This is a genomic window from Marivirga tractuosa DSM 4126, from assembly GCF_000183425.1.
In the GTDB taxonomy this organism is placed as follows: Bacteria; Bacteroidota; Bacteroidia; order Cytophagales; family Cyclobacteriaceae; genus Marivirga; species Marivirga tractuosa.
The window spans coordinates 1,268,768-1,326,438 of sequence record NC_014759.1; the positions used below are offsets into that span (position 1 = coordinate 1,268,768).

52 protein-coding genes and 1 pseudogene (2 of these 53 running past the window's edge) are annotated in these 57,671 nt (G+C 36.0%); 25 read left to right on the plus strand and 28 right to left on the minus strand.

Features of this window, described 5'->3' with window-relative positions:
• From FTRAC_RS05110 to FTRAC_RS05120, 3 genes are all read right to left on the minus strand, one after another.
• Window positions 1-1,123, minus strand: partial view of a hypothetical protein gene (locus FTRAC_RS05110; protein WP_013453164.1) — the 5' portion only. Its footprint begins 1,040 nt before the window's first position; the window shows 1,123 of its 2,163 coding nt (coding positions 1-1,123); it begins with the start codon at window positions 1,121-1,123; the stop codon falls past the left edge of the window.
• Between the two features lie 107 nt (window positions 1,124-1,230).
• The gene (locus tag FTRAC_RS05115) at window positions 1,231-3,330 is read right to left on the minus strand and encodes an OmpA family protein (protein WP_013453165.1); all 2,100 of its coding nucleotides are present in this window, start codon (window positions 3,328-3,330) and stop codon (window positions 1,231-1,233) included.
• 8 nt (window positions 3,331-3,338) lie between these two features.
• The gene (locus tag FTRAC_RS05120; RefSeq protein ID WP_185094431.1) at window positions 3,339-7,379 is read right to left on the minus strand and encodes a CHAT domain-containing protein; all 4,041 of its coding nucleotides are present in this window, start codon (window positions 7,377-7,379) and stop codon (window positions 3,339-3,341) included.
• Between the two features lie 152 nt (window positions 7,380-7,531).
• Here FTRAC_RS05120 and FTRAC_RS05125 point away from each other — a divergent pair, with 152 nt between their 5' ends.
• Window positions 7,532-9,175, plus strand: coding sequence for a M1 family metallopeptidase (locus FTRAC_RS05125; protein WP_013453167.1), 1,644 nt, complete (start codon window positions 7,532-7,534; stop codon window positions 9,173-9,175).
• Window positions 9,176-9,412: 237 nt separating this feature from the next.
• On the opposite strand, the gene FTRAC_RS05130 is transcribed toward FTRAC_RS05125, so the two are convergent.
• Window positions 9,413-11,212, minus strand: a complete 1,800-nt coding sequence (locus FTRAC_RS05130; RefSeq protein WP_013453168.1) for an acyl-CoA dehydrogenase family protein — start codon at window positions 11,210-11,212, stop codon at window positions 9,413-9,415.
• Window positions 11,213-11,216: 4 nt separating this feature from the next.
• The gene (locus tag FTRAC_RS05135) at window positions 11,217-11,867 is read right to left on the minus strand and encodes a transglutaminase-like domain-containing protein (RefSeq protein WP_013453169.1); all 651 of its coding nucleotides are present in this window, start codon (window positions 11,865-11,867) and stop codon (window positions 11,217-11,219) included.
• Between the two features lie 133 nt (window positions 11,868-12,000).
• On the opposite strand from FTRAC_RS05135, the gene FTRAC_RS05140 reads away from it, so the two are divergent.
• On the plus strand, window positions 12,001-12,621 hold the full coding sequence (locus tag FTRAC_RS05140; RefSeq protein ID WP_041649548.1) for a TetR/AcrR family transcriptional regulator: 621 nt from the start codon (window positions 12,001-12,003) through the stop codon (window positions 12,619-12,621).
• Between the two features lie 9 nt (window positions 12,622-12,630).
• Here FTRAC_RS05140 and FTRAC_RS05145 read toward each other — a convergent pair whose 3' ends face one another.
• The 6 genes from FTRAC_RS05145 to FTRAC_RS05170 form a co-directional block, all read right to left on the minus strand.
• Window positions 12,631-13,011, minus strand: a complete 381-nt coding sequence (locus FTRAC_RS05145) for a nuclear transport factor 2 family protein (RefSeq protein WP_013453171.1) — start codon at window positions 13,009-13,011, stop codon at window positions 12,631-12,633.
• Between the two features lie 18 nt (window positions 13,012-13,029).
• Window positions 13,030-13,425 carry a hypothetical protein gene (locus FTRAC_RS05150; RefSeq protein WP_013453172.1) on the minus strand — a complete coding sequence of 132 codons (396 nt, stop codon included), beginning with the start codon at window positions 13,423-13,425 and terminating at the stop codon, window positions 13,030-13,032.
• Window positions 13,426-13,463: 38 nt separating this feature from the next.
• Window positions 13,464-13,820 carry a hypothetical protein gene (locus FTRAC_RS05155; RefSeq protein WP_013453173.1) on the minus strand — a complete coding sequence of 119 codons (357 nt, stop codon included), beginning with the start codon at window positions 13,818-13,820 and terminating at the stop codon, window positions 13,464-13,466.
• A gap of 6 nt (window positions 13,821-13,826) precedes the next feature.
• Window positions 13,827-14,165, minus strand: coding sequence for a nucleotide pyrophosphohydrolase (locus tag FTRAC_RS05160; RefSeq protein ID WP_013453174.1), 339 nt, complete (start codon window positions 14,163-14,165; stop codon window positions 13,827-13,829).
• Window positions 14,165-15,805 carry an amidohydrolase gene (locus FTRAC_RS05165; protein ID WP_013453175.1) on the minus strand — a complete coding sequence of 547 codons (1,641 nt, stop codon included), beginning with the start codon at window positions 15,803-15,805 and terminating at the stop codon, window positions 14,165-14,167. Before FTRAC_RS05165 ends, FTRAC_RS05160 begins: the two co-directional genes overlap by 1 nt.
• Before the next feature lie 152 nt (window positions 15,806-15,957).
• Window positions 15,958-16,752: an AMP nucleosidase gene (locus FTRAC_RS05170; RefSeq protein ID WP_013453176.1), complete on the minus strand. Its 795-nt coding sequence runs from the start codon at window positions 16,750-16,752 to the stop codon at window positions 15,958-15,960.
• A gap of 67 nt (window positions 16,753-16,819) precedes the next feature.
• Here FTRAC_RS05170 and FTRAC_RS05175 point away from each other — a divergent pair, with 67 nt between their 5' ends.
• Window positions 16,820-17,263 (plus strand): type I restriction enzyme HsdR N-terminal domain-containing protein, encoded by a 444-nt coding sequence (locus FTRAC_RS05175; RefSeq protein WP_013453177.1) that lies wholly within the window; start codon window positions 16,820-16,822, stop codon window positions 17,261-17,263.
• Window position 17,264: 1 nt separating this feature from the next.
• Here the strand turns inward: FTRAC_RS05175 and FTRAC_RS05180 are convergent, their stop codons facing one another.
• Window positions 17,265-18,089: an aminotransferase class IV gene (locus tag FTRAC_RS05180; RefSeq protein WP_013453178.1), complete on the minus strand. Its 825-nt coding sequence runs from the start codon at window positions 18,087-18,089 to the stop codon at window positions 17,265-17,267.
• Between the two features lie 93 nt (window positions 18,090-18,182).
• On the opposite strand from FTRAC_RS05180, the gene sdaAB reads away from it, so the two are divergent.
• From sdaAB to FTRAC_RS05195, 3 genes are read left to right on the plus strand one after another with little or no spacing between them, the layout of a single operon-like run.
• Window positions 18,183-18,860, plus strand: a complete 678-nt coding sequence (gene sdaAB, locus FTRAC_RS05185; RefSeq protein ID WP_013453179.1) for an L-serine ammonia-lyase, iron-sulfur-dependent subunit beta — start codon at window positions 18,183-18,185, stop codon at window positions 18,858-18,860.
• Between the two features lie 16 nt (window positions 18,861-18,876).
• Window positions 18,877-20,316, plus strand: coding sequence for a TolC family protein (locus FTRAC_RS05190; RefSeq protein ID WP_013453180.1), 1,440 nt, complete (start codon window positions 18,877-18,879; stop codon window positions 20,314-20,316).
• Window positions 20,317-20,318: 2 nt separating this feature from the next.
• Window positions 20,319-21,659 (plus strand): efflux RND transporter periplasmic adaptor subunit, encoded by a 1,341-nt coding sequence (locus tag FTRAC_RS05195; protein ID WP_013453181.1) that lies wholly within the window; start codon window positions 20,319-20,321, stop codon window positions 21,657-21,659.
• 54 nt (window positions 21,660-21,713) lie between these two features.
• On the opposite strand, the gene FTRAC_RS05200 is transcribed toward FTRAC_RS05195, so the two are convergent.
• Window positions 21,714-22,883: a hypothetical protein gene (locus FTRAC_RS05200; RefSeq protein ID WP_013453182.1), complete on the minus strand. Its 1,170-nt coding sequence runs from the start codon at window positions 22,881-22,883 to the stop codon at window positions 21,714-21,716.
• A gap of 212 nt (window positions 22,884-23,095) precedes the next feature.
• On the opposite strand from FTRAC_RS05200, the gene FTRAC_RS05205 reads away from it, so the two are divergent.
• Both FTRAC_RS05205 and FTRAC_RS05210 read left to right on the plus strand, forming a co-directional pair.
• Entirely contained in the window at window positions 23,096-23,695 is a 600-nt protein-coding gene (locus FTRAC_RS05205) for a SatD family protein (protein ID WP_013453183.1), read from the plus strand.
• Window positions 23,692-24,408: a DUF3307 domain-containing protein gene (locus FTRAC_RS05210; RefSeq protein ID WP_013453184.1), complete on the plus strand. Its 717-nt coding sequence runs from the start codon at window positions 23,692-23,694 to the stop codon at window positions 24,406-24,408. The genes FTRAC_RS05205 and FTRAC_RS05210 overlap by 4 nt, the downstream gene beginning before the upstream one ends.
• Window positions 24,409-24,487: 79 nt before the next feature.
• Here FTRAC_RS05210 and aroF read toward each other — a convergent pair whose 3' ends face one another.
• The 9 genes from aroF to FTRAC_RS05255 form a co-directional block, all read right to left on the minus strand.
• Complete coding sequence (gene aroF / locus FTRAC_RS05215) at window positions 24,488-25,501, minus strand: 3-deoxy-7-phosphoheptulonate synthase (RefSeq protein ID WP_013453185.1); 1,014 nt, start codon at window positions 25,499-25,501, stop codon at window positions 24,488-24,490.
• Between the two features lie 147 nt (window positions 25,502-25,648).
• On the minus strand, window positions 25,649-26,443 hold the full coding sequence (trpA, locus tag FTRAC_RS05220) for a tryptophan synthase subunit alpha (protein WP_013453186.1): 795 nt from the start codon (window positions 26,441-26,443) through the stop codon (window positions 25,649-25,651).
• 103 nt (window positions 26,444-26,546) lie between these two features.
• Window positions 26,547-27,728 (minus strand): tryptophan synthase subunit beta, encoded by a 1,182-nt coding sequence (trpB, locus tag FTRAC_RS05225; protein ID WP_013453187.1) that lies wholly within the window; start codon window positions 27,726-27,728, stop codon window positions 26,547-26,549.
• Between the two features lie 155 nt (window positions 27,729-27,883).
• Entirely contained in the window at window positions 27,884-28,552 is a 669-nt protein-coding gene (locus tag FTRAC_RS05230; RefSeq protein WP_013453188.1) for a phosphoribosylanthranilate isomerase, read from the minus strand.
• An 18-nt stretch (window positions 28,553-28,570) separates the two neighbouring features.
• Window positions 28,571-29,392: an indole-3-glycerol phosphate synthase TrpC gene (gene trpC / locus FTRAC_RS05235; protein WP_013453189.1), complete on the minus strand. Its 822-nt coding sequence runs from the start codon at window positions 29,390-29,392 to the stop codon at window positions 28,571-28,573.
• 139 nt (window positions 29,393-29,531) lie between these two features.
• Entirely contained in the window at window positions 29,532-30,518 is a 987-nt protein-coding gene (trpD, locus tag FTRAC_RS05240; RefSeq protein ID WP_013453190.1) for an anthranilate phosphoribosyltransferase, read from the minus strand.
• A gap of 76 nt (window positions 30,519-30,594) precedes the next feature.
• Window positions 30,595-31,161 (minus strand): anthranilate synthase component II, encoded by a 567-nt coding sequence (locus tag FTRAC_RS05245; protein ID WP_013453191.1) that lies wholly within the window; start codon window positions 31,159-31,161, stop codon window positions 30,595-30,597.
• Window positions 31,162-31,170: 9 nt separating this feature from the next.
• Window positions 31,171-32,583 (minus strand): anthranilate synthase component I family protein, encoded by a 1,413-nt coding sequence (locus tag FTRAC_RS05250; protein WP_013453192.1) that lies wholly within the window; start codon window positions 32,581-32,583, stop codon window positions 31,171-31,173.
• Between the two features lie 347 nt (window positions 32,584-32,930).
• Window positions 32,931-33,155 carry a 30S ribosomal protein THX gene (locus FTRAC_RS05255; RefSeq protein ID WP_013453193.1) on the minus strand — a complete coding sequence of 75 codons (225 nt, stop codon included), beginning with the start codon at window positions 33,153-33,155 and terminating at the stop codon, window positions 32,931-32,933.
• Window positions 33,156-33,297: 142 nt separating this feature from the next.
• Between FTRAC_RS05255 and FTRAC_RS05260 the strand changes: the two genes are divergently transcribed.
• The 8 genes from FTRAC_RS05260 to rnr all read left to right on the plus strand — a co-directional run bounded on the left by FTRAC_RS05260 (window position 33,298) and on the right by rnr (window position 42,762).
• Window positions 33,298-34,269, plus strand: coding sequence for a calcium/sodium antiporter (locus tag FTRAC_RS05260; RefSeq protein WP_041649552.1), 972 nt, complete (start codon window positions 33,298-33,300; stop codon window positions 34,267-34,269).
• Window positions 34,270-34,390: 121 nt separating this feature from the next.
• Window positions 34,391-35,092, plus strand: a complete 702-nt coding sequence (locus FTRAC_RS05265) for a C39 family peptidase (RefSeq protein ID WP_013453195.1) — start codon at window positions 34,391-34,393, stop codon at window positions 35,090-35,092.
• Window positions 35,089-36,552, plus strand: coding sequence for a RimK family protein (locus FTRAC_RS05270; RefSeq protein WP_013453196.1), 1,464 nt, complete (start codon window positions 35,089-35,091; stop codon window positions 36,550-36,552). Before FTRAC_RS05265 ends, FTRAC_RS05270 begins: the two co-directional genes overlap by 4 nt.
• A gap of 1 nt (window position 36,553) precedes the next feature.
• Entirely contained in the window at window positions 36,554-37,789 is a 1,236-nt protein-coding gene (locus FTRAC_RS05275) for a carboxylate-amine ligase (RefSeq protein ID WP_013453197.1), read from the plus strand.
• Window positions 37,789-38,490 carry an N-formylglutamate amidohydrolase gene (locus FTRAC_RS05280; RefSeq protein ID WP_013453198.1) on the plus strand — a complete coding sequence of 234 codons (702 nt, stop codon included), beginning with the start codon at window positions 37,789-37,791 and terminating at the stop codon, window positions 38,488-38,490. The genes FTRAC_RS05275 and FTRAC_RS05280 overlap by 1 nt, the downstream gene beginning before the upstream one ends.
• Before the next feature lie 141 nt (window positions 38,491-38,631).
• Window positions 38,632-39,516, plus strand: coding sequence for an alpha/beta hydrolase family protein (locus FTRAC_RS05285; RefSeq protein ID WP_013453199.1), 885 nt, complete (start codon window positions 38,632-38,634; stop codon window positions 39,514-39,516).
• Between the two features lie 318 nt (window positions 39,517-39,834).
• Window positions 39,835-40,536 carry a 3'-5' exonuclease gene (locus FTRAC_RS05290; RefSeq protein WP_013453200.1) on the plus strand — a complete coding sequence of 234 codons (702 nt, stop codon included), beginning with the start codon at window positions 39,835-39,837 and terminating at the stop codon, window positions 40,534-40,536.
• Window positions 40,537-40,596: 60 nt separating this feature from the next.
• Entirely contained in the window at window positions 40,597-42,762 is a 2,166-nt protein-coding gene (gene rnr / locus FTRAC_RS05295; protein WP_013453201.1) for a ribonuclease R, read from the plus strand.
• Window positions 42,763-43,149: 387 nt separating this feature from the next.
• Here rnr and FTRAC_RS05300 read toward each other — a convergent pair whose 3' ends face one another.
• The 4 genes from FTRAC_RS05300 to FTRAC_RS05315 form a co-directional block, all read right to left on the minus strand.
• The gene (locus FTRAC_RS05300; protein WP_013453202.1) at window positions 43,150-43,521 is read right to left on the minus strand and encodes a hypothetical protein; all 372 of its coding nucleotides are present in this window, start codon (window positions 43,519-43,521) and stop codon (window positions 43,150-43,152) included.
• A complete protein-coding gene (locus FTRAC_RS05305) occupies window positions 43,518-45,941 on the minus strand; it encodes a penicillin acylase family protein (protein ID WP_013453203.1) in 2,424 nt (807 codons plus the stop codon). Before FTRAC_RS05305 ends, FTRAC_RS05300 begins: the two co-directional genes overlap by 4 nt.
• Before the next feature lie 250 nt (window positions 45,942-46,191).
• Window positions 46,192-47,364: a class I SAM-dependent methyltransferase gene (locus FTRAC_RS05310; protein ID WP_013453204.1), complete on the minus strand. Its 1,173-nt coding sequence runs from the start codon at window positions 47,362-47,364 to the stop codon at window positions 46,192-46,194.
• A 182-nt stretch (window positions 47,365-47,546) separates the two neighbouring features.
• Window positions 47,547-47,897, minus strand: a complete 351-nt coding sequence (locus tag FTRAC_RS05315) for a nuclear transport factor 2 family protein (protein ID WP_041650393.1) — start codon at window positions 47,895-47,897, stop codon at window positions 47,547-47,549.
• A 305-nt stretch (window positions 47,898-48,202) separates the two neighbouring features.
• Here FTRAC_RS05315 and FTRAC_RS05320 point away from each other — a divergent pair, with 305 nt between their 5' ends.
• The 9 genes and pseudogenes from FTRAC_RS05320 (at window position 48,203) to FTRAC_RS05355 (ending at window position 53,728) form a co-directional block, all read left to right on the plus strand.
• Window positions 48,203-49,588 (plus strand): alpha/beta hydrolase family protein, encoded by a 1,386-nt coding sequence (locus FTRAC_RS05320; protein WP_013453206.1) that lies wholly within the window; start codon window positions 48,203-48,205, stop codon window positions 49,586-49,588.
• A complete protein-coding gene (locus FTRAC_RS05325; protein WP_013453207.1) occupies window positions 49,588-50,082 on the plus strand; it encodes an RNA polymerase sigma factor in 495 nt (164 codons plus the stop codon). The genes FTRAC_RS05320 and FTRAC_RS05325 overlap by 1 nt, the downstream gene beginning before the upstream one ends.
• The gene (locus tag FTRAC_RS05330) at window positions 50,066-50,710 is read left to right on the plus strand and encodes a hypothetical protein (RefSeq protein ID WP_013453208.1); all 645 of its coding nucleotides are present in this window, start codon (window positions 50,066-50,068) and stop codon (window positions 50,708-50,710) included. The genes FTRAC_RS05325 and FTRAC_RS05330 overlap by 17 nt, the downstream gene beginning before the upstream one ends.
• A gap of 321 nt (window positions 50,711-51,031) precedes the next feature.
• The gene (locus FTRAC_RS05335) at window positions 51,032-51,223 is read left to right on the plus strand and encodes a hypothetical protein (protein WP_013453209.1); all 192 of its coding nucleotides are present in this window, start codon (window positions 51,032-51,034) and stop codon (window positions 51,221-51,223) included.
• A gap of 17 nt (window positions 51,224-51,240) precedes the next feature.
• Window positions 51,241-51,516: pseudogene (locus FTRAC_RS20190) on the plus strand (type II toxin-antitoxin system RelE/ParE family toxin); the annotation flags it as partial.
• Between the two features lie 242 nt (window positions 51,517-51,758).
• Window positions 51,759-52,322, plus strand: a complete 564-nt coding sequence (locus tag FTRAC_RS05340; RefSeq protein ID WP_013453210.1) for a TetR/AcrR family transcriptional regulator — start codon at window positions 51,759-51,761, stop codon at window positions 52,320-52,322.
• Window positions 52,323-52,371: 49 nt separating this feature from the next.
• Entirely contained in the window at window positions 52,372-52,812 is a 441-nt protein-coding gene (locus FTRAC_RS05345) for a hypothetical protein (protein WP_013453211.1), read from the plus strand.
• Between the two features lie 21 nt (window positions 52,813-52,833).
• Window positions 52,834-53,184, plus strand: a complete 351-nt coding sequence (locus FTRAC_RS05350) for a hypothetical protein (protein ID WP_013453212.1) — start codon at window positions 52,834-52,836, stop codon at window positions 53,182-53,184.
• Window positions 53,185-53,368: 184 nt separating this feature from the next.
• Window positions 53,369-53,728 carry a cupin domain-containing protein gene (locus FTRAC_RS05355; RefSeq protein WP_013453213.1) on the plus strand — a complete coding sequence of 120 codons (360 nt, stop codon included), beginning with the start codon at window positions 53,369-53,371 and terminating at the stop codon, window positions 53,726-53,728.
• A 62-nt stretch (window positions 53,729-53,790) separates the two neighbouring features.
• On the opposite strand, the gene FTRAC_RS05360 is transcribed toward FTRAC_RS05355, so the two are convergent.
• The gene (locus FTRAC_RS05360; protein WP_013453214.1) at window positions 53,791-54,492 is read right to left on the minus strand and encodes a cation-translocating P-type ATPase; all 702 of its coding nucleotides are present in this window, start codon (window positions 54,490-54,492) and stop codon (window positions 53,791-53,793) included.
• A 236-nt stretch (window positions 54,493-54,728) separates the two neighbouring features.
• A protein-coding gene (locus tag FTRAC_RS05365) for an efflux RND transporter permease subunit (protein WP_013453215.1) crosses the window boundary here: on the minus strand, window positions 54,729-57,671 show its 3' portion. Its footprint extends 1,779 nt past the window's final position; the window shows 2,943 of its 4,722 coding nt (coding positions 1,780-4,722); the start codon falls outside the window, past its right edge — the gene reads right to left on this strand; the stop codon is at window positions 54,729-54,731.

Below are 57,671 nucleotides of genomic sequence, written 5' to 3' on the forward strand. Positions count from 1 at the left end.
CAAGACTAATTGTTTGTTGAAAAACCCGGTTAATCGTATACAATTTTACTTGAAATGATATGTCTTGAGCAGTATCATAAACAGACAGACTCTTCTGTTCATTGATCAAATCAAGCTTATCATCCTTATATTGAAAGACATTGGCTACAGGAGAATTTAGATCATATCTTCTAATTTTATAAATGGATTTCCTTTCAATTGGGTCAAGGTTGATAGAATCATTAGGAACCCAGTTTTCCATTTTAGCAAAACTATCATCTAGCTTCTTCTCAATTTTCTCAATATCAGTTCTTAATAGATTGATCTCGGTACTAATTACTTTTTTAACTTGATCTACCCAAGTCCCATAATCCCAAAGGCCAATATCATCCACCAAAAAATCGGTTTGGATAACCAGACCATCCAAACGGTAAGTTTTAATGGGATTGATTGAAATCTTCTGATCTAAATCAAAAGGAGGATATGCCATTGCTGCTTCCTTATACTTCTTGAAATAGTAAAGAGTTGAATCATAACTACTTTTCACCAAGTCAAAACGGCTCTCCAGTTCATCATCGAACAATAAATAAACATCTTTTAAGGAATTGTAATCTCCATTTATACGCACAAAGTTTTTAGAAGCTAAGTCGTACTGCTCTACCATTTTCATGAAATTTTGATGAATAGAAGGCATATGAGTCAAGAAAGAATCCGCATCTTTTAAACCTTGTTGAAAAACTAACTTAACACTATCAAATTCCACTTCAGGCTTCCCATTTCTTTTAAATTCATTCGTAAAATTCGGATAATACCATGCATTTCTTCTAGTTTCTCTATCATCAATTAAATCCCTTGAACGTCCAAAAAGTAACTCCGCCCTTTCTGCATTGGCAATGGCAGATTCATAGTCAGCTATAGGATGCGCATTTCTATATCGCTCTTCAAATATCAATGCCAGCTGAATGTTTGTAGCGGGATGATCATTGTTATACTTAAAGAAATCATATAAAATAGGGAACACTAAATCAGCACTATCCCCAAGAAAATAGGGGTTAATATCATCCTCATAGTCTAAATCCAATTGTGCAAAAGTTGCAACTGGCAAGACCATGGAAAGCAAAAATATGATTAACACTTTCTTCATTTTATATGGAATCTAATAATTAATTTCACAAATATTTATTATTTGGTACTGAATCCAGATAGCTATCGAGATATATTTCTCTCATGTAATTGCCTAATAGGCTCTACTTAATCGTTTTGAGCTAATTGAATATCCAAAATCTTTAATTCTACCCTACGGTTTTTTGCTCTATTCTCTTCAGAGTCGTTAGCCACAACAGGTTTTGATTCTCCGTATCCTTTTGAAATCAATCTACCTTCTGCAATACTATTGCCTGTTATGTAACTAATTACACTATTCGCCCTTTCTTGAGACAAACGTGTATTATATGCCGCTGAACCTACGTCATCAGTATGCGCAGCTATTTCAATTTTCATGCTCGGGTAGGATTTCATCAATTTAATAACCCGATCCAATTCTTCAAAACTACTTTCAAAAAGAGCAGAAGAATTCGATTCAAAATAAATATCCTTTAATGTTAAATTAGCATCCTTTGCCAATGGCTGGAGTTTCAATTCCACCCCTTTACTATCTTCCTCAATTTCCCCTGTTTCCTCATTAATAGTTTGAAGTTTACCTTCATTTGAAATACCAATTTCTGTAGAATTAAAAGCATATCCCCTATCACTTGAAGCCTCCACCATATAGCGGTCTCCCACCCTCAAGTTAATAGTTTGATTTCCTGAAATCACTATTTCTTCATTTCTGGTTTTATTTCGAATAATTAACTGAGATGAAGAAACGGAACCATCACTCAGTAAATCCTTCACATTTATTGGGACACCTACTTTTTCTGGTACCAATTCAATATCTTCTTCATAAACCCTATACAAAATCAAGCCTGTTAGGTCGATTGAAAAGCTTTTAGGCTTGAAATTTTCGCTCTCCACTTTAATTGTATAAGCACTACCGATAGGAAGGTCAACTTTTGTTTTCCAGTTAACGCCATCCGATTCCACCACGTCAATAGTTCGCCCAATGTCATTTTTCACTGTGATTTTTGCCTTTAAAGGATCATACAATTCAATATCATATATATTGACATTTAAATGAGCCGTTGTAAATAAATCGATATTCTGCTCATACTCTTGATAACTTTCAATATCTCTTAAATCATAGTAGTATAAAGCACTGCTGTAATCATCTTTTCTAACCTCAAGATTATAAGCTCGGCCTGCTGACAAAACAATAGAATAAAAACCATCAGAAGGGTTGTTATCAAAGCTTGAAATCATTTCAGAGGTGTTGGCATCTGTTATTCTCATTTTTGCAGCTAAGCCTTCCTTACTATCCGCATCACGGATCACTCCCTGGATTGTAACATTTTGAAATTGTCTGAATTCCTGCGGAATCTCCACACTATAAATATCATTCTGCTTGGAAAAATACATAAGGTCACCCGAAGCTGAAATACAAGAGAACAAATCATTATCGGTTGTATTTACATATTCCAAAGGAACTGGAGTAGTCCAATCACCATCTGCGTTCAATTGGGTCTGGTATAAATCAAATCCTCCTATACCTCCCTCCCTATAGGATGCAAATATTAAAGTGCGGTTATCGGCCATTATTTTAGGCGCTTTCTCACAGCCCAAATTCACAGGATATGGAAGAGCAGTAGGTTCTGTCCATCCCGAATCTGTTTTTTGAGTAGCATAAATTTCATAGCAAAATTCCGAAACTCCTTCAGGTATATTTTTACTATTCCTTGCAAAATAAAGCGTCTTTCCGTCAGTTGTGATGGTAGGAAAACCATCAAAACTTCTACTGTTTACATCAGGACCCAGATTTTGAGGTTTAGTCCAGCTGTCTCCTACCCTTTCGGAATAAAAAATATCCTCTGAACCATATCCACCATCAAAAGATGCATGAAAATAAATTCTATTTCCATCATAACTGAAATTAGGTCCTGAAATCACATCTATTGAATCGCCATAATTATTGATACTATCTAGCGGAATTTCATTTGACCACTGATCATTTTCGAAACGAGTAAGGTATAATTTCCATGATCCATCTTTATTCGACTCATAAATTAAGGTTCGACCATTAGCACTAATACTGGGAGCATATTCGGTATGTTGATCAGTGCTTATTTCACTTACAATCTTCTTGGGATACAATGAATCAAGCACTTGTTCAATAGAATCTTTTTCACTTTGAGCATTAGATGAAAAAGCAAAAAAGCATGCTATTATTGAAAGAAAGCTTATTGTGATTTTTTTCATTTGAATCATTATTCTCCTATTAAAGTAAATGCAGCCCAATAATATGGCTGAGGAAATTCTTCTTTAATTTTCATTTGTGCTTTTCGGAAAGAGGTGAATTTATCATCTCCTTCTGTCCAATGTTTATAAAACTCAGTCATCAAAAGCTGGGTAGTATAATCTTTAACAGTCCATAAACTCATAATGAGATTTTCGGCTCCAGCTACTAGAAACGCCCGCTGTAATCCGTAAACCCCTTCACCATTTTTCACATCTCCCAATCCTGTTTCGCAGGCAGACAGCACTACTAACTCTGTCCCTTCCAAATTCAAATTCATGGTTTCATAAGCTGTTAATAAACCATCTTCATAACTGTTTTCATAAGGCAATCCACCTGCTAAACCAATTGAAGCACCAGATAATAAAATTCCTGATCGTAAAAGAGGATTTTCCTCATTGCCTTGATTTTCCGCTCCGGAAACTTTCTTATCCGCATCATAGGTTTTGAAAAAGCCATGTGTGGCTATATGTAAGATACTAGGAGCCGTCAGACTATCTATTAAGATTTCATTTGCCTCTCGATCCATGTATTTGGTCACTTTCCAATTGCTGAGACTTGTCATCGAATCAATTGCATTAATTTCTACTTTTGTGCCAGGTAAAGTCGGTATTCCTCCACTAAAATTTCGCATTAAGCCTGTACTTTCTGCCGTTAGGGTCATTTCATCTTCAGCTCTTCCCAAAGAAAAATCTGGGGAGCCAATTAAAACTAGCGTAGGATAAACTGGCACCGAAAGCGAATCAGCTTTTGCGATAGAAATAGAATCAGTTGGCAACTCATCTCGCCTCTTCTTAATCAGATCTCTCGCACTTGTTATTATTCTAATATTCTCTTTTTCAAGAAGGTATTGACCTAGATTTTCACTATAAAGGGTATTGATATTAATTTTATTGTATATCCCATCAGGACTCACATATAGTTTATCTAGTCCTTCAGGTATGTCATTGTCCACCCATTCCCACAAATTTTCATATGATATTTTATCCATCAATTTGAATTTGATGAGATTTTGATATGCATTAAAATATTTCTGTTCAATTCTTCTCCCTTCCTGCAAAACTGCAATTTGGGGTTCTGCCATAGTATCGGTTAATATCAAGCCTGCATAAATAATAGAATCATTTTTCAAGCTTTTCTTAACACGAACTAACTCAACCACACCAGTATTAGGCTCTAAACTTTTCTGTAACATCCTCCAATTGATACTATCTGCACCAAAACCAGCATTAAAAAGATTTGACTTCACACTCAGTTCTTTCTCCATAGAATTAATTGAGTTTTCAATCTCATTTAAATTGATATCCTTTTCATTCAACTCCTCTTTGGTATATGAATAATATTGAATAGCCTTTTCTTTTTTATCCTGCCAAGCTGAAAAAAGCGCAATCAATTCTTGATCACCACTATTAAGAATTTTATTTCTCATTTTTGCCGAAGCATTTAAGAGCATTGCCTTCGTGGTCAATTGTAAGTTAAACAAGTCTTCTTTTAACTTGGGGATAGTTTGAAAATTCTCAATCGCAAAATCTTTGTAGGCTTCAAATACGGGATTAACCTTGTGATAGAAAGCTGCTTTTTCACTTTCACTCATGGAAGGGAAATACTCTTTAAATAAGTATAAATAGCTATCTACTGATTCGCTAAACAATGCATAGGCAGAATCAATGTCATTTTGAAGTTGCTTTAATATTCCCCAACCATATAAAGTAAAGATATAATCTGGATGATTTATGCCTAGTACTTCTTTCCGTAACTGAGTTACTTTTGAAAATAATGAATCGGCTTTGTCAAATTCTTCTTGTTTTTGGTACAAAACAGCTAAATTATACTGAGTACTGGCAAATACTGGATTATCTATACCATAAACCTTTTCATCAATCACCAATGATTTTTCATAATACTCCTCAGCTTTGTCATAATCTTCATTGGCAAGATATAATGAAGCTAAATTATGCAGGGTAGTAGCATATTTGGGATGATTCACTCCATAAATTATGGAATCCATTTCTAAAGCTTCATTCAATAATGGTAAAGCCTTTTCAGGATTGTTTTCACTTTGATAGATTGAGGATAGATTTTCAATAGAGGTTACATAGGAAGGATGCAATTTTCCCAGTTTATCTATATAAATATCTATTGCATTTAAAAGGTTGCTTTTTGCTTCCTTCAAATTCCCAGTATTCTGATAGTAAAGTCCCATTCCAGATAATGCATCTGCAAATGCAGGACTTTGATTTCCATAAATTGTTTTAGATAAATCCAGCGTTTTTCTAAAGTATTGCTCTGCTACAGGATATTCTGCCTCGCCCATTTTCACAAGAGCCAATTTAGAATAGACATTTAAAAGGGCTGGATGATTCTCACCTAAGCTGTTCAAATACGTTTTTTCCGCAAGCTTATATAGCGAATCTGCCTGCCGAAACCTTGAACGGCTTTGAGCTATAGTCCCGAGGTTTTCAAATACTTTCGCATTATTTTCATGATCAATTTCGTAAATAGTGTTAAAAATATATCCTGCATCTTTAAAATAAGATTCAGCCAAATCATAGTCGCTATTCTCTAAACTTAAAGAACCTAAATTATTGAGTGTATTAGCATATTCAACCGTTTGTTTCCCTAAAGCGGTCTCAATTAATTGTAAATTTTTAGTGAAATAACTAGTGGCTTTTTCAATATTTGTTCGGTTTTGCTCTAAAACACCAAGGCTATTTCTCGTCTGAATTTCAATCTCCGTCTTGAATTTATTTTCACCTTCGAATTGTTGTAAAGATCTATTTAGGTAAAGCTCTGCAGAATCAAAATCCGCTAAATCAAGATAAATATCACCTGTATTTTTATAGGCAATTGCCTTTTCTTCACTTTTGCCAGAGATATTTTTCAGAATATTTTCATCTATAGATAGTAAGAGATACAGAGCAGAATCCAATTTCCCCATTTGTTTATAAACCAATGCTTTTTGAGCCAAAATTTTAACAGACTGCAAACTATCTTCCTGTGTCTCTATCATTAAAGAATCATTTGCTATGCTATAAAGTGCTAATGAAGTGGTATAGTCTCCTTTAGTAAAAGCTATTGCAGCACTATTCAATTGACTTTGAAGGTCATCGCCACTTAGAGCTAGCAAAGATTCTCCTTTATTGGTTTGTCCAGTTTTCTGATAAAGAACTCCCAAATTATTCCTGGTGCTAGCATACATTTCTCTATCAGTATCCTCATCATTCTCTAATTGGGTTTTCAAGATTTCATAAAATGATATTGCATTATCATTCTGGCTGTTTTCTTGATAAATCAAAGCTCTCTGGTAAGCTGAAATTTTCCATAAATCTGAATTTTGCAGATTGTTGTCTTGTGTAATACCAATTACCTTATCATAAAACTTTGCTGCTTTATCTGCTTCCCCTTTTTCTTGCAATAAGCTAGCTACATAATAAAGTGAATTCAAATACTGAGAACCTGCCTGGGAAATATGATTATTTAGTAAAGGTAAAGCTTCTTGGAAATATGCTAGGGCATCTTCTTCTTGACTTTGATAACGTAAAGAAGCATAATCATAGACTGCTAAAGCGTGATTTAAGGAATTTTTGTTCTCCTGAATTAAAATCTCCATATAGTCTTTGGAGAAAGTCATGGCTTCTTCCATATTTCCTAACTGAAGATTTAATTGAGAAGTGTAATTTAATAATTGAATATAAAACTGAGTTTGCTGATCAAAATTCACCTCTTTCATTAACTCTAACTCTTGCTTGGCTAGTTCTAATCCGCGTTCAAAATCTTGCGACTTAAAAGATAATTTTACTCCCAAATGGAGTGTCAACACATATGCTTGATGTTGTTTTCCATATGTATTTTCTGCCTGAACCAATGCTTTATCAAGCAAAGATTCAGCTACTTCAATATTATTTACATTCTCTGCTTTCTGCAGTGCGGTAAAGGTCTCGTCCCAGGAATTTTGACCGAACACAGAAGTGAGAACACCTACTGATAGAAGAATAGTAACTAAAAACTTCATTTTACGAGTATACATACAACGCAAGATGATGAATATGTAGGAATTTCGAAAAATATTCATCGAAATACCTATTTTTAGGTATATCAATTATTGAATGTGTTAAAATAAATATTTCTTTAGTTTTAGAATTCGTCTAAAAATGTCAATCAAATATGCAAAACATCAAATTTCAGTTACTGCTAATTTTTGTTTCAACCCTTTGTTCCACCGCTTTAATAGCACAAAAGGAATTTAATAAATCTGACAGTTTAAAAGGCGGGCTTTCTAAAGAAAGAATCTGGTGGGATTTAAAATACTACCACCTTCAAACTAGAGTACAACCTGATGAAAAATATATATCAGGCAGTAATCTTATACAATATGAGGTTTTAAAACCTTATCAAAGCATGCAAATTGATTTACAGGAACCAATGCAGATTGACAGCATTATACAAAACGGAAAAAAGCTTAATTTCACAACTAAATTCAATGCCCATTTTATTGAATTGGTTGAAGATCAAAAGAGAGGAGAAGTAAATGAATTAACGGTCCATTATTCTGGTAATCCTACAATTGCAAAAAATGCACCGTGGGACGGTGGTTTCACATGGGAAAAAGATGAAAATGGAAAGCATTTTATAGCTACTGCTAATCAGGGAATTGGCGCCAGTGTCTGGTGGCCTTGCAAAGAACACCCAGCAGATGAACCAGACAGCATGCTCATTAGCGTGAATGTACCCAAGCCTCTAGTGGACGTATCAAACGGGAGACTGAGAGAAATAGAAGAGCACAGAAATAGTAGAACATATCACTGGTTTGTGAGCAATCCAATCAACAATTATGGTGTTAATATTAATATCGGGGATTATGTGAATTTCACTGAAAAATATGATGGAGAAAAAGGAATACTAGATTGCAGTTATTGGGTATTGAGCTATAATCTAGCGAAAGCCAAAAAACAATTTAAGGAAGTAGCTCGCATGTTAGAAGCATTTGAATATTGGTTTGGTCCATATCCTTTCTATGAGGATAGTTACAAACTAGTAGAAGCACCTTATTTAGGCATGGAACATCAAAGTTCGGTAACTTATGGAAATGAGTTCAAAAATGGCTACAGAGGAAGAGATTTAAGTCAAACAGGCTGGGGATTGAAATTTGACTTCATCATCATTCATGAATCAGGACATGAATGGTTTGCCAATAACATTACCAATAAGGACGTTGCTGACATGTGGATTCACGAAGGATTCACGCATTATTCTGAAAACCTATTTTTAGATTATCACTATGATTCACTAGCTGCCAATGCCTATGTGCAAGGCGTTCGATCTTCCATTCAAAATGACAGACCTATTATTGGTGAATATGGAGTTTCTCATGAGGGCTCAAGTGATATGTATTATAAAGCAGGAAACATGCTTCATCTCATTAGGCAATTATTCGATAATGATGAAAAATGGAGACAAACTTTGAGAGGATTGAATAAGGCATTTTATCACCAAACCGTGACTACCGAAGAAATTGAAAATTATATTTCAGAAGCCTATGGAAAGTCATTAGATAAGGTTTTTGACCAATATCTTCGTACTACTCAAATCCCAACTTTCACTTACAGGATTTTAGGTAATCAATTGCTTTACAAATGGGAAAATACTGTTGATGGATTCAATATGCCAATTCGGATATTCATAAATGGCGAGCCAGAATGGTTACAGGCTAATTCGAAATCATTTAAAGCATTACAAAATATGCCGGAAAATGCAGAGATCTTAGTAGATCCTAATTTTTATGTGGCTGATTTTAATTTGACTGAATAGCCCCCTAACCCGCAAAAGTCCCCTAACCCCCGAAGGGTGATTGGCAGCCACTTAATCCCCATTGGGGAAATTAGAACAGCACCACTTTGAAATAGCGAGTTACAAGTCGGGTGACTCGTTCACTTAGGTCAGTACCGAAGGTTCGGAAGTTACTTTGAAAAGTAGGAAGTTTAAAGTAGGAAAATGAGCCTTTTGTGTAATTGTATTCAATGACAAAAGGCTCATTCAAATTATGACTTAAAACTTATATCTCCCGTCTTCAATCAACTTTTGAGCTACTCTCCTTCTTACATCTTTCAGATTAAAAGCTTCTACTTTGGTGAACCGCTTTAAAGCCATTTGCACCATTTTCAATTCATCGCCTTCCGAAAATGACCATAGAGCTTCCTCAGCTGAATTTTTGACTTCTTTTACAGCATCCAACATAAATAATTGACAGATATCAATCTGAACAGCACTAGCTTCTTCACCTAGTGTTTCCTTAATTCTTTTAGTTTTCACAATTACTGATTCTAGCAAATAAATCTGAATCAACATATCGGCTACATTCATCAAAATCTCTTGCTCATCCTTCAGCTTCATTATCAGCTTTTGCGCAGCTGCCCCTGCTACGATTAAGGTGATTTTCTTTAGATTGTCCAAGACCTCAGTTGCCTTTTCTAAAGTATCGGTATTTTCGTTTGGTGTTAATGAAGGAATATTAGTTAATTCTTTTTGAACCGCTGTAGCTGCATTCATCAAATCTAATTCCCCATTCATCGCTTTTTTAAGAAGCATGTCCACAATCAACATTCGGTTGATTTCATTGGTGCCTTCAAAGATTCTACTGATTCTTGAATCACGATACAATCGAGCCATAGGTGCTTCTTCGGAAAAGCCCATACCGCCAAAAATCTGCAAGCCTTCATCTACAACGAAGTCTTGCGCCTCTGTACCAAATACTTTTATAATAGCACATTCAATTCCATAAGCACTCACCGCTTTTGCTTTTGCTTCCTCCATTGACATTCCTGATTTCAGGTATTCTTCTTCCTTTTGGTCAATCAATTCACCAGTCCGGTAAGCAGCCGCTTGTAGTGCATAAGTTTTGACCACCATTTTTGCCAGTTTTTGCTGTATTGCTCCAAACGAGCTGATGGATTGACCAAACTGTTTACGGTTTACGGCATATTCCACTGCATAATCAATTGCCTTTTTAGAAACGCCTAAACCTCCAATACCGAGTTTAATTCTACCTGTACTTAAAACATTTAGCGCCATTTTAAAGCCTTCTCCTCTTTGCCCTAAAAGGTTTTCTTCAGGAACTTTAACATCATTCAGAAATACTTGTCTTGTGGAAGAAGCTCTAATACCCATTTTATCTTCCTCCTCACCTAAAGTCAAGCCTTCGAAGCCCTTCTCAACTATAAATGCTGATAAATTCTCATCATCTTCAATTTTGGCGAAAACAGTAAATACATCTGCTATTCCAGCATTAGTAATCCACATTTTCTGTCCAGTCAAATAATAGGCTTTTTCAGCTTCATTGTATACTGCTTTGGTCTTCCCAGAATTAGCATCTGAACCTGCATCAGGTTCTGTTAGGCAATAGCAACCTTTCGACTTACCAGAAACCATATCAGGAATATATTGAGCCTTCTGCCTTTCGTTCCCGTATAATAAAATCGGAGCGATTCCAATACTGGTTTGCACACCAATGGCTGGAGAAAACTCAGTAGTCTTCGCCATTTCCTCAATTACACGAAGCGTGGTATTAAAGCCCACCTCTATTCCACCGTAATTTTCAGAAACTCCTAAACCTAGCAGACCTAAATCGCCTGCTTTTTGAAGTAACGCAATAGTTTGCGATAAATCCTTTTTCTTTTCTAATTCGTCAGCTAGCGGTAAAACTTCCTGTTCTACAAATTCTTTTGCAGAAGCAACCATCATACTTTGCTCCTCTGAAAAATCAGATTCAATAAAAACACTTTCTGGAATATTATTGATTAAAAATGAACCACCCGTTTGAGTAGGGATTTGATTTGTTTTAGTTTCCATAGTTCTATTTAATATGTAATAAGTTTCTTTCTGAAATTTGAGATTCCAAATGCGGATAGTGCTTAATCAATTCCTCTATAAAGAGATTATAGGGGACATCATCAAAATGACCATATTGATGTAGATACTCCATAAACCTACCTCCTTTTTGATTGAATTCCTGAAAAATGGAGTCTCCATCAGGATTAAATTCCAAAGGCTTCACATTTAGCTTTTCGCAAAGTTCTCGATTGAAAACAGGAGTTACTTTGATCCATTTATCATTTAAATAAATTTCTGCATAGCCATGAAAAACCAAAATATCTGTTTGCAGTACGGCTTCCAATTTGGCAGTACCTAGATGGTTTCTAACATTTGCAAAACCCAATCGTGAAGGAACTCCGATTACTCGGCAGGCAGCAGCAAAAAGGCAACTTTTCTCTATGCAATATCCATAGTCCCTTTTCAGCAAACTATTTGCCCTCAAAGCTTCTTTAGAAAAATCTAATCTGTACGGATCGTAGCGAAAACCATCACGAATAGCGTAATATAAATACTTAACTTTTTCAATAGTATCTTGGGCACCAAAAGTAACATCACTTGCAAATTGCTGAACAGAAGAATGATCTGAATTTATAAATTCCGCTGCTCTTAAATACTTATTAAATCCCTCCACCTTGACTTTTTTTTTACAATTTAGGCATTAATGCCTAACAAATGTAATAAAGAAATCTAGAAAATAGGCACTTTTGCCTAATATTTAATTTAGGAATTAAAAATGATTAATATTGCATGAGATTTCCATTAAGATGAAGACGAAAGATAAGATATTAGAAACTGCTCGTATATTGTTTAATACACATGGAATTTCTGCTATTTCAAGTAAAGCTATAGCCGAAGAAATGGGGATTAGTTATGGAAATTTATGCTATCATTTCCCTAAGAAAGATGATATTATTCTGCAACTCTATCTCACCATGCAAAAGAATGTAGAGCAACAGTTTAAGAATATAAAAGAGGAAGTGATCAACTTGGAATTTATGTTAAGCCGACTTAAGATTCTATTTGAGGAAATCTACAAGTATAAATTCATCTATCTAGGGATCACCAAAGTCGTTCGGCACTTCGACCACATCAAAAAGCATGCTCAAGATCAATTTGATCAAAGGTGGAATATTCTAGACCATATTTCTGGATTCTTAATTACTAATGGTTACATGAAATCATTCAAAGATGATCGTCAAAAAAATATGTTAATCCATGCTTTGTTAATGGTAAGCAATTCTTGGATTTCCGATGCAGAGGTATTTTATAAAGGCAAAGACAGTGAGAAAATTGACTATTATATGCAAGTCTTCTTTAATCTGGTAAGACCAAACTTAACAGAAAAGGGTCTGGAAGGATTTAAGAAAGTGTATAAGAAAAGCTAATCATCAACTTTAATACATGGTATTCGGATTTACAGACTCATTAGGAATCTCTTGAATACTATCCCAATGTTCTACAATTTTTCCGTTTTTATCAAAACGAAAGAAATCCATGGTTACATACTCAGCATCTCCTTCCCAAATTTGATGAGTATGTAGTGCTACTAAATCATTTTCTGCCACAGCTCTCAGAAACTCAACACTTTTGTTCGGGTACTCCCTTTGCATTCTTTCGAAATAATCAATAAATCCTTGAGTTCCATTAGCAACGGCAGGATTATGTTGAATATATTCATCTCCGACATATAATTCAACAGCTTTTGAAGGATTGCCTTCAAAAGCTGTTTTGTAAAATTCAATGGCACTTTCTTTTTGCTGCTCTAGCGCAATCATATACTTAATTTTACATATTTAATTACTATTAACCTGAAAGTACAATTTTGAACTCTCTTTTGCTGTAAAACCAACTAATAAATCCCTTAATTCATCAGATTTCGACATCTTTTCCCACATCAATTGGTTTGCCTTATCTATGTAATCAAAATATTCTATGCTTTTCATTTCTCTAGAAACTTCAGGTATCTTTTGATTAAAGTAGTTCCAAACTGCTTTCTCTGGATTAGAATATTTCTCCTCATATACTGCTTGAAAACATAATGCTTGAAGGATAACGGACGCATAACTTTTAGATTCACCATAAATCTCTGGAAACTTGCTTTTACCAGCACAAAAAGACCACCCCACTCTTCCTTCCCCAGCAGATGAAGCATAAAATAATTTCGAACTCAAACTCACCAGACTGTCCATATTGATTTGATATTTATGTTTGAATTCTTCAGGATAAATTAATAGCTTAATGCTCTTTTTATCTCTTCATCACGATTTACATAATTTAAAAAATCATTTTGAACCTCATCATAACTTTTAGCTGAATATTTTATAGAATCAGGCAGTTTTTCAAACATCAGGTTCCATTGAAGATACCCCAAAACATGCTCAATTTCATTAAAAAAATCATAGTATTTATTTTCCTTTAAAATCCCTCTATTTAATCTGGGCTGCCAAGAAAAATACTCCGATTGATTAACATGCTTTTTTAGTAGAAACACCGAACCAATAAATTCTTTGGTAGTAGATTCCTCTTGTTTTGAATTACATCCTGTAAGAATTAATACAATGAGGATGAAAGCATAATTCCTCATGATAGTTTATTTTAGTTTGTCATTGTCCTGGTGCCTATCCTTATCCCGATTAGTTTTCTTCTCAATATTTTTCTGCAAAGCTTCAGTCAGGTCAATTCCAGTCTGATTGGCTAAACAAATCAATACCCATAGAACATCTGCCATTTCATCTCCCAAATCAGCATTTTTATCACTTTCTTTGAAAGATTGTTCACCATATTTTCGAGCCATAATTCGAGCCAACTCTCCAACTTCTTCAGTCAGGATGGTCATATTGGTCAATTCATTAAAATATCGGACGCCTATGGTTTTAATCCACTCATCTACTTTTTCTTGGGCTTCTGCTAAGGTTATGTCTTTCTTCATCACTTCAATTCATATACTTTTTCACCTGCCGAATGGGTCTGAATTACTTTAGTGGTTCTCAATTCCTCTTGTGGGACTTCCATAATATCTTGATCTAAAATCACAAAATCAGCCCATTTGCCTTTGGCAATGCTTCCTTTTTCCTTATCTTCAAATTGTCCGAACGCAGCCCATGATGTCATTCCTTTTAAAGCTTCTATCCTGCTCAGTGAATTTTCAGATTGGAAACCACCTTCCGGTAAGTTATTATTATCTTGCCGGGCAACAGCTGCATGAAAACCATAAATAGGATTAATGTCCTCCACAGGAAAATCAGAGCCCAATACTAATCTGCCGTTTTGCTTCAATAATTCCTGATAAGCATAGGCATTTTTCACTCTTTCCTCGCCCAATCTTTCATGTGCCCAATCCATATCTGATGTGGCATGAGTCGGTTGAACAGAAGGTAAAATATTATAATCCCCGAATTTGCTAAAATCATTTTCGGCTAACACTTGGGCATGTTCAATTCTCCACCTTCTGTCATTTTTACCTTTCAAATATTTCGCATAAATATTGGTAATGGCTCTGTTTGCAGAATCGCCAATGCAGTGCGTATTCATTTGAAAATCTTTAGCGAAAATAACTTTCGCCAGGCTATCAAAAACTTGAGGCTCGCTTCTTAAAAAACCATAATTATCGGGATCATCAGAATAAGGCGCAATTAGACAAGCACCTCTCGATCCTAAAGCTCCATCTCCATAAATTTTAAATGACCGAACATTTAGATAGTCTGTTTTGTAATGCCCATTGCTAAAGTAATACTCCATATTTTCAGGAGTAGGATTTATCATAGCATAAATCCGCATCTTTAAGAGACTATCCTTTTGCATTTCATCCAATAAATCAATTTGAGATTTATCTAAACCCGCTTCAGCCAATGAAGTAATACCTACTGCAAAGCAATTGCCTTGTGCTTCCCGAATCAATTCCTTTGTCTGTTCTGAATTCATAGCTGGAATTTTATCCATCAATAAATTCATGGCATTATCAATCAAAACACCGCTCGGCTGTCTATCTTCTTTCAATAAAACTTCACCACCTGAAACTTTTGTATTGGCAGTTACTCCAGCTAAATCCAATCCTTTTTGGTTGGTTAGAACAGCATGGGCATCTACTCTTCTGAGCATTACGACCTTATTTGGAAATAAAAGATCCAACGTATCTTTGGTAGGAAATTGCTTCCCTTCCCAGTTATTCTGATCCCATCCCAAGCCCAAGACTGTTGACTCCTCTGGATATTTTTCCACATGCTTTTGCAAGCGCTGAATTAGTTCATTAAAAGATGTTGTTCCATATAAATCAACTTCATGCAAACCTTTAGCATACCTGATAAAATGCGCATGACCATCAATAAATCCAGGATAAACTGGGGAATTCATCAGATCGATTTCTTCATTCGCTTGATATTGATTTCGGATGTCCATAGAGCTTCCAACTGCTATGAATTTCCCATCTTTTATTGCAAACGCTTCTGCTTTTTCAAAATTGGCATTTACTGTATAAACCGTTCCATTGAAATAGATGGCATCTACTTTTTCTCTGCTAGAACAGGAAGTTATTATTAGAATAAGTGTTAAGCTGAGTAATAGTTTATTCATTTTTATGATTGGGTTTAAAACTTGTTAGGTTTGCCAAGCCTGCATACTGGTCTGTGTGCCACCAACCAGGGAAAGCTGTCCCCATGGTCGGTGGCACACCAACCATTTTAATTCCAAAATCTGACAGGTTTCGATAATTAAGTAAATTAGAATCAATCCTGATCAAATAATGTTTCAGTGAATTTCAGATGCTTAACAGATTCACCAGAGTTTTTCAATTCAATCAATGAATCGATACCAATTTGAAGGTGATAATTTACATAACTGCCCGTTACTTTTTGATCACTTTGGGCTGTCTTTACTCCTTCAGGAGTCATTGGATTATCAGAAACTAATAATAGAGCTCCTCTTGGAATACTATTAACAAAGCCTACAGAAAAAATAGTGGCAGTTTCCATATCCACGGCCATCGCCCTAATTCTTCTTAAATAATCTTTAAATTCATCATCATGTTCCCAAACTCTACGATTGGTCGTAAAAACTGTTCCGGTATAATAATCCATTTCGTGTTTTTTAATCATAGACGAAACAGCTCTCTGTAAGCGAAAAGATGGTAAAGCCGGAACTTCTGGCGGCATATAATCATTGCTTGTTCCTTCTCCTCTTATTCCTGCCAAGGGTAAAATTAAATCACCAATTTTAGATTTCTTTTTAATTCCACCGCATTTCCCTAAAAACAAAACTGCTTTTGGCATAATAGAAGAAAGCAAATCCATTACAGTTGCTGCCACAGAACTACCCATTCCAAAATTGATAATGGTGATTCCATCTGCCGTAGCCGTCTGCATCGGTTTATCCCTTCCTTTTATTTCAACATTATATTGCTGAGCAAACATCTCTACGTAATTAATGAAATTGGTTAACAAAATGTAGTCTCCAAATTCATCTAAGCCCGTTCCTGTATAACGAGGTAACCAATTGTCAACGATTTCTTTTTTTGTCTTCATTTATGAGTTTTGATTAAATAATTGTCAGTAATTTGCATATAAATTGCCACAAAGCTAAGCGAAATCAATGCAAAAATTAAACCTTCCGCCTTATGATGTGAAATTGCGTAAAATGGACGGCAAGATACATATTTTTGATCCCATCAGGAAAAAGTTTTTGGTTTTAACACCAGAAGAATGGGTTCGCCAGCATTTTATTCAGTTTTTAATTCACTATAAAAACTATCCATCGAGCCTTATTAAAGCTGAATCCGGATTAAAATATCATGAAAGAAAAAAACGGACAGATGTGACTGTTTTCAATCGTAAAATGAAACCGCTTCTTTTAATTGAATGCAAGGCTCCTGAGGTTAAAATAACAACCCGTACCTTTTCTCAAATTGCGAATTACTACAGCCAGTTTCAGGCAAAATATATGATTATTACCAATGGAATGGAGCATTACTGCTTTAGACCAGACGCAAAAGAATTGATTTTTGAGAAAGAGATTCCTGAGTTTTCGGATTTATAATCTACCACCTAAAAATTTCCTCAAACAACTTTAGGCCTTCAGTGCAATCTCCCATTTTTGTGGCATAAATTTTCTGAATGCAATTTACGCCAGCTACATTTATAGTAAAAATAGATAATCTATCTGACATCAAATCTTCAGGTAACCATAGTACCTCTTTCATTTCCAGATCAAACTTCTTTGCATTTTTAAATAAATACCTTCTACTTACTCCATTGATGCAGCCAGTTTGCAAGGATGGTGTATAGATACTTCGATTACTTAAATCCAGAAAATAAAGATTAGAAGAAGAAGCCTCTGCTATGTATCCATCTTGATCTAACAAGATAATTTCTTCTAGTCCCTTTTCCTTCTTTTCAATTCCGGCCATTACATATGGCAAAGCAGAAATCGTTTTCAAGTGACTAAAAGCAGTTTTTTGCAGAAAAACTGTATCTGCTAATCCCACTTTATCAAATTTTTGATTTTTTTTTCTTTGAGCTTGATCAGCAGTTAACAAAAACTCAGCATCAAAATGCTCAGGAGTATATAAACCACCAGCTTTTCTCCAAATATAGAGTTTCACTCTAGCAGACTGCCCCATTAATCCGTTCACTTCTAACAATTCCAAAAGTGTTTTCTCCAAGTCCTTTTTTGTAAATGGAAAATCTAATTTCAAGTCATTGACGCTGTCAGAAATCCTTTCCCAATGCTCATTTAGAAACATTATTTCTTTTTTCCTGAAAATAATAGTTTCAAAAATTCCGTCCCCATATTGAAAACCACGATTCGAAATCCCCAAAGTAGCTGATCCAGAAGGAGTTAAGTTACCATTGTAATTAATCATGTTTATTTCTCTTTTAAAACTTCCATTATCCACTCATCAATAATACTTTTGCTACAGCAAATAATTGTCTAATATTGGGTTTTATTTTGAATAATGGCAGAAAGAAGTAGCATTTTTGATATGATTGGTCCCGTTATGATAGGTCCCTCGAGTTCACATACCGCTGGAGTAGTGAGGATTGCGCGCGCAGCTGTAAAAGTTTTGGGTGGTATTCCTGATGAGGCTATTATCACTTTTTATAATTCATTTGCAAGAACTTATGAAGGCCATGGAAGCGATAAAGCTATTGTTGCCGGATTGCTAAATTATAAAACAGATGATATCCGTATAAAACAAGCTTTTGATTTAGCGGAAGAAGCCGGACTAACCTACACCTTTAAATCAATTGGCAGTGCAGGAACTTACCATCCAAACACTATCAAATTAAATTTGACCAAAGGTGATCGAAAAGTCGAAGTAATAGGTGAAAGCTTAGGAGGAGGTGTAATCAATATTTCAAAGGTGAATGGATTTACTGCTAATATTTCTGCTGCCCTACACACGCTAATTATCACGGCTGAAGATACACAAGGAAGTATCGCTTTTATTTCGAATATTATCAGTAACGATAAAGCAAATATTGCCACTATGAGCGTTTCCAGGAAAGGAAAGCACGATATTGCCTGTTTGGCAATTGAAATGGATACAGGATTAAAAACTATATCACTTGAATATCTTAAAAATCTGGATTGGGTAATAGATGTTATCTATATTCCAGATATTGACATGTAAACTATTAATTATAATTATGCTTAGAATTTTTATTGTATTTATTTTCTTAACCATAGGGCTAAATGCCCATGGGCAGGATAAATGGTCATTGCAAAAATGTGTTGACTATGCTTTGGAAAATAACCTGCAAGTAAAACAATCCGGATTAGATGTTGAAAGTGCAGAGATTAGCTTATTTGGCTCCAAAATGAGTACTTTGCCAAATATGAATGGTAATTTAGGATTGAATACTTCTACTGGTCGTTCCATTGATCCTTTTACTAACACTATTATTGATAGAGGGATTAATTCTCAAAATGCCGGTTTAAATGCAAGTTTACCTTTATTTGACGGAGGCCAAAGATACAACAGTATTAAAAGAGACCAGTTTGGTCAGCTTGCAGCAGAAAAAGATTTAGAAAGCGTGCAAAATGATGTCACCTTAAATGTCGTTACTTTCTACACCAACATTCTTTTCAACAAAGAACTGCTAGAAACTGCAAAGCTCAGACTTTTGACAACTGAAAGTCAAGAGAATAGAGTAGAAAAACAAGTTGAAATTGGCGCATTAGCTCAAGCAGATTTGTTGCAAATAAGACAACAAAAAGCTAATGATGAGTTGGAAGTGGTAAGAGCAGAAAATAATTTAGAGATTTCGTACTTACAGCTAAAGCAAGCCCTTCAAATTCCTGCAGATCAAGAATTTGATATTGAAATCCCTGAATTGCCAGAACCAAACGAGGGTGAGTTAATGGAATCCTCTTCGAATGTTTATCAATATGCCTTGCAAAATCAGCCTGTTATTAAAGCAGCTGAATTTAGAAAAGAAAGTGCAATGAGAGGAATTGGAGTGGCGAGAAGTGGCTACTACCCTTCTTTGAGCTTAAATGCAGGAATATCAACTAACTATTCCAGTGCTGCCCCAGATCGATTCCCTGTTTTGGGCTCTGAGAACGTAACAATTCCTCAAGAGATCGGATATGTTCCTTTGCCGAATGGTGAACGCCAACCTGTTTTTGATGACGTGACTGTCCCTTCTGAATCTGCTGAAAATACCTATTGGAATCAATTAGATTTTAACCAAAGAAGATTTGTCGGACTAAGTTTAAACATTCCAATATTCAACCGTTTTCAAGTGAAAAATAATGTTCAACAATCCATTATCAATCATAAAAGAAGTGAATATCAATTGACTTCTGCTAAAAATCAGTTACAGCAGACCATTGAGCAAGCGTATTTGGATGTAAAAGCAGCAGCAAAATCTTATCAAGCCTTGAAAAACAGCTATGAGGCTGCTGAATTAAGTTTCAGAAATGCAGAACAACGACTGGAATTAGGAGCAACGGATGCCGTTGAATTCACACAAATAAAAAATGACTTCGAAAGAGTAAAATCGGATCTCATTCGAGCAAAATACGATTACATATTTAAACTTAAAGTATTGGACTTTTATCAAGGGAAACCTTTAAACTTTTAACCATGGCTAAGAAAAAATCATCAAAAAAACCATTATATATCCTTTTAGGAATAGTTGCTGTCCTTATCATTGCAGCGATTATTGGTAAAAAATCGGGCGTTATTGGACAACCACCTTCTATTTCAGTTGAAACAGAAGAGGTAAAGAAAAGAACCATTATTGAAAAAGTGAATGCCAGCGGTACAGTTCAGCCCGTGGTGGAAGTAAAATTAAGTCCTGATGTGGCTGGAGAAATTACTGAGTTGGCTGTGGAAGAGGGTGACCCTGTAAATAAGGGAGATTTATTGGTGAAAATAAGACCTGATAATTTCCAAAGTGCATTAGAAAGAGCACAAGCCAATTTAAATCAACAAAAAGCAGCATTAGCACAAGCAGAAGCTTCTTTAGAAAGAGCTAAAGCTCAGTTGACTCAAGCAAAGCAAACTTTCGAACGTCAGAAAAAATTATACGAAGAGAAAGTAATTTCAACTTCTGACTATGAAGCTGCTGTGGCTAATTACCAAATAGCCCAAAATGATAAATTAGCATCAGAAAAAAGTGTCTTAGCAGCCCGTTATACGGTCAAAAGTAGTCAGGCTACTGTAGATGAAGCAAGTGAAAACTTAAGGAGAACTACTATTTATTCTCCTGTTGACGGCACTGTTTCCAAACTTAGTGTTGAGCTTGGTGAAAGAGTTGTAGGAACTCAACAAATGGCAGGAACCGAAATGATGCGAATTGCCAATCTGAATAACATGGAGGTTCGAGTAGATGTAAATGAAAATGATATCATCCGAATTAATATTGGAGATACTGCTAACATTGAGGTCGATTCCTACACGTACATGGAAAAGGAATTCAAAGGGATTGTAACTGCTATAGCAAACACGGCTAATGACAAAGCATCTCAAGATGCTGTAACTGAGTTTGAAGTGAAAGTAAAAATCCTCAATTCTTCTTATAAGGATTTAATAAAAGATGATGGCGACTCTCCTTTTAGGCCAGGTATGACCGCCAGTGTTGAAATCATGACGGAAACTAAAAAGGATATTTTAACTGTTCCTCTTTCATCTGTTACATTGAGGTCTCCTGAAATTGAAAAAGACTCAACTGCAAGTGCAGAGGTAGATAAAAGAGAGCCGAAAAAAGAAAAAGAAGTTGTATTTATTGTTCAGGATGACAATACCGTTAAAATGACAGAAGTTAGTACTGGAATAAGTGATTTTGAATATATTCATATCCAAGAGGGTTTGACTGCAGGTCAAAAAGTTGTAAGAGGGCCTTTCTTAGCTATTTCAAAAACCTTGGAGGATGGTGATTTGGTTGAGGAAAAGAAAAGTAATAAAACTATTAAAGAGGAATAATCAATCTCTTGGAATTGAAGATATTGAAATGGCAGTTTAAACAACTGCCATTTTTTATTGTATCCCCAACACAATACCCGGAAAGAAATCACCCATGTTTAATAAGGGTGGATCTTGATTTTCCATTTTAGTTAATTGATAATTTGCAGCGATCCCTATTTCTAAGTCTCTCAACTTAGTGAGTTCAAAGCCATAGATTAATTCTGATCTTAGTATTTTTGGTCCTTTTAATAATTTTATATTCTTCGCCTTTTGCTGCCATAAAGCTGCGCTTATAGAAATGAATCTGGTTTTTTCTGGATTGCTCCACTCCTTCTCTAATCCATATGACATTCCCCAAACAGGCAACCCATTGATGGAGAAATTATAACCAAACTGTAGCATATTACCAAAGAATCGACTTCCTGTGGCAATAGAGACATTGGATAAAAACAAATCGGTTGATCTAAAACTTAAGCGACCTTTACTGGCATCAATATTCAACAAGCCTAAAGGCACTCCATTATTTTTTCCGCTGATGTTAATCAAGCCAATTTGATTTCCATTATTCACCTTACTAAAAGTGATTAATCCAATCTGCCAAGTGTCACTTAAAAAACTGCTGAATTCATGACCGAAACCAGCAGTTCTTGCGTAATTAAATAAGCCCAGTTGTAAGCCATTCGTCTGCCCATCAGAATAATTGAACAATGGTGCTATTTGAAAGCCCACCATCCCGATTTTAGATGAATTGATTAAACCTGCTATTTGAGCTCCTTCTAAATATCTTGATTTGTTGGTCAGAAAACCTAACTGAAAGCCTGTAAAACCTGATTCTGCTGCATTAAACGTTGAAATTTGAACCCCTGCCCCATCCCCAAATGTTTTGTTGGATATTGTAGCAATCTGAAAACCGTTAAAAGTCTCCTCTAATTTTTCCTTTGGGTTAAGCCTATTATTTACACCAGATATATTGGCCAAACCAGCAAACTGAATACCCTGAAACTTTTCATAATTATAATTTGAAATAAGCCCCAACTCAATTCCACTTACACTTCCGGTAACTCCCGATGTTAAATTCAAGGATAGCTTGTAATGATTAAATATTTCATCTACTTTATGATTACTAAAACCAGGAAATGCTGAGATATGGATTTTGGATTGTTTGGTGTAAGATTGAGAGGATAGTTTTAAGGGTATTACTATAAATAATAATACATGTAATAGTCTTGTAAACTTTTTCAAAATAATTAGGCTTGATAGTTAGAGCTAATTAACGCTATCATCTTATTTTATTTTGAAAATAGAACTATAATTATAAAAAATTACTACTGACGTTTTCATCAAAATAATACATATTGACAAATACATCAATAAAATACTTTATAGATAAAATTATCAATATTTGTATATATTTACAAATATATCGATATTTATAGAAGATATAAAGCATTATAATGATAGCAGTAATAACAGGCGATATTATCAACTCAACTGAACAGGCATCTATTAATTGGTTAAAAGAACTGAAATCAGTTTTAAATCAATATGGAAATAGCCCAAAAAAATGGGAAATCTATAGAGGGGACAGTTTCCAATTGAAACTTCCCGTTGAAAAAGCCATTTTAACCGCTTTTCATATTAAAGCCACCATCAAAAAAATTAAAAACAAAGATGTCAGAATGGGCATTGGAATCGGCCTAGAAGAGTCCGTTTCCAAAAAAATATCAGAATCAAACGGTACTGCCTATCAAAATTCAGGCTTATGTTTTGAGGCTCTTAAAAAGAGTAATCTGGCTATTAAATCAAATGATGCTGACTGGGACGACCCTTTAAATATAATGTTGGAATTAGTGCTTTTTATTGCAGATAAATGGACTATAAGTCAAGCTGAAGTTATAAAAGCGAGCATTGAGAACCCTGATAAAAACCAAAATCAACTTGCAGAACTTTTAGAAAAAACTCAAAGTACCATAAGCACATCTCTAGACAGAAGTGGATATAACAGCCTACAAAAAATATTTGACTATTATAAGAAACAAACTCAATTGTTATGATTTCATTTCTCCTCAAAACTTTAATAGCACATGTGATTGGTGACTTTGTATTTCAACCAGACCATTGGATCAAAGACAAACAATTTAAAAAGGCGAAATCAAAATTCCTTTATTTCCATATAGTTATTCATGCGGCCTTATTGTTTATACTTTTCCAATTCAATATGGAGTTTTGGTTAGTATTTCTAATTATTCCTGTAAGTCATTACATGATTGACATTCTTAAAATCTATCTTGAAAAAAGTATCAATTCTCGATATCTGTTTACATTTGATCAGTTAGCTCATTTAACAGTAATTTTGGGATTGGGATGGCATTATTACCCTCAAGAATTGACCTTAAATATCCAACTATCCAATACCTTATTGCTATTAATGCTAAGTATCACATTGCTTACTTATGGCGTTGCAGTTTTCATAAAAGTTATCATGTCGAAATGGGATTTACCCGAAGATTCCGATAAAGATTCATTATCAAAAGCAGGGAAATATATCGGAATTTTAGAACGACTGTTCGTTTTCTCATTTGTGGTAATGCAAGAATGGCAAGCCATAGGATTTTTAATCGCTGCCAAGTCCGTTTTTAGATTTGGAGATTTATCTCGCGCAAAAGACCGAAAACTAACAGAATATATTTTGATCGGAACATTACTCAGTTTTGGCTTTGCTATATTAGTCGGTTTGATGTATAAATATATTAGCAATCATCTTTAGTCAAGCAAGTAGTTATAATTAGCACTAAAGGAAAATGGATTTTCATTTTCCTTTAGTACAAAGAAAATATAGGACAGAATCAATTCAATTCACCTCTCAATTCATAAGCTTTCCTCATCTTATTGACCATTGCACTACTTTCTTCAAAATATAATGATTGCTGCCCGTCACTCATCGCTTTTTCCGGATCAGGGTGCAATTCATAAATTACGCCATCTGCTCCTGCCATAATTCCCGCTAATGCCACAGGTTCCACATATTTCCTGATTCCGATGCCATGTGATGGATCTATAACCACTGGTAAATGCGATCGATCTCTTAAAACCGGAATTGCATTGATATCCAGAGTATTTCGAGTCATATTTTCGAAAGTTCTGATTCCTCTTTCGCATAATATCAAATCTTCATTACCTCCACTGAAAACATATTCAGCAGAATAAAGTAATTCTTCAATTGTTCCGCTCACACCTCTTTTAATCATAACCGGCTTATCCACTTTGCCCAATTCATCCAGAAGGTTGAAATTTTGGGTATTCCGAGCCCCTACCTGATAGATATCAATGAAATCATACATTTCCTCTACTTGCGAAACCTGCATTACTTCAGTGATGATTTTAATACCAGCAGCTTTGGCTTTATCATGCCACATTTTCAAGCCTTCCATACCTAATCCTCGGAATGAGTAAGGTGAGCTTCTGGGCTTGTAAACTCCACCTCGCATAATTTTTACATTATTTTTTACCAAATGCGCTATCACTGCATCTACTTGATCTTCATTTTCAATACTGCATGGACCTGCCATAATATTAAAATGGTTTTGCGAAAGAATATCGCCATCACGTAATTTGATTTCTGCTGGGCTTACCTTCCACTTTTTGGATACCAATTGATAGTTATCCGAGACCACATGTACATCTTTTACTCCTTCAAGATGTCCTATCTCACGAATGTCAATATCCCCTTTTTCCAAGGCTACCAGATAAAAGCCTTTTTGAGTTTGGACTTCGCTTACTGACTTTGTGAATTTACCCAATGAAGAGATTAGGTCTTCCTTTTGGGTATTGTTTATGTTTTTTTCTAATTGTAATATCATGTTTTAGATTTTTAGATTCTAGAATCTAGAGTCAAGACTATAGGTGGTGCTCCTAGATTTTAGATTGTTTATATTTTTTAATCGTTATAAGTTTTAGGTTTTAAGTGTACATCTCAGATACTGATATCTTCCCCGCCATCTGGCGGGTTAGGGGGCTTTTTGTGGACTAGGGGGCTTTATCATTTCGACAAACCTCTCAATACTACCCTCCAAATCATCCTCGTCCAATGCTTTAATAAATGCACTTCCGATGATACCACCATCGCTATGCTGATTTACCATACTTAAAGCCTCATGATCACTGATTCCGAAACCTACCATTCTTGGTGTTTTTAAATTCATAGCTTGAATTCTTTTCAAATAGTCTAATCTTTCTGGACTATCTCCCCAGCTTCCACCTGTGGTGCTTGAACTGCTCACCATATAAATGAATCCGCCTTCTTGAGCATCCACTTCTCTGATTCTTTCTTCAGAGGTTTTCGGAGTAATCAAAAAGACATTCTTCAAATTATACTTTTCAAAAATCGGCTTAAACTGCAATTTGAATTCATGCATTGGCATATCAGGTAAAATCAATCCGTCAACACCCACCTCAGCACACTTTTGGCAAAACTTTTCAGTGCCGTATTTCAATACATTATTACAATAACCCATGATGAAAACTGGCTTATCCGTTATTTTTCGTAGATCAGCTAGTTGCTCAAAAAGCTTGTTCAAATTCATACCATTTTCCAGCGCTTTCATGCTACTCTGCTGAATAACTGGCCCATCAGCTAAGGGATCGGAATACGGCATACCTATTTCAATGATATCAACATCCGCTTTATCCAGTGCTTTTAAGACAGTACCAGTATCCTCCAAATTTGGATATCCTGCCGTGAAATAAATGGTCAGCTTTTCTTTTCCCTTTTGCTGAAATATATGTTCAATTCTCTTTGTCATTTCTTTTTAGAATCTAGAGTCTAGAACCTAGAATCAAGACCATGACAGATACGTCACCCTCAATTCCAAATTCGTAATTAAAAAATTCGTAATTCGTAATTAGTCAATAATTGCCAAAGTTGATGTAAGTCTGCAAGTCTTTGTCACCTCTTCCAGACAAATTAATCACTACAATATCGTCTTTTTTAAATTCAAATTGATCTAAAGCAGCCAAAGCATGGGCAGTTTCCACAGCTGGAATAATACCTTCCAACTTACTTAATTCCACTCCCGCATCCATAGCCTCTTTGTCGGTCACATATTTAAAGATCCCTCTTTTGCTGGCATATAAGTGAGCATGCAATGGCCCTATACCCGGATAGTCTAAGCCTGCCGAAATTGAATACGGCTCTGTTACCTGACCATCTTCAGATTGCATGAGTAATGTTTTAAAACCATGCAGTACACCAGAACTACCTCTGGCAGTTGTAGCAGCCGTTTCACCGCTATCCAGACCATGACCGGCCGCTTCAACGGCAACCAATTTCACCTTTTCATTATTTAAGTAATGGTAAAAAGCGCCAGCGGCATTACTACCTCCACCTACACAAGCCACCACATAATCTGGTGCGTTAGTGCCTTCTTGCTCTTGCAATTGCGCCATCATTTCTTCGCTAATAACGGACTGGAAACGTGTCACCATATCAGGAAAAGGATGTGGCCCTACCACAGAACCAATAATATAATGTGTATCATCTGGGTTATTTATCCAATATCTCATGGCTTCGTTTGTGGCATCTTTCAAAGTTCTGGACCCAGAAGTAGCAGGAATCACTTCTGCCCCAAGGATACGCATACGCTCTACATTGGGCTTTTGTCTTTCCATATCCACTTCCCCCATAAAAACTTTACAAGGTAAGTCTAGCAATGCACAAGCCGTAGCAGTTGCCACACCATGCTGTCCGGCACCAGTTTCGGCAATGATCTTCTTTTTACCCAATCGTTTTGCTAATAATGCTTGCCCAATGGCATTGTTGATTTTATGAGCTCCTGTATGGTTCAAATCCTCTCTTTTGAGATAGATTTTAGCTCCATGCTTCTCAGAGAGTCTTTTTGCCAAATATAATGAAGTTGGTCGACCTACATAGTCCTTCAACAAAGCTTTAAACTCTTCTTGAAACGCAGGCTCTGCAGATATTTTTAAATAATTATTTCTTAGCTCCTCGATATTCGGATGCAAAAGCTCTGGAATGTAAGCTCCTCCAAATTCTCCATAATATCCGTTTTCATCTATTTTTATTTCCATATTTTTAGTATTGAGTAGTGGGTAATCAGTACAGAGTACAAAGATAAGTCCCCACTATTTTTTCTAATTATTTCAATTTTTCTTAGTATAAAGTTTTAGGTTTTAAGTTTTAAGTAAAGGGTCTTCCGGTCTGATCTTCGGTACTGACCTAAGTGCTAACTTCCGAATTCCCCGCCAGCTGGCGGGTTAGGGGGCTTTAGTAATTCTTTCACTTTCTCCACATCCTTCAATCCCGGCTCGAGCTCCAGCTTACTATTAAAGTCCAGTGCATAAAGATTTTTAGATTTAAAATTTTTTACTATTTCCATGTCTTCTACACCTAAACCACCACTAAGGAAAAATGGCTTTTTAATTTTGCTTTTTTCTAAAACATCCCAATTAAATTTCACTCCATTTCCACCTGGTAATTTACCTTTAGTATCAAATAGGAAGTAATCAACATCAGCATACTTATTTAATACTTTGGCCTCAAAATCATCATCTACTGAAAATACTTTAACAACTTCTAAGCCTTCCGCTTTTAATGACTTTACCACTTCTGGAGATTCATTTCCATGCAGTTGAACCACATCAAAAAATCCCTGATCTGCAAAACGTAGAATATTTTCAACGCTCTCATTCACAAAAACACCCACTCTTTCGGTTTCACCAAAATTCAGTTTAATAATTTCCTGCATTTGGATTTCCGAAACATATCGAGCCGATTTTTCATAAAAAATAAAGCCTAAGTAGTCTGGTTCCAATTCAATAAGCTGTTGGATATTTTCCTTATCTCGCATCCCGCAAATCTTTACTTTCAAATCTTGTTTTTCCATTTCCTTCATAAGGTTTTGATTTAGTTTTTAAGCAGTTGGTTTAGCTACTCCTTCCGCCAATAAGCTTTTCACTTGCTGAGAAAATCGCTGACAGGCTTTACCCGGCTCACTGCTTTTCATAAATGAAGTCCCAATTAAAAACCCATCAAATCCAGCTCTCTTCATGGCCACCACATCCTCAGGTGTTTTCAAACCACTTTCTGCAATTTTAGGAACATCAGTTGGAAGTTGGTTTGCCAATTTCCTAGCCACTTCTAAATCAGTATTAAAGCTTTTCAAATCTCGACTGTTGATTCCCACTAAATCGGCATAATTGCCATAATGAGAATCTAATTCTTCCTGATTATGGACTTCCAATAAAACCTCCATTCCTAATTCATGTGCCAATTGAGCTAAATCCTGGCATAAGGATTTATCAATCATGGCCGCAATCAATAGTATCGCATCTGCACCATGTGCTTTGGCTTCATACACTTGATAAGGATCCAGCATAAAATCTTTTCGAAGTATCGGGCAGTAATTGAATTTTCTAGCTACTTCCAAATCTTTCAAACTTCCACCAAAGGAAGGCTGATCCGTTAAAACGGACAATGCACTTGCTCCGCTTTGCATATAGCCAATAGAAACTTCCTCCACTGAAATGTGTGAATTAATCTTTCCTTCTGATGGCGACTTTCTTTTGATCTCCGCTATAATTCCCGTTTTCGTCTCATCCATCACATAGGATTTCAAACTGACTGGCGTTGATTTGTAGTATAACTTTTGCTTCAAAAACTCCACTGGAAATAGCTTTTGACGCTCTGCTACTTCTGCTTTCTTATATTCTGCTATTTGTTGTAATATGTTCATTTTTTTAAGTTTTAAGTCCTAAGTAATAAGTTTTAAGTGTTAAGTTATAAGTACAGAGTACTGGGTACAAAGTACAGAAATGACCCTCTATTTCATTATTTACGTTTAGCAGCTAGCCAGCAATCCCCCCTTTTGGGGGCTAGGGGGCTAACTTTTTAAACACTTGCAGGGCTTTACCTGACTCAACGGCTTCTCTTGCTGCTTCGGTAGCATCTTGCAAACTATCGTATTTGCCTGCTGCTTTTAAGGCCAGCGCACTATTGGCATAAACCACAGAATTTTGTACTTTGGTTCCTTCGCCTTTTAAGATATCAGTAAAAATTTTAGCTGCTTCTTCGATGGTTTCTCCTCCATGTATTTCTTCGGCTTTTATCAGATCCAATCCAAAGTCAGAAGGCTTCACAATTTGTTCTCCTTTTGAAGAAAACACCTTGGTTTCCCCAGTGAGAGAACACTCATCATATCCTTCCAGGTCATACACCACACTATACTGTGCATCAGATTCTTGAAATAAATAGGAATAAATCCGGGCTAATTCATGACTAAAAACACCTGCCATTTGTTTTTTCGGAAGAGCAGGATTAACTAATGGCCCCAGCATATTAAAGAAAGTTTTTACTCCTAATTCTTTTCGAATTGGGCCCACAAACCGCATGGCCGGATGAAATTTTGGAGCGTGTAGAAAACAAATTCCGCTTCCATCTAACTGTCGTTCTAATTCTGCTTGTTCATTAGTAAATTCATAGCCAAAATGCTCCAATAAGTTAGAACTTCCGCATTTTGACGAAACTCCATAGTTCCCATGCTTTACTACATTTTGACCACATGCTGCAACCACGAATGCTGACATGGTGCTGATATTGAAAGTATTTTTACCATCACCACCAGTTCCACACAAATCCATACCGTCATAAGCTGACAAATCAATAGGTACACGTAATTCCATCAAACCGTCACGGAACCCACTTAATTCCTCCACTGTCACAGGACGAATCATAAAAAGCGTCATGAATGCCGCCAACTCTGAATTATTAAATTCTCCTTGTCCAATCCGTAAAAAAATAGCTTTCGCTTCTTCCTTGGTCAAGGTATTATATTGTGATAATCTATTTATAAGTTCTTTCATTTGTTCTTTTAGTCTTAAGTTTTAGGTTATAAGTTTTAAGTGTCAAGTACTGACTTACTCCCCGCCAGCTGGCGGGCTAGGGGGCAATCCAATTCCTCAAAATCCTGCTACCCTCTGGCGTCATTACTGATTCGGGATGAAACTGCAAACCACACACATCATACTTTTTATGCTTGCAAGCCATGATTTGTCCATCTTCTGAACGAGCAGTGATTTCTAAATCTGACGGAAAATCTACTTCATCTATAACCCATGAGTGATATCTTCCTATATGTATCTTTTTTTCAACTCCCTCAAAAAGATAGTGAGAATCCAACTTTGCTGTGCTTTGAATTCCATGCATAACAGGCTGTATATTCAAAAGTTTGCCACCAAAGGCTTGGCCAATAGCTTGGTGTCCTAAACAAATTCCTAAAATTGATTTTTCAGCTGCATAGCGTTTAATCAAGTCCAACATAATGCCTGCTTTCTCAGGAACGCTTGGGCCTGGTGAAAGCAAAATTTTGTCATATTGAGCCACTTCATCTAGGGTAATTTTATCATTTCGGATCACGTCTATTTCTACATTCAGCTTTAGCTGTCTAATGACCTCCACCAAATTATAAGTGAAGGAATCGTAATTATCGAGTAATAGTATCTTCATTTCCTTCTATTATTTTTGATGTTGGTCAAATAAATGTTCAGCTTTTTCCATCGCTTTTCGCAATGCAAAAAGTTTGTTATGCACTTCCTGTAATTCACTTTGCGGATTAGACAAAGCTACAATCCCTGCGCCTGCTCTGTAATTAAGCTTATTACCCTTGCTAATGAATGAACGAATCACAATGGCATGATTCAAATTACCATTAAGTCCTATTAAGCCAACAGCACCTCCATACAAGCCTCTTCCGGTCGGTTCATATTTATTGATTAATTCAAGTGCTTTGTATTTTGGAGCTCCACTCAAGGTACCAGCCGGGAAGGTGTCAGCCAATAACTTAACAGCCGATTTTTCAGGCACATCTGCTGTGACTTTACTTACCAAGTGGATTACGTGAGAGTAAAATTGAATCTCTTTGTAAACCTCCACTTTTACATTTTCTCCATGCTTTGAAAGATCATTTCGACCTAAATCCACTAACATGGTATGCTCAGCATTTTCCTTTTCATCATTCAAAAGTTCCTCTGCTAATTTTGCATCCGCTTGGTCATCGCCACTTCTCCTATAGGTGCCGGCAATTGGATTGACATATGCTTTATTGCCCTTAACTCCGACTTGTGCTTCAGGTGAAGAACCAAACAATTTATAATCTCCATAATCGAAATAAAATAAATAAGGAGATGGATTTAAGGATCTTAAAGCACGATAGACCGTAAATTCATCTCCTTTAAATTCTTGCGAAAATGCTCTAGAAAGAACCATTTGAAAAACATCTCCCAACTGAGCGTGCTCTATTCCTTTATTAATAATTTTCAAGAATTCCTCATCGGTCATATTGGTTTCTTCCGCTCCTACTTTTTTAAATTGGAATTGCGGAACAGATCGATTCAAAATCACTTGTACCAAATCATTGCGGTCAAAATCATAAGATTTTCCAAGCTGATGTTCAAAAACATGCAGTTCATCTTTAAAATGATCGAACACCAACACAAATCGGTAGAAATGATAACGCAAGAACGGAATATCATTTTGCACCTTTTCAAATTGAATATCCTCAAAATACTGCACTCCATCAAAGCCAGTAGCTCCAAAAAATCCACTTTCTTCAAAATCCTCCTGAGGAAATAATTCTTCTGCTTCAAACTGATTAATGAAGGATTGCAATTTATTTGGTAAATCTAATTTGCTTTCTAGCTTTTCTGTCTTGCTGACACCTTCAATCTCGGTATAGAATAAATCTTCAGTTGCTTTCACTTCCGCTATAGACTGCACCCCTATATAAGAAAAACTATTTCTTCGGGTGTGATAATCGGAGCTTTCCATCAAAAAAGTATGAGGAAACTGGTCCCTCAACCGAAGGTAAAGTGCTACCGGAGTAAAGGAATCAGCTGGAAGCGTAATGTGTTGCTTTTTGATTTTGGTCATCTTTTAATTCAATTAATAGTATTGGGTTAACAATGTTTTAGAAATCTGATTATTATAAAATAAAAAAGGCTTACCGGATGTCCGGTAAGCCTTTCTATTCGCAATTAAGCATGGCATATCCCTTCATCCGGTTTCAGATGTTTTCTTGTGCCACCACCATGCGTTATTTAATTTATTGATCATATTTGTTAATTCTTAGTCAAAAAAAAACCTCACTTGACAGCGAGGTTTTGAATATTGTATATACCAATGCTGTCTTCTAAATATTAGAAGTCCACCACCAATTGATATTTTTATTTCTTTTTTGCATTTGCACAAATGTAAACGGCAAATTCAAATAAGCAAAATTATTTGTCAGCTTTTTCAGTTTTTTTCTTAGCAGTGGTTTTTTTGGCTGCTGTAGTTTTCTTTGCTGTACTTGCTTTTTTAGCAGGTTCTGTCTTTGTCTCCGATTTAGGCTTAGCTTCTTTCGCTGTTGAATTATCAGAAGAGGCATTTGGTCTTCGCCTAGTATTTCCAAAACTTCCCATCCAAATTTTACCTTTCTTTGTTTTTCTATCTCCTTTTCCCATAATATTATAATTTTTATTTTAATTAATTTTCAGAATCTAAAATAAGAATAATTAAACTATTTTGATAAAATTTTATAGTTCTTGTTTCCCAATATAAATACTTATGCTAACTTGATGAGCAAACATATATTACTTTTTCAATTTGGAACTACTACTGGATACGGCATTAATAATATTAGGATTTATATTATTAATTAAAGGGGCTGATTTCATGGTAAATGGAGCCTCTTCCTTTGCCAAAAGATTTAACGTATCAGAAATAGCTATCGGCTTAACTATTGTAGCTATGGGTACCTCTGCTCCTGAATTGGTGGTTAATTTAGTATCCGGAGCTCAGGGTTTAGATGATGCTGTATTCGGAAATTTGATAGGTAGTAATATTTTCAACTTATTTCTAATATTAGGTATAGCTGGTACTATTCGTCCTCTGATTGTTCAATCAGAAACGGTATGGAAGGAAATACCATTTAGCATGGGTTTAGTAATAGTATTATTCATAATGGTGAATGATACTTTTTTCTTTGGAAGTGACGAAAACACCTCCGGATTTGTGGATGGCTTTATTCTATTGTTACTTTTTGTATCTTTTATTTATTACGTATTCTACAACGTTAAAAAGAATAATCACCTTATTGATGTTCCCGATGAAATCCCTGTCCATAACAATTGGATTACCCTATTAATGATTTTGGGAGGTATAACGGGATTGGTATTAGGCGGTAAACTTGTGGTTGACAATGCAGTAGATATTGCAAGAAGTTTTAATTTGAGTGAAAAACTTATAGGTTTAACCATTTTAGCTGCCGGAACATCTTTACCAGAATTAGCCACTAGTGCTGTGGCAGCTTACCGCAACAGAGCAGATATAGCAATTGGAAATGTAATTGGTTCTAATATTTTTAATTTGACTTTCATTTTAGGAATAAATTCAGTTGTTAGTCCTTTGGTTTTTAATACAGAAATGAATTTTGACTTTTATGTATTGATAGGTGGTTCCATTCTGCTTTTCATTTTCATGTTCACCTTAAAAAGCAAAAAACTTGACAGGTGGGAAGCCATTCTTTTCCTTGCTACTTTTCTAGCTTACATGGTCTACATTTTCATTAGAAAATAAAGGCTAATACCCACTGATTATCAATAACTTAATATTTATTTTATATTATCGTAAAAATAAATTACTTAAAGGAAACTAATCCTAATATCCAGCGTTATCGAATCAGTTTTGAACTACTAACTTGAAAAATAACACACTCCGACTGGATATTTCCAGACAACCCAATGACAGCACTTGTGGCCCCACGAGTTTGCATGCTGTTTACAATTTTTTTAGCGAAGAAATTAGCCTAGAAGAAGTCATAAAATCCATTGAATATTTGGAATCTGGTGGAACACTGGCGGTAATGTTAGGTATTGATGCTTTAAAAAAAGGCTTTCAAGCAGAGATTATAACATTCAATTTGAAAGTATTTGATCCTAGTTGGTTTCAAGATGACAATATTAACTTAATCGAAAAGTTAAAAGCTCAACTGAAGTTTAAAAAGACTCCTAAATTCAAACAAGCCTCATTAGCATATATTCAATTTTTAGAAAAGGGTGGGAAAATTACCTATAAGAACTTAAATAAAAATTTATTGCAGTCTTATTTGATTCAAGACATCCCAATTCTAACTGGATTGAGTGCAACCTATCTCTACAATGAGAAAAGAGAATTTGGCGAAGAGCCTGTACTTTATGATGACATCAAAGGCCAGCCATCTGGTCATTTTGTAGTTTTGAGCGGCATTAATCATGAAAATAGCAGTGTTCAAGTAGCAGATCCTTTACACGGAAATCCTTTTGATTCACAATTATACTCAGTAGATATTGATCACCTTATTTGCGCTATACTTTTAGGAGTAATCACCTATGATGCAAATTTATTAATTATAAATAAATGAAGATAATAATTACCGTCACTAGCCTAAAAGATTGGGATTTTGACATACAAGACGTAGAAGTTGTCACGGGAAAACAGTACCTGACCAATCCTGTTTATTCTAAATTAAAAAATGCCAGGGTTTTTAACCTTTGCAGAGATTACAAATACCAAAACACGGGTTATTATGTATCATTACTGGCTGCTGCCAGAAAGCATAAAGCAATTCCTAGTATTAACACCATTCAGGAAATGAAAACACTTTCTGTTGTAAAAATATTGTCAACAGAGCTAGATTCTTTAATCCAAAAGTCACTTAAAGATATTAAGTCCGAAAAATTTGTTTTAAGCATCTATTTTGGGAAAAACCTTTCCAAAAAATATGATGCTATAAGTGTACAATTATTTAATCTGTTTCAATCTCCTTTTATACGTGCTCATTTTACATTTAGTAATGGCAAATGGGGCGTTCAAAGTATCTCTCCAATTGCTTCGGGTGATATTCCGGAAGATCACCAAGCTTTTGTAGAAGATGCAACAAAGAAATACTTTGAGGCGAAAAAATTCAGTGTACCTGAACGTACAACAGCCGCATATTCGATGGCCATTTTATGGGATCCATTGGAAAAAACTGCTCCGAGTTCAGAAAAAACTTTGCAGAAATTTATTAAAGCTGCCAATCAAAAAGGAATTCAAGCCAATTTAATCACCAAAGATGATTACAGTACGCTTTCTTCTTATGACGCATTATTTATCAGAGAAACCACAGCGGTAAATCATCATACTTTCCGATTTGCCCAACGTGCTAAAGCAGAAGGACTGGTAGTAGTAGACGATCCGGAAAGCATTATCAAATGCAGCAATAAAGTCTATTTGGCTGAGCTTTTGAAAATGCACCAAATTGATGCTCCTGAAACGCTGATTATCCATAAGGAAAACATAAATATTGCTCCCGATATTCTAGGTTTCCCAATCATTTTAAAGCAACCCGACAGTGCTTTTAGTCAAGGGGTTAGCAAAGCCGAAAATATGGAAGAATACAAAAAGAAGGTAGTTGATTTACTGGAGAAATCCGATCTGATAGTTGGACAGCAGTTTTTGCAAACGGATTTCGATTGGCGAGTAGGCGTTTTTAATGGGGAAGCAATTTATGCTTGCAAATATTATATGAGTAAAGAACATTGGCAGATTGTGAACTGGAACAACAATGGAAAGTACGGAAAAGTAGAAACTATGCCAGTTGAAATGGCACCACCTGCATTAATTAAAACCGCAGAAAAACTATCCAAATTAATTGGAGAAAGCCTTTATGGTGTAGATATCAAACAAAAGGGAAATAAGTTTTACGTGATTGAAATCAATGATAATCCAAATATAGATACGGGCGTGGAAGATGCCGTTCTGAAGGATAAATTATATAGTAAAATGATGGATGTGTTTTTAAACCGTATTCAAAAGTCTAAACAAGTGGTACTTAATTAATATGGAAGCAATAAAACCGACCAAAACCTATTCCCTTTTTGAATGTATCGGCATTGAACTGGAATACATGATTGTAAACCGTAAAACTTTGATGCCTGCGCCTATCTCTGATCAATTAATTTTAAGAAAGATAGGTGAAATTACCGATGAGCTAGTAAATGGAAATATCAGCTGGTCCAATGAATTGGTACTGCACGTATTGGAATTGAAAACCACTAATCCGATGCCCGGAGTTGAAGGATTATCTCATGATTTTCACCAAAATATTTTGGAGATCAATAAGATTTTGGAACCATTGGATGCACAGCTAATGCCGACTGCTATGCATCCATTATTTAATCCAATTAAGGATGTAAAATTATGGCCGCATGAGCGGAATGAAATTTACAGCAGATACAATCAAATTTTCGACTGTAAAGGGCACGGCTGGGGAAATTTGCAGAGTATGCATATCAACTTACCTTTTGCCAATGATGAAGAATTCTATTTACTGCATGAAGCCATTAGACACATCATGCCCTTAATTCCTGCTTTAACTGCCTCCTCTCCCATTTTTGACGGACAGAAATCAGAAATATTGGATAACAGATTGGCTTTTTATGAGCAAAACCAAAAGAAGATTCCTTCCATTGCCGGAAAAGTAATTCCAGAATCAGTTGCCAATAAAGCAGAGTACGAAAAAGTAATTTTCAAGAGAATATTTGAAGACATAGCACCTTATGATAAAGACAAAAGCTTGCAGCATGAGTGGTTGAATTCAAGAGGGGCGATTGCCCGCTTTGATAGGAATGCCATTGAAATCAGAATTATTGATTTGCAGGAATGTCCTGCGGCAGATCTTGCCATTGCAGAATTTGTTGTGCAAGCACTGAAATTTATTATTCCACATATTAAAGATCATAATCCTATTGATGAATATGAGCTTTATGGAATTTACAGATTGGCTCTGGAAAAAGGCGGGAAAAGCATGATTTCTAATGAAGAATATCTTCGAATTTTTGATATGGACAAAGAAGGAAAAGTAAGCATAGAAAATGTATGGAAAAATATTTTAAAGCATGTTTATTTAGCAGATGATAAAAAAGCCATCATTGAATACATTCTTGATAATAGGAATTTATCGCAACGTATTTTAGGCAACCTTAAAGGAAAAGAGTGGTCTGATGAGAATATCAAAAAGGAATATGCGGTTTTGGTGGATTGCCTAAAAGAAAACAAGCTTTATGAGCTCAGATAATGACTAAGTATATTTTCAGTTGTGAGCACGGAGGTTATGAAATTCCCGAGCCATATCAATCCTATTTTACAGGACAAACGGCTGTATTGCAAAGCCACCGTGGTTGGGATAAAGGTGCTTTGGAAATTGCGAAATATATTAGCCAAAGGGCAAGTAGCAAATTGATTTCGAATTCAGTTAGCCGATTATTGATTGAATACAACCGCACTTTGGGACATGAGGTTTTATTCTCTGAATTTTCTAAAAATATGCCCCATGATATGCTTAAAAACCTAGTGGAAGAGTATTATTTACCATACAGAAAGCAAATTGAAAGAAAAATAGAACAGCATTTACATCATAACCATCAAGTTATTCATCTCTCCTTCCATAGTTTTACGCCCATTTTAAATGGCGAAACCAGAAAGACAGAAATCGGAATTCTTTTTGATCCAGAAAATAAGCTAGAGCAAGAATATGCTGAAGTCTGGAAAGCTAGTATAGATGAAAAAATGGATAGCTGGCGAGTGAAATTCAATTATCCCTACAAAGGCACCGATGATGGATTAACGACTTATTTCAGAGGAAAATACAAAGAAAATTATGCTGGATTGGAATTGGAAGTCAATACCAAATTAATGGACTTGTATCCGATGCACCAAATAAGTAACTGGGTCTTCCCTCCTATTTCTTACCGCAAGAAAAATAATTACGAAATATGAATTAGGGAATTACGAATTAATTCGGTTTAGCCATCCTTCCGATGAGTAAAGAAATCTTCAGCTTACTCAAAAAGTGAAGTTGTTCGTGAAATTTCTTCCTTTTTATTATGCATGCCTACTACTTTTTCTATAATTTACAGCATGCAATCAGAAAGCCTATTTATTGAAAAGGAAAATTACCAGCTTCACCTCAAACGATTTTACACTACAGAAAATGCTCCATCCGTATTTCTAGTACATGGAAGCATAGAAGACGGAAAAATCTTTTATTCCAAGTCAGGTAAAGGTTTTGCGCCCTTTTTAGCCGAAAATGGCTTTGATGTTTTTGTAGCGGATTTAAGAGGCAGAGGAAAAAGCAAACCTCATCCAAGTCGAGAAAACAACTTTGGAATGGCATCTGCTTTTGAAGAAGACATTCCTGATTTCATAGCCAAAATAAAATCCATTACAGGAAAAGAACCTGACCATTGGGTTTCCCACAGTTGGGGTGGTGTGCATTTAATGGCATATTTAGCGAAAAATGAAGCGCCCAATTTAAAATCAATGGTCTTTTTTGGAAGTAAAAGAGATATAAGAGTAAGAAATTTCAAAAAGTTGTTGATAGTAGATTTATTGTGGTTTGGATTTTGCACATTTCTAGCTAAAACTAAAGGCTATTTACCTGCCAGACAGTATAAAATAGGCAGTTCCGATGAAGCCAAAGACTATTTCTTGGAAGTAAATAAATGGGTCCGCTCCCGAGAATGGAAAGACCTAAGAGACGGCTTTGATTATGCTGATGCCCTTCAAACCAAAGCAGTTCCCCCAATTCTCTCCATAACAGGAGCCAACGATATGCAAATTGGCCACCCAGTAGATTGCAAGCGATTACTCAAGGAAATAGGTGATCAGGACAACTTTACATTTAAAGTTATTGGCAAAAAGCAAGGTTATAAACACGATTATGATCACATCAATTTGTTAACACATAGAGACGCAAAAGCAGATCATTTTCGGGAGGTGTTGGAGTGGTTGAAGAGTATTTGAATTGATAAAATATAAGTTATTTATGCTCCGTACTACTATCAAGACTATAGTCAATAAAGCTACTTCTCTCCAATGCATTCTTTAAAATTAAGAAGTTGTTGCTAAACAAGTCAAATAATTGTTTGTTCTTCAGATTTCCAATTGTGATTAAGAATAGCTTCTTAGCTCCCTTAAAGACATATTTAAGTTTTCATATTTCAAGCTTCTTGCCTCCAATTACCCATTGAGAGCTAGGGATTCAAACTTCTGCCTTCTAACTTTTATTCTTTCTAATTTTTTCCATAATTTGATCCGAACTTCAACCTGGAATGAACCAAAATGGCTATACTGTTTATTGATGTAGAAACCGTTCCCCAAGCGGAGAATTACGCAGATTTATCTGAAAAAGAACAATCCTTATGGCAACATAAAGCCTCTTTTCTAACCAAAAATGAGGAGACAGCTGAAGAAATCTATCCCAAAGCTGGAATTTATGCGGAATTTGGAAAAATTGTGGTGGTCTCTTTAGGTTGGATGTTCGGAAAAGAGAATAACAGAAAACTGAGAGTCACTACACTAGCAAATGAGAATGAAGCACAACTTCTTATTGAACTCATTCAAATCTTGCAAAAGGTAGATGATACCAATTCAGTAATTTGTGGCCATAATATCAAAGAGTTTGATATTCCTTATATTTGCAGGCGTATATTAATTAATGGATTAAAACTTCCTTCCATATTGGACGTTTCAAGCATGAAGCCTTGGCAAACCCCCTATCTGGATACATTGGAAATGTGGAAGTTTGGAGATCGGAAACATTATACAAAACTAGATTTATTGGCCCATATATTTGATTTGCCCACTAGTAAAGACGATATTGACGGAAGTCAAGTATATGAAGTATATTATAAAGAAGGTGATTTAAAAAGAATTGCCGAATATTGTGAAAAAGATGTAGTGCTCACTTGCCAATTGTACCTAAAAATGAATGGTCAACCCGTCTTGCAAGAAAAGCAAATCATTAAAGCTAAGGATGAGTGATTTATTGATTTCTTCATATTCACTTAATCACATCCTTTTCAAAACATATTAATTTTAAACATGAGTAAAAAAAGAAATAAAAAAGGTCCCAAAAAGGCCAAAAGAATAATAAAAAGCATACCCGAACTAAAGCAAGAAGTTCTTCAAATTTTAGATTTGAATCTAGATAAATCATTTACAGTAAGAAATATTGCAAAAGCTGTTGGCAGCAATACAGCGGAAGCAAAACGCCTAATTGATAAAGTACTAGTAGAATTACTGAAAGAGGGAAAAATTGAAAAAGCTTCTAGAGCAACCTATGTTTCGGTTAAAGAACCTGAATTTATCATTGGAAAGGTAGATCATGTCAATCCTAGATTGGCCTATATCATTTCTGAAGACAGGGAAACTGATATTATCGTAAAATCTGAAAAACTTAAAGGAGCTTTTCATAAGGATACTGTCAAAGTAGTTGTTACTAAGAAAAACAAAGATGGTCGGGAAGAAGGCAAAGTAATTGAAGTAATAGAAAGGGCGAAAACTCAATTCGTAGGTCGAATTGATAAATCAGTTCGCTACGCTTTTATGATTCCAGACAGCCGATATATCCACACTGACTTTTTCATCAATAACGATAAGTTAGGGGGAGCTCAACATCAAGACAAAGTCATTGCAGAAATCAAAAGCTGGGGAGACCTTGATAGAAAACCCGAAGCTAAAGTCATTAAAGTATTAGGGCCAGCAGGAGAAAATGAAGCAGAAATTCACTCCATTATGGCGGAATTTGAATTACCTATGGAGTTTCCTGAGGCAGTCATCAAAGAATCTGAAAAGATCAGCGACAAATTACCAGAAAAGGAAATTGCTAAGAGAAGGGACATGCGTGATACCACTACTTTCACCATCGACCCTGAAGATGCAAAAGATTTTGATGACGCCATTTCTTTCAAAAGATTGGACAATGGTCATTATGAAATCGGAATTCATATTGCGGATGTAACCTACTATGTTCAACCAGGAACCTTATTAGAGGAAGAGGCTTTCCATAGAGCAACATCTGTTTATCTGGTGGACAGAACAATTCCGATGTTGCCTGAGAGGCTTTCAAATGGGCTTTGTTCATTGAGACCGAATGAAGACAAATTCACCTTCTCTGCTGTTTTTGAACTGGATGATAACGGTACAATTCATAATGAGTGGTTTGGTAGAACAATTACGCATTCTGATAGGAGATTTGCTTATGAAGAAGCACAGGCAATTCTAGAAGCTAGAATAGGTGACCATGCTGAAGAATTACATTCACTTAATTCAATAGCAAAGAATTTGAAAGCAACTCGCTTTAAGCACGGAGCAATTGCTTTTGAGTCTGTTGAAGTAAAATTCAAATTGGATGAAAATGGAAAGCCATTAGGTGTTGTTCCAAAAGTAAGGCAAGATGCTCATAAATTGGTGGAGGAGTATATGCTTTTAGCCAACAGAAAAGTGGCTGAATTTATTGCGACTAAGAAAAAAGGAGATCAGAAATTGACTTTTGTGTATCGTCAACACGATTACCCCGATCCGGAAAAGCTTAGCACATTCTCTATTTTTGCCAAAAGATTTGGTCACGAATTAGAGATAGAAGAAAAAGCAGTTGCCAAGTCATTAAATTCATTAATGAATGATATCCAGGGTAAGCCAGAGCAGAATGTTTTGGAAAGTCTGGCAATACGTTCCATGGCAAAGGCAAAATATACTACTAAAAATTCATTCCACTTCGGATTGGCATTTCAATACTATACCCACTTTACTTCACCAATCAGAAGATATCCTGATGTGATGGTACACAGATTGTTGCAGCATTATTTAGATCAAGGTAAATCTGTTAATGCTGAGGAATTCGAATCAAAATGTCTGCATTCCTCGGAAATGGAGAAAAGAGCTTCAGATGCGGAAAGAGCCTCCATTAAGTATAAACAAGTTGAATTCATGGCTTCCGTGGAAGATAAAGCTTTTGATGGCTTAGTGACAGGAGTAACTGAATGGGGCATTTTTGTGGAAATCATAGAAACCAAATGCGAAGGCATGGTTCGCCTAGTTGATATGACAGATGATTATTATGAATTTGATGAAAAGAATTACAGAATCATAGGTCGGAATAATAAGCGTATGATTACACTAGGTGATCCGGTTACTGTTAGAGTGAAAGCCACTGATATTGATAAAAGAACGATTGACTTGGAGTTTTGTGAGAAGGAAGAGAATTAATTCAGCTAAAGCTGATTTTAATAACCACAAAAGATTCAACAGGACAGCCAAAGGCTGTAAAGGATTAACCACGGAGTTTCACTGAGATTTTCACAAAGATTACAGAGAAGAATGTAGCTGAAGCTGAGTTTTTAATATCAGATGTGGTGTCTTCCTAAAGAGCTGGTGGAGCTTCCCAGCTCGTACACAGATTCCACCACTGGTTCAACCGTCCGCTTGGAACTATATTCATGTTGTAGCTGAGTTTACACTTAAGCTTATAAACACAAGCTGACGCTTGCCATGGCAGTTGTGCAAATTTCCCAGATCGTACCACTTACCATATTTTTGTCACAGAAATGCCTAGTTGTTTTTTTACAAAGTCTTTTAAAGCATAAATTAAGCAATCTACCTATACAACCCTCTGCTCTTATTTCTACTAAACATTTTACGAAACCGGAAACCACTCAAAGTGCTGAATCCGCCCACTAAAGCTGCAACTATCCCTGATATTACCACCATATAAATTCCATCACTCAAGCCGAATAACTCAGCAATTTTATTGGATAATATACCGCCTGAGTCATTATGAATAATAAATGCTTGGATAAGCCACAGGAAACCAAGTCCAACAAATCCACTAAAGAAAGTGCTTAGGTTTTTACCTGCTATAATTGCTCCAGCAAAAAATGCACAAATTGCCATGGACCACCATGGGAAATAAAGCAAAGAAAAATGTGCTGCTACTACAATTATTATCGTTCTGATGATAAATTTCATTTTGCTTCAGGTGTTAAAGTTTGAGTGAAAATAATATTGTTAAGATCGGATGCATTGGCTTTGTTTTCCAATTCATAATATTCTCCATTGCTCCAAGGCTCAATCAAGTTATCATAGTAATAACTACCTGGGTTCCCGGATTGTCCTCCTGGATATACGCCATATGCCTTGATTGGCTGTTCTAAGGAAACAACCATTCTCCACGATGGACCGTGTCTTCCAGAAGTTGCATTCAAAATATGTCTGTTCCCTCCTATTTGAATATTATCAGTACTAAATGGAGCTAATCTGGCCAAATGTTGGACTGTAGTATTTTTAAAATTACTCCATGTTAATTCTTTCTCATTGGCTGATTTCCAAGTCTCGACTGAATCAACAGCTGATTTAAAGCTCATTTGATATAAATCAGTTGTGCTTTCCTTTTTGTCTGTCTTTTGATTGTCTATATATTTTTCTTCAGGATGCTCTTTTAAAATTTCAACTGTAACAGGCAATTCTGGTCTTCTGACTTTAGTATCCAACCCATAAAACTCATCCCATAAATTTCTGTATAAATCATCCCATAATATTTCGAAATAAGCAGGAGCTACAGCATCTTGATCAGCCATAAAATTCCAATTAGAGAGTGCGTCAAAAGCTATTTTTTCGGTTTCACTCATGTTATTTCGGTTTAAACTATCCAAAATACTAGGCAAGATATCAGACGCTAATAGAGAGAAATTATCATTTTGCAATCTCATCATATCTTCTACTGTGATATTTTGCAAAGTCTCTAATTTACGATTCAATCTTCTATTTCTGTAGTGTTCAAAACCTCTATCGTAATGATAATACGGATAGGTGCTATCCACAGGAATTTGATTGGCTGAACTTAAATAGCCTTGTTCAGGATTTTTCATGTAGGCGTTATGTCCTCTGGGAATAAAACCAGCCCAATCCATGTCTGCTCTTGAACCGTCCATGATAAATTTTCCTTGCTCTTCCCAGCGTAATGGAAATTTTCCATTTATCCATAAAGCTATATCACCATGCACATCTGCAAAAGCAAAGTTTTGTGCTGGGCAATCGTAGTAGGTTAGAGCTTTTTCATAGTCTCCATAATTTTTAGCCCTGTTCAATAAATGGAAAGTCAACTGCTCGTTTGATGGATCATGAGCTGTCCATCTCAGTGCAAAGTCAGTTTTGCTGTTTTCTGATCTGAAACTCTCATCATAAACAATTGGGCCATGGTGAGTATAGTAAATAGTATCAAAGTAATTTTCATCTCCACGAATTTTAAATTCTTGAATTACTTTTTGAGTTTTTAGCCATTTCCCATTATACCTGTATTCCTTTTTCTCATCACTTTTAAAAGTAATATGATACCAGTCTCGTACATCTCTGGTAGCATTAGTGACACCCCATGAAACGCTGTCGTTAAATCCAATAATTACACCTAAAGCACCCGGCAAGGTTGAGCCGTACACATTTACAGTTGGTGAATTTAAATGCATTACATACCAAATAGATGGCAAGTTTAAACCTAAATGCGGATCATTTGCAAGCATTGGTTTGCCTGTTGAGGTTTTGCTGCCATGAACAGTCCAGTTGTTACTTCCATTTTGCGGATCAGGCTGTGGGGCTTTATCATCCGGAAAAACTAATGGGAATTCAATAGAATCAGGTCTCTCAACTGTTTCGGCATCAAAATCCCATTCCCTACTTTTAGGGATCACAGGATCGAAATCTTGATATCTATCAGGAAATAAGAAATCAAATCTTTCTTTCCCTAGCATTTTTAGCAAGTGAGTGTTTTCAGCATCGCTATCACCACCAGCTAAGTCATTTGCCATGTATTTTAGAAGTAGTCCAGATTTCAAATTAGACCATTTTTCGGGTTTGTAGTCCAGTAGTTTATATTCAATAGGAAGGTCTTTATATTCTAAAGAAGCTATATACTGATTTACACCTTCAGTATAAGCATTTAAAATTGGCCCGATGGTTGGATCTTCTGCCATTAACTTAACAGCTTTTTCAGCACCATACAGCAAACCATTCCTTCTCTGATAGCGGTCAAAATCTAATGCGTCTTTCCCTATGATTTCGGAAACCCTACCACCTGATGCATGTGTTTGAAACTCCATCTGCCATAATCGATTTTGTGCAGTTACATAACCTTGCGCCATGTATAAATCATGATCATTATTGGCATATACATGTGGTACCAAAATGGAATCGTAATAAATGCTTACGGTTTCATTAAGTCCTGGGATTGAAGGGCTTTCTTCAAATGCAACGTCTTTATCGTCTGAATTAGCCCAAAAACCACTGTAAGGATCCAGAAACTTACCTAATGGCGGAACTTGTCCCCATTTGTTATTCAGCCCAACAACTAATGCCAAAGAAATAAGAAAGGGAAAAATAAATTTTATAAAATTCATAGGGAATGAAGCGTTAAATCATCGCCTAATGTATAAAAAATTGGATTTATAATATAATGGAATGCTATAAAAATTATGTTGAACCTAATAAAACTTATGTAGAGACATTAAAAAGTCACAGATTTGTTAAATAATTCCTCAAATCAGACAAAATAGTTATTGAGAAAATCTCTAATGTTAATATCCATTGTGTATGGAAGTTCACCTAAAAAATTGACTCTATAGCAGTGTAAAGTGATTATGGAAATTATTATTTCACCTGCTCTTTTTTCTCTATCAACCTCTCTAAATAATGTTCAGGAACGCCATAGTCCTTTTTCAATTCTTTGATTTGAACGTCAATTGCTTGAATATTAGGCGCTTTACTAGCCTTTGACCCCACCAACATTACATTCTTTCTCGTATGTTCATTTGAAATAAATTCGAATACTTTGGTTTTGTACTGGTTCCTCTCCAAAAGAAGTGCCCGTATCGTATCGGTTACCATCTCAAACTGACGCTCTTGGAAAATGCCATATTTCAGGATAGGGTTTTCTTGAGCAATTCCTTTTACACTTTGACGGACTTGCTTATGACAACACGGAGCACAAATAATTAGCGAAGAATTAGACATCAAGCCTTTATAGATAGCATCGTCCGTAGCGGTATCGCAAGCGTGAAGTGCTATGAGGACATCTATTTTTTCTTCACTGTAATTTTCAATTCGCTTTGAAATAAAGGAAAGATTCGTATATCCGCATTTTTTGGCTACCTTATTGCAGTAAGTTACAAGCTCTTCCCTTAGTTCGATACCTGTAACTTGAACATCCAACCCACGCGTATTCCTCAAGAAATCATAAAGTGCAAAGGTTAAATAGCCTTTACCAGACCCCATATCTACAATATTGATTTTCTTCGGAAGCGCAGTAGATTTAAGCAATCCCTCAATGATTTCTAAGTATTTGTTAATCTGCTTATACTTGTCAGCCATTTTAGGAATCACTTTTCCGTTCTTATCTTTTATTCCTAAATGAAGTAAAAACTCGCTGTCAGATGCGCGCTTCACTTTCTGCTTATCGTGATCGACAGGCAGTTTATCGCTGAAGGTGGGAGGATTATTTGTAATCGAGGCTTTTCCTTTTTTATTGATCCGAATAGCAATATCTTTCTCCAGAGTAAATAAGGTGGCAATGCGAAAAGTGTTTTGCAATAGATGCTCTAATTCCTTTATAGCTGCTTCAAATGTATAGTTTTTTACCTTATCATTTGTTTTGAAACGATAAGTAAAAGAGATCATTTTCTCTTTTTTGAGTTCCACTTCACGTAAATAAACATTTTCTAAATCTTCCGACTTTCGGATGGGTTTACTTAAAGTAAGCTTTACAAAGGAATCTTGCTTAATAGATTCTTCGATCTCCTGGAAAAATTGTTGTAATTCATTCATATCAGTTGCAAAGCTACGGAAGCTTACCAAATTAACCGCATTGAAATTAACTAAAGCATCTTGGAACTGCTTTTAGCCAAACTTAGTTCCGGTAACGTTTGACCGTTTTGCCGCACAAATCGGAGTAAACAAAAAAAGCAGACTTTTCAGCCTGCTTTGAATATCCCGTTTAATGGAATTGTCTATTGGTAATAGAAACGTTCGTGAACGATTTTTCCATCTTCCCATTTCTGAACGCCCACTTGTTCCATGTTTACTCTGTTTCCGTCTTGGAAAGTAACGTCCATAGCAGTTTCATGCATTACAATACCCGCTTCTTCGTCTGAAGTGATAGCGGTTACTTCCATTCCATGAAATTCTTTGATCATGCCTAAGAATTCTTCTTCATGCTTTCTGCATTCAGCTTTTCCTTTCCAGGTTCCTCTTGGCTCTGTGATGACTACACTTTCACCATAGTACTTATCAAATGCATCTAATAATTTTCCTTCACCGATTAGGTTGTAAATGTCTTGAGTTTTTTCTCTAAGTGTCATATAATTAATATTTAATGTTATTACAATATATGTATATACATGTAAATTGATAAAAGGTTTAAACATCCTAAGAATATTTTGAAAATATTTTAATACTAAAGCTTGGAGAGTAAGATATCGATCATAAAAAAAGCAGATTAAGTACTAAAATACCTTGCTGATTATCTGAAGAAAAGAAGAAAGTGCCTACTTTAATAGACTAAAACCCTTTTTTAAATCAAATAGAAAAGGAAGCGCAATAAAAAATTAATGCCTAGGTGTAAGATTATCTAATACCAGCCACTAATAAAGAAAAAGATAAAATTATGAAAAGGATCAAATTATTATTTCTAGTGTTGGTGATACCATTTCTAGCATCTGCACAGCAAATTAGTGGAGACTGGTATGGTCTCTTAAAAGTACAGGGTATGGAGCTTCCACTTATTTTTCATATTACAGAATCTGAAGGAAAGTATTCTGCCACCATGGACAGTCCAGCACAAAAAGCCTTTGATATGCCGGTTAGTTCAGTAACATTTATTGAGGGTCAGTTAGATTTGCAGATGGCCAATATTGGAGCACAGTACAAAGGATCGCTTTCAGATAGCAAGATCAAAGGAAACTTTTATCAGGCTAATCAGTCTTTCCAGCTTGACCTCTATACTGAACCTATAGCCAAAAAGGAGATTGTTAGACCTCAAGAGCCGACTAAACCCTATCCTTATGATACAGAGGAAGTAAGCTTTACAAGCGAAGAAGGAAAAGTGACGCTTGGAGGGACACTCAGCTTACCAAAAAATACAGAGAATTTCCCTACAGCCATCCTAATTTCTGGTTCAGGACCACAAAACAGGGATGAGGAATTTATGACGCATAAGCCCTTCCTGGTGTTGGCAGATCATTTGACACGAAATGGCATTGCAGTTTTACGTTATGATGACCGTGGCTTTGGAGCCTCTACTGGCGATCACAATGCGGCTACCAGTTCCGATTTTGCCACAGATGTTAAAGCTGCTATCAAGTACTTAAAGAGTCGAAAAGACATAGATCCGAAGAAGATCGGTTTGATTGGTCATAGTGAAGGAGGCCTAATAGCGCCCATTGTGGCCGCTGAGGTACCTACGAGTTTCATGGTATTACTAGCAGGACCTGGAGTTCCTGGGGAGCAAATCTCAATACAGCAAATCGAGCTATTAGGGAAGTTGCAAGATGCAAACCAACAAGATATCAAAAATGAAATAGCCGTTATGAAAGGTATATTTGAGCTAATTAAAAATAATGAGGAGGATATCGAAGTTTTAAGAAATAAGCTTGAAGTTTACATTAGCCATCAGATGGAGAAAAATAAGGTGGTTATAGAAGGAATGAGCACCGAAGAATATATAGAAAAGCAGATAGCTCAACTGACCAGACCTTGGTTGCGGTATTTTATAAGCTATGACCCAAGACCGACCTTGGCAAGAGTGACATGCCCAGTGCTTGCACTTAATGGAGAAAAGGATGTGCAGGTAGGTTCGGCAAATCTCATGGCAATAAAAAAAGCATTGCACGATGGTGGGAACAGACAAGTGACCACTCAAGAATTTGACAGCATGAATCACCTTTTCCAGCTCTGTGAAACAGGAGCAATGAAGGAATATGCTCAAATTGAGACCACCATGGAACCTATAGTGCTGGAGACGGTCTCAACTTGGATAAATAAGCAGAACTAATGAGCAGCGATTTTTATCATTCTTCCATTGTGCCTTATGCAGCCATCATCGTCAAGATCTGCAGAGCATATACCAATTCTCAGGAAGATTTTGAGGACTACTATCAGGAAGTTTGTCTACAAATCTGGAGAAGTAGAGAAGGCTTTAAGGAGCAATGTGCCTGGACGACATGGATTTATAGAATCTCTCTGAACGTATGCTTGACGCTGTTGAAGAAGAAGAAAAATAATGAGCCTATTCATTTTACCTCCGATGTATTGCCAGATTCAGTTTCTGTTACGAATAATGCTTTCGAGAATGAGACACTAAATCAATTATATACCGCCATCAAGCATTTATCGGAAGTAGATAGAGCAGTGATTCTTCTCTATTTAGAGGAAAAGCCGCAACAGGAGATTGCAGAAATTTTAGGTACTAATCCAAATAATATTGGAGTACGAGTAAAAAGAATTAAAGAACGACTTAAAAAAATTATAGATGAAAAATTCAATTGAAAATATGTGGAAAGAAGGCTTCCTGGAAGAAGGAGCTTTAGATTTACCGAAGATTAACAGATTATACGAGCAAAAGTCTCAACACATTGTGGATAAAATAAAGAGTAGGTTTAGGTTCAACCTGAAGTTGATTATTGTAATGGCAATTGCTATCCCGATCATTTACTTCTTTATGAACGCACTATGGGAAGGTGCAGCCATAGCAGTTCTACTCTTGGCAACAGCTTGGTTTAGTCAAAGACAGATTGATCGAATAAAAGCAGTAGAAACCGGACAAAATAGTTACGATTATTTAAAATCATTTAAGAGCTGGTTGGATACCGTTTTACTAAAAAATGGAAGCGTGATCCGCTTTACGTACCCAATTTATTTCCTGATCGTCATGAGTATGCTTTTTTCTAGCTGGTCAAGTCAGGAAGAGCTAGTCAATGAAGTAGTACAGAAATTTCCAGATATCACTTTTATAGGAGATGTTCCGCTCATGGCCTGGATCATTACTGCTGTTATAACAGTATTGATGCTCATATTTTCTAAGCAGATATATTTATTTGATGTAAGACTTATGTATGGGCGCATATTTGATAAGCTGGATGCTACTATAAAAGAAATGGAGACTTTGAGAGCATAGTTAAAATATAGAAATAACAACTATTTTGGTTCAATAGCGATGAGGTGGCTCATCGCTATTTTTTATATTTCAGTAATTGCTTTTAGCTTTTGCTAAGAGTTAAAAAAATGCAGAGAGTCCCAGCAGCTCAGTTCAACAGTATTTTACACATCATTCTTACTGCTCTTAAATCACATTTACAGAAATGGGGATTTTACCTTTTTTTATTTACTGTTAGAGAACGATGAATAAAACGCTATAATGTTACCTTTCAGAAGTAGTTCTTCACAAAAATTGTAGCCAAAGGATTTATTTTTACTACTAGTTTGTTAACTTCAAAATATGAAACAAGTAGCTCTTAAAAAATACCTTATACAAATAGCGGAAAAATTGACTCCAGAGTCAACACTTGAAGATGTCTATGAACAGCTTTCTCTACTTTCAGATATCGATGAATCTGAACAGCAAGAGAAAAATGGCGAAACCCTAAGCCAAAAAGATGTTCAAACCATGTCTAGGGAATGGTTAATGTAATCTGAACAAAAAAAGCAGTCGGACAATTAGAAAGAGCGATTAAGTACATTCGAGAAGAACAAGGACTTACATTTGCTGAAACAGTCCTCAATAAGATTTTACAGACAACGGAATTATTAGAGAACTCACCGAATATTGGGACTATTGAACCACTTTTAGCACATAAAAAATCAGAGTACAGGTTCCTTGTTGTTTGGAGCTATAAAATAATCTACAGGACAACTAAAGATAAAGCTGTCATCTCAAGAGTTTTTCATACCTCAAGAAACCCAAATAAATTAAAGGGAATATAAATCCGAAAAGGTAAGATATGCTAAAAATGCATTTTCTTACCGCTTCTTCTTGCAAACTGAGCAATTAATTCGCCACAAAGCCAAATTTTTGCTGATATTCAAGGTAAGAATAATCTACATGCTTCCATCAATTCGATTCTTAATAATTGTAGTTGCAATTTGGCTTTGCTATTTTAGTACTTTGTTAGCAAAGTTTGATAAATGCATTTTAGCATGGCGTTAGCCGTAATTAACAAATCAAAATGAGTAAAGAGCAAATATGGATAGAAGCAGGATACCAGACTTTTGCGTTTGAGGGTCCGCAAGCATTAAGAATTGAGAAACTTGCCAAATCAGTGGGTATATATAAATCTTCTTTCTATCATTTCTTTTCTGACTTGGAGGTGTTTACTGAACGCCTACTGGACTTTCATTTAATACAAGCTAAAGCCATGAGTGATAAAGAATCAAATGCTCAGAATGAAGCCGAATTAACACAAACACTTTTGGATCATAAACTTGATTTGCTTTTCAATCGACAATTAAGGATTCATAGAGATAATGCGGATTTTCAGACCTGCTTCCTCAAAACCAATGAGATTTCCTTAAAAGGATTTATGCCGATCTGGAAAAAAGTTATTGATTTACAGGAGAGTAGCCATTTGGCTAATATGGTACTGATGCTCAGTATCGAAAACTTTTTTCTTCAAATCACAGATGAAACATTAAATTCAAGTTGGATTTCGGCATATTTTAGCAAAATAAGAGAAATGGTCCAGCTATTCAAAACAACAAATTCTATTCCTTCAATAGACGGGAGCGTCTAAATAATCAGACTACAAGTACTTAAATTTGACCCAATCAAATAGGTCAGATATGAAAATTTCATTTTTCAGAACGCAGAAATTCCATAAGCAATATTTAAAAATAACCGCATTTGTTGTAGGATCATTTGGCCCCATATTCTTTTTAGGTACTATGCAAAGCAGTTCAGAAGCTGCCCGTTGGACCTTGGACCTATTAAGTTGGCCCATAGATGGGGCGCAAGTTTATACCGAACCTACAACTATGTTTTTATCCGCACTAACAGGCGGTTTTCTATTTGGATGGGGAGTGATGATATGGTGTCTATCCCTTTGGGTTTATGACAAAGCCCCTGAATTTGTAAGACGCTGTGTTCTTATTGGATTACTCTCTTGGTTTGTTTTGGATAGTGCGGGGTCAATCGCTTCAGGGAATCATTCAAATGCTTTTTTCAATATCATAGTGCTTCTATTGGCAATTGGACCAATGTGGGCTTCAGCTAAAGAAAATTAATAACTCAAAATTAAAGTTATCATGGAACAAAAAAATAAACACTACTTTTTAAAAGGTCTCTTAATAATCCAGACACTTGGTTTATTAATTTATTCAGTTATTACAATTCAAAATGATGGAGCCAATTTCTTGGCAAGAGCACAAGAATTTGCTACTTCAATGACTTGGATGGGGCAATTCGCTTTAGACTTTCAATGTTATTTAATATTATCGGCATTATGGATTGCTTGGAGAGACAAGTTCTCACTTAATTCAATTATAATTGCGATAGTAGCAATGATTCTAGGGATTATTGTTTTCGCACCATATTTACTTTATCTATTATCTAAAGAAAAAGGAGATTTGAAAAGAATCTTAATTGGAAATAGATAAAAAATATTGCAGTAACAAATAGAAAAGATAGCGGTATAAGGGCTAAATTATAATATAAAGAATAAAATTAAGATCGGCTATAATCCGAAAAGTTAATGTCTAAAAATCCGCTACTTTTCACATACCACTACGTTAATATTCTAAATGATTTTGGAATACGTATTTCAATTAAAAATAGACTCCCATGAAAAAAGTAAACCTTCAACAGAAATTCTCTTTATTTTCTGAACATTGGTCACCAAAGATTGTGGGCGAACTAAATGGCCAGCATGTAAAACTTGCCAAGCTGAAAGGAGAGTTTGTTTGGCACAAGCACGATGAGGAGGACGAACTCTTTTTTGTGGTGAAAGGCAGCTTTAAAATGGAATATCGAGATCGGACAGTTGAAGTGAATGAAAACGAATTCTTGATTGTACCCAGAGGTGTTGAACACAAACCGGTTGCTGAAGACGAAGTTTGGGTGATGCTTTTTGAACCAACTTCTACTTTAAATACAGGAGATGCAAAAAGCGAATTAACCAAAAATAATTTGGATAGCATCTAACATCAACTTTTTAACAGCAGATATCTTTGCTCCGTTCTAAGCAAAAGAATAATCGAGCTCATTTAAACAAACTTCTCCCGAAACTGCAAATTAAACATTCCATATAGCAGACAAAGCGCACTGGCTACAATCAAGTACAATCGGTTTTTGAAAATAATGCTATGCCAGATGAACTCGCTCATTTCCCGCGGTTCTGAGAATGGATTGAGGAATACATTATATACGTTGTATTCGAGTGGTTTAGCAAATACGAAAAATATAAAGGATACAATGACAATCACAATGGCGGTTCCGTTTCCATTTTTAATCAAAGTAGAAAGCATAAATGCTAATGAGGACAGGAAGATTATTGGAAATAGCACTTGTCCGACCATTGGCAATAAATTAAATCGATAAAGCGTAAAATTAGCAATGCTGCCTAGGACCAGCAGGATTACAAATGCAACGCCTACTGCCAGAATAAAACGGACTAGCCATACCTTGTAGCGGTAATTTGGAATACCAAAAATGGTCTCCAGCATCTTGGAATCATCGTCATTCTGGATGCCATATGCCATCGGATAAAAGATTAATAGCAAGCCAGGAAATACCAAAAAGCCGTAGATAACCGCTTCATTAAAATCAGGATCATCAAAAATGGCAATGGTGATGATAAATGCAAAGAACAAAAAGGACGCCACCACAAAGTAGACGAACTTATTTGCGAATATCACCTTCACATTGTAGGTGATTAGTTTATATAGTAGCAGTAAGTAGCTTTTCATTTTGTTTATTAATTATATCTTCTTTTTAGCTTTATAGCCTTTTGATTCACTCAAGTAACACCCCCCCAGCCCCCCTCGAGGGGGGAGCTTCACGGATTTACCGTAGTAGTAAACCATCCATTTTATTACCTTTTTTTATTTTCTGAATGAGATATCATTTACCTTCTCATTGTCAATTTTCTAAAATAATCACATCAAGGCGACTCCCCCCTTGAGGGGGGCGAAGGGGGGTGTTATTAGCTCTCAGTGATCACACTTTCCCTATTGTTTTTACTCTTCATCAACCATAAATAAGCATCCTCCAACTGGGCACGAACTTGTACAGCATCTTCCCTTGGGTGCGTGCCTGCCAAACATTTCACTCTAATCTGATCCCCTTCACGCATGTGATGCACAATCAGATAGTTTTCTTTTTCCCTCTCAAATTCTTCAGGAGAAAGATGGAACTCCCATACTTTATCATTGGCTAGCTCTGCCATGGTCGTAGGGCTGCCGATATATTCAATATTTCCTGAAATAAGTACTGCCAAATTATTACAGCTACTGGCTATATCTTCTATGATATGCGTAGAGAAAACGACAATTCGTTCCCGACTCAATTCTACCAGTAGATTCCTGAATCGGATTCTTTCTAATGGATCAAGACCTGCGGTAGGTTCATCTACCACCAATATCTTAGGCAAGTGAAGCAAGATTTGAGCAATCCCAATTCGCTGCTTCATTCCTCCGGAAAAAGAGCCAATTTTCTTATGCTGATGCTCATCCATATGCACCGCTTTCAGTACATATTGCACTCTTTCTTCTCGGACATCTTTTTGGCTGATTTTACGCAGTATCGCCTGATAATCCAGAAATTCATAAGGCGTCATATTCTCATAAGTACCAAAAGCCTGCGGTAAGTAACCAATCAATCCCTGTAGTTCTTCTCTTCTTAGGTTCGTATCATGTCCATTGATCCAGATTTTTCCATAACTCTGATCCATAATTCCGCATAGAATTCGCATCAATGTAGTTTTTCCGGCTCCATTAGGCCCTAAAAGTCCGAACATGCCTTGTTCAATCGTCAGGCTTACTCCTTTAAGGGCTTTGAATTGTGATTTCTTTGGTTTAACAAAAGGAATAGCCAAGAGTAATTTGTAATACAGTCTTCTGATTTTTGCAAAACGCCCTTTAATCTCATCAATTATGACAGGTTTTTCCTTAAGCTTGCTGGCTATTCGCGCCAAAAACAAACCTGTAAACCATACAATAATTAGGAACACACCAACTCCTTTTGTCTGGATATCGCTATAGAGATAGGCTGCACTTACGATAGGGAAGCCCCAGTACAAGAACGAATAAATGAATCGTATGAACCTTTTCCCTTTTTGCGCTAGTAGAGCTACTTCCTTAAAAATAGATAGTAATAAGGCATGAAGCGAAATCATAAACAGTAGTTGCCAAAATGCTTTGTCCAGGAAGAAATAGATAAAATACACCAGAAAGGCGATTAATGCTCCTTGCCATATGGCATTTTGCAATACTGCCTTTACAGTAACCGGTTCCTCATTACGTTTTTCAAATAATCTTCTATTGCCTTTCCATTCTCTGATCCATCGCTTATCTCTTCCATAAATTTTGGTCAGGCTTTGGATTTCAATATGCATGGCCTCATCAGGGCCTACCATTTTTGCATTAGCTTGTCGTAATGAAGTCATGATGAAATAGGTGCCTCCCGGAATCAAAATCACAGCTACCAAAAACCAAATGATTTGCCATAACGCACCTTCTATTTGGAAATAGATTAAAGCTGCAAATCCAATCAAAAGGACAATTTGCACCAGCTTTGTACTAGTTTTAAGATTTCTAAACCAGTGCAATACACTTTCCAGTCCGGCACTCATAGTAGGGATATAGATCAAGGTCAGCACCGTAGCAAAAGCCAGTCCGCCCATTACGGTGACAGCAAACGGTTGTCCTATGCTGGTCACATATTCAGCATCTCCCATTGCCAAGGGCAACATGGCCACAAAAGTGGTAATAGAAGTGATGAGAATCGGCCTAATTCGAGAAATTCCACTCATCATCAGGGCTCGATATTTATTAAAACCTCTTCTTCGAAGAATTCGGGAATAATCAATAAGTATAATGCCATTATTAACCACCACACCCAATAATATCATAAGTCCAATTAAAGTATTGGCATTAAGGAGAGAATTACCTGTGAAAGTAAGACCGAGGAAAGCGCCTATTCCTGCTAGCGGAATTGAAAACATAATCACTAATGGCAAGTAGAGCGATTCAAAAACTGCAGCCAGAATCATGAAAATGATCATGATGGCTGCAAAAATAAAGAAGTATAGCTCATCATACATTCCTTCATCATGGATGACATCCACCACCATGCCCTTAGGAATATTGACACTGCGCACAATCTGGTCAACCTCCATTCTGGAAGATTCAAGCAGGGATTCAGATTTTAATACTTCATCAATAAAGCTATAAGTGATTTCAATCCTTTTTTCCTGGTTTAATCGGGTAATGGTACTTTCTCCTGCGGAATAAATTACCGAGCCAATATCGTCTAGAGAATGTGCCACTCCTGCGGTGCTGGTAACCGGCATCTCTCGAAGGTCTTTCATTTCTTTGGCTTTCCGAATTTGATTTTGAGTATGAATGGTAATCTCAAATTCTTCCCCTCCGCTCACGAAATTAGAGCCGGAAGCAAAGGACGGTTGAAAATCATTCAAACCAATAGCCACATTTTGCAGGGTGATATTATTGTCACTCATCCGCTTTTGGTTAAATAAAATGTGTGCTTCAGGTCGTTCAGGACTGATATTGACAGTACTTCTTTTGATGGATTGTAAGCCGGTGACATAATTATTGATATCATTGGCGATAATTTTCATCAGCTCAAAATCCTGACCTTTTACGATGATTCGTTCTGAAGGAGAACCAATTCCCAGCATACGCTCAAAGTCAGAAGAAGCTGAGCTGCCCACTCCACTTTGTCCGCCTCTTGCGCGAGGGGGTTCGTCCAAAGAGATGTCCATATCTTCAAAACTGCTGCTGATGCTTCTTAATTTGTTTTGAACATCCTCGACAGAGACGGTATCCAAATCTTTAAATCCTTCCACCAGCATGACGGTAAGCACCGCTTCACCTTCCGAAACCTGACTGATCAATTTATCCACCAC

Bases quoted from the DNA above. Each gene is read 5' to 3' on its own strand.
- sdaAB (WP_013453179.1), top strand. From the start codon at position 18,183: ATGGCAGAAAGAAGTAGCATTTTTGATATGATTGGTCCCGTTATGATA.
- FTRAC_RS05255 (WP_013453193.1), bottom strand. From the start codon at position 33,155: ATGGGAAAAGGAGATAGAAAAACAAAGAAAGGTAAAATTTGGATGGGA.
- FTRAC_RS05160 (WP_013453174.1), bottom strand. From the start codon at position 14,165: ATGAAGAAAGACATAACCTTAGCAGAAGCCCAAGAAAAAGTAGATGAG.
- FTRAC_RS05275 (WP_013453197.1), top strand. From the start codon at position 36,554: ATGGAAGCAATAAAACCGACCAAAACCTATTCCCTTTTTGAATGTATC.
- trpB (WP_013453187.1), bottom strand. From the start codon at position 27,728: ATGGAAATAAAAATAGATGAAAACGGATATTATGGAGAATTTGGAGGA.
- FTRAC_RS05330 (WP_013453208.1), top strand. From the start codon at position 50,066: ATGAAAAATTCAATTGAAAATATGTGGAAAGAAGGCTTCCTGGAAGAA.
- FTRAC_RS05230 (WP_013453188.1), bottom strand. From the start codon at position 28,552: ATGAAGGAAATGGAAAAACAAGATTTGAAAGTAAAGATTTGCGGGATG.
- FTRAC_RS05120 (WP_185094431.1), bottom strand. From the start codon at position 7,379: ATGAAGTTTTTAGTTACTATTCTTCTATCAGTAGGTGTTCTCACTTCT.
- FTRAC_RS05325 (WP_013453207.1), top strand. From the start codon at position 49,588: ATGAGCAGCGATTTTTATCATTCTTCCATTGTGCCTTATGCAGCCATC.
- FTRAC_RS05190 (WP_013453180.1), top strand. From the start codon at position 18,877: ATGCTTAGAATTTTTATTGTATTTATTTTCTTAACCATAGGGCTAAAT.
- FTRAC_RS05250 (WP_013453192.1), bottom strand. From the start codon at position 32,583: ATGACCAAAATCAAAAAGCAACACATTACGCTTCCAGCTGATTCCTTT.
- FTRAC_RS05300 (WP_013453202.1), bottom strand. From the start codon at position 43,521: ATGAAATTTATCATCAGAACGATAATAATTGTAGTAGCAGCACATTTT.
- FTRAC_RS05115 (WP_013453165.1), bottom strand. From the start codon at position 3,330: ATGAAAAAAATCACAATAAGCTTTCTTTCAATAATAGCATGCTTTTTT.
- FTRAC_RS05245 (WP_013453191.1), bottom strand. From the start codon at position 31,161: ATGAAGATACTATTACTCGATAATTACGATTCCTTCACTTATAATTTG.
- FTRAC_RS05315 (WP_041650393.1), bottom strand. From the start codon at position 47,897: ATGACACTTAGAGAAAAAACTCAAGACATTTACAACCTAATCGGTGAA.
- FTRAC_RS05140 (WP_041649548.1), top strand. From the start codon at position 12,001: ATGAAGACGAAAGATAAGATATTAGAAACTGCTCGTATATTGTTTAAT.
- FTRAC_RS05205 (WP_013453183.1), top strand. From the start codon at position 23,096: ATGATAGCAGTAATAACAGGCGATATTATCAACTCAACTGAACAGGCA.
- trpD (WP_013453190.1), bottom strand. From the start codon at position 30,518: ATGAAAGAACTTATAAATAGATTATCACAATATAATACCTTGACCAAG.
- FTRAC_RS05155 (WP_013453173.1), bottom strand. From the start codon at position 13,820: ATGAGGAATTATGCTTTCATCCTCATTGTATTAATTCTTACAGGATGT.
- FTRAC_RS05305 (WP_013453203.1), bottom strand. From the start codon at position 45,941: ATGAATTTTATAAAATTTATTTTTCCCTTTCTTATTTCTTTGGCATTA.
- FTRAC_RS05345 (WP_013453211.1), top strand. From the start codon at position 52,372: ATGAAAATTTCATTTTTCAGAACGCAGAAATTCCATAAGCAATATTTA.
- FTRAC_RS05320 (WP_013453206.1), top strand. From the start codon at position 48,203: ATGAAAAGGATCAAATTATTATTTCTAGTGTTGGTGATACCATTTCTA.
- FTRAC_RS05170 (WP_013453176.1), bottom strand. From the start codon at position 16,752: ATGAAGACAAAAAAAGAAATCGTTGACAATTGGTTACCTCGTTATACA.
- FTRAC_RS05195 (WP_013453181.1), top strand. From the start codon at position 20,319: ATGGCTAAGAAAAAATCATCAAAAAAACCATTATATATCCTTTTAGGA.
- FTRAC_RS05285 (WP_013453199.1), top strand. From the start codon at position 38,632: ATGCAATCAGAAAGCCTATTTATTGAAAAGGAAAATTACCAGCTTCAC.
- FTRAC_RS05175 (WP_013453177.1), top strand. From the start codon at position 16,820: ATGCAAAAATTAAACCTTCCGCCTTATGATGTGAAATTGCGTAAAATG.
- FTRAC_RS05180 (WP_013453178.1), bottom strand. From the start codon at position 18,089: ATGATTAATTACAATGGTAACTTAACTCCTTCTGGATCAGCTACTTTG.
- FTRAC_RS05360 (WP_013453214.1), bottom strand. From the start codon at position 54,492: ATGAAAAGCTACTTACTGCTACTATATAAACTAATCACCTACAATGTG.
- FTRAC_RS05210 (WP_013453184.1), top strand. From the start codon at position 23,692: ATGATTTCATTTCTCCTCAAAACTTTAATAGCACATGTGATTGGTGAC.
- aroF (WP_013453185.1), bottom strand. From the start codon at position 25,501: ATGATATTACAATTAGAAAAAAACATAAACAATACCCAAAAGGAAGAC.
- FTRAC_RS05340 (WP_013453210.1), top strand. From the start codon at position 51,759: ATGAGTAAAGAGCAAATATGGATAGAAGCAGGATACCAGACTTTTGCG.
- FTRAC_RS05270 (WP_013453196.1), top strand. From the start codon at position 35,089: ATGAAGATAATAATTACCGTCACTAGCCTAAAAGATTGGGATTTTGAC.
- FTRAC_RS05150 (WP_013453172.1), bottom strand. From the start codon at position 13,425: ATGGACAGTCTGGTGAGTTTGAGTTCGAAATTATTTTATGCTTCATCT.
- FTRAC_RS05280 (WP_013453198.1), top strand. From the start codon at position 37,789: ATGACTAAGTATATTTTCAGTTGTGAGCACGGAGGTTATGAAATTCCC.
- FTRAC_RS05350 (WP_013453212.1), top strand. From the start codon at position 52,834: ATGGAACAAAAAAATAAACACTACTTTTTAAAAGGTCTCTTAATAATC.
- FTRAC_RS05145 (WP_013453171.1), bottom strand. From the start codon at position 13,011: ATGATTGCGCTAGAGCAGCAAAAAGAAAGTGCCATTGAATTTTACAAA.
- FTRAC_RS05335 (WP_013453209.1), top strand. From the start codon at position 51,032: ATGAAACAAGTAGCTCTTAAAAAATACCTTATACAAATAGCGGAAAAA.
- trpC (WP_013453189.1), bottom strand. From the start codon at position 29,392: ATGAACATATTACAACAAATAGCAGAATATAAGAAAGCAGAAGTAGCA.
- rnr (WP_013453201.1), top strand. From the start codon at position 40,597: ATGAGTAAAAAAAGAAATAAAAAAGGTCCCAAAAAGGCCAAAAGAATA.
- FTRAC_RS05130 (WP_013453168.1), bottom strand. From the start codon at position 11,212: ATGGAAACTAAAACAAATCAAATCCCTACTCAAACGGGTGGTTCATTT.
- trpA (WP_013453186.1), bottom strand. From the start codon at position 26,443: ATGACAAAGAGAATTGAACATATATTTCAGCAAAAGGGAAAAGAAAAG.
- FTRAC_RS05165 (WP_013453175.1), bottom strand. From the start codon at position 15,805: ATGAATAAACTATTACTCAGCTTAACACTTATTCTAATAATAACTTCC.
- FTRAC_RS05290 (WP_013453200.1), top strand. From the start codon at position 39,835: ATGGCTATACTGTTTATTGATGTAGAAACCGTTCCCCAAGCGGAGAAT.
- FTRAC_RS05125 (WP_013453167.1), top strand. From the start codon at position 7,532: ATGCAAAACATCAAATTTCAGTTACTGCTAATTTTTGTTTCAACCCTT.
- FTRAC_RS05355 (WP_013453213.1), top strand. From the start codon at position 53,369: ATGAAAAAAGTAAACCTTCAACAGAAATTCTCTTTATTTTCTGAACAT.
- FTRAC_RS05310 (WP_013453204.1), bottom strand. From the start codon at position 47,364: ATGAATGAATTACAACAATTTTTCCAGGAGATCGAAGAATCTATTAAG.